Source organism: Pseudomonas sp. P7758 (genome assembly GCF_013386485.1).
In the GTDB taxonomy this organism is placed as follows: Bacteria; Pseudomonadota; Gammaproteobacteria; order Pseudomonadales; family Pseudomonadaceae; genus Aquipseudomonas.
The window spans coordinates 1-50,054 of the sequence record NZ_JACARS010000061.1 but is presented as its reverse complement, the minus strand read 5'-3'; the positions used below and the strand labels follow the sequence as shown (position 1 = coordinate 50,054).

Genomic DNA, 50,054 nt, shown 5'->3' with positions numbered 1-50,054 from the left:
AGCCCGCTCCCACATGTGATCTCGGTAGCTCATTGCACCTGTGTTAGAACGGCACGGCCACGGTGACTTGGCTATAGAGATTGGTACCATTGCCACCCACCTGGTTGCCGCCGTTGCTCTCATCCTTGTTGGGCTTGTACAAACCCAACAGCGGCGTGACGATCAGGTGTTCGTTCACCGCCCACTCCGCGTACAGGTCCAGTTCGCGCCCATCGAGGTTGAGCATGCCGCCCTTGCTCAACGTCTTGTAGTCGAAGAACAGCGCGCCCAGGGTGACGCTGTCCAGCGGCTTGACCTTCAACGCCACATGCTGCACCTCAGTATTGGTATTGAACGGCCCCGAATAATTGCCGGCCACCTCGCCCTGCACCCAGGTGCCGTAGCCACGGTTGAAGCCCGAAAACATCGCATCCCAGTTTTTCGAATAGCGGCTGTAGCGGTAGGTCAGGTCCGGCGACCACGGCAGCGCGGCGAAGGTATAACCGCCTTCGGCGTACCAGGCCTTTTCCGGGCCGGCGTCCTTGTCCTGCCAGGCGTATTCAAAGGAAAAGTGCGCGTTCTCGATCCCGGCATTACCGGCGCCCCGCAGGCTGTAGATGTTCATCCCGGCGCGCTGTTTTTGCAGGTCATTGGCATAACGGTCGTCGACGCTGATGCCGTGGATATAGGTCAACCCCAGGGTGCCGGGCGCGGCGGTGTAGTCCAGGGTGCCGGCAGCCATTTCAGTGTTGGCCTGGGCGCGGTTGTCGGACTTGATCCACATTACGCTGCCATGCACGCCGTCCTTGCCACCCAGGCGTAGCACCGCGGTTTGATCGAAGGCATGCCGGGCGGCGATGTAGTAGGCGCCGCCCCGGTTGAACTTGCCGTCATCCACGCCCTTGCCGAAGTTCGGGCCGTCATCGTTGATGATGAAACCGTCGCCGAGCATGATGACCTGGCGGCCGAACGACAGGTTCACACCATCCTTGCCCAGTGTCGGAAACAGTTCCCCCGAGCGCCAGCCGGCGAAGGCTTCGTCGAACTTGGTGGTGCGCTCGCTGCCGGTGGTCACGCCCGACGCATCGCCATCACCCCAGGTGCCCGAGCTGACCAGGTTGGCCGTGCCATACACGCTGCCCAGGGCGCCGAAGCGCTGGTCGACGCTCAAGCCATACTTGATAAAACCTTCACGCCAGGTGGAACCGCCGGTGGTGCCGTCGTAGTTCTTGCGGCTGTTGAACATCCCGTACACCGCCAGGAAGTTGCCGGTGACCTGAGTGTCGTCATCGGCATACAGCTCGAACGCCTGGGCCGATGAGTCGATGATCATCAGCGCGATGCCCAGGCTGATGGCCCTGTACAGGTGACGGGTTTGTTGTGTGTGCTGCATTGTTATAGTCCCCAACAAGGTGAATTGAGGGAGCATTAGGGCGAGCGCCACCGGGCCAAGTCTTTCCCCTGCGTGCCAGGAAATTGTCCCAGGCCGCCAGTGGCGCAGCAGTGGCAGGCAGCAACAAAACCGGCGGCAGCCAGGAGCAAGACGATCAGCCAGGGCGGGCGCAGAGTGCCAATACTTCTAAAAATCCGCTTCTTGAGGATCTGCACCATGTCGATCAACGACCGGCTCACCGAACATTTGAAACGCGGCACGGTGGGCTTTCCAACCGCGCTGGCGAGCACCATTGGCTTGATCATGGCCAGCCCGGTGATCCTCACCGCGACCATGGGGTTTGGCATCGGCGGCAGCGCCTTTGCGGTGGCGATGTTGATCGCGGTGGTGATGATGCTGGCCCAGGCGACCACCTTCGCCGAAGCCGCCTCGATCCTGCCCACCACCGGCTCGGTCTACGACTACATCAATTGCGGCATGGGCCGGTTCTTTGCGATCACCGGCACCTTGTCGGCGTACCTGATCGTGCATGTGTTTGCCGGCACCGCCGAAACCATCCTCTCCGGCGTGATGGCGCTGGTGAACTTCGAGCACCTCAACACCCTGGCGGAATCCGCCGGCGGTTCGTGGTTGCTGGGAGTGGGCTTCGTGATTGTGTTCGGGGTGCTCAATGCGTTTGGCGTCAGCGCGTTTGGCCGGGCCGAGATCATCCTCACTTTCGGCATGTGGACCACCTTGATGGTGTTTGGCGTGCTGGGCCTGATCGCAGCCCCGGCGGTGCAGCTGGACGGCTGGTTCGGTGAATCCCTGGTCGGTACCGACCTGATTACCATCCTGTCGCTGGTGGGCATGGCGATGTTCATGTTTGTCGGCTGCGAGTTCGTCACGCCGCTGGCGCCGGACCTGCGCAACTCGGCCAAGGTGATGCCCAAGGCCATGGTGCTGGGGCTGCTGGGGGTGGCCACGTGCATGTTCATCTATGGCGCGGCCATGAAACGCCAGGTGGAAAACGTATTGATCGACGCGGCGGGCGGCGTGCACCTGCTGGATACGCCGATGGCCATCCCGAAATTCGCCGAGCAGGTGATGGGCAGCATCGGCCCGATGTGGCTGGGCATCGGCTTCCTGTTTGCCGGTGCTGCGACCATCAACACCTTGATGGCCGGTGTGCCACGGATCCTGTACGGCATGGCCGTCGACGGCGCGTTGCCCAAGGTCTTCACCTACCTGCACCCGCGCTTCAAGACACCGTTGCTGTGCATTCTGGTGGCGATGCTGATTCCGTGCCTGCACGCGCTGTACCTGGGCGGCAACACCGACAACATCATGCACCTGGTGCTGGCGGCCGTGTGTGCCTGGAGCTTTGCTTATCTGCTGGTGACGCTGTCGGTGGTGATCCTGCGGATTCGCCGTCCGGATCTGCCTCGCGCCTACCGTTCGCCGTTCTTTCCGCTGCCGCAGATTCTGTCGAGCATCGGCATCCTGCTGGGCATGTGGTTTATCACCCCGCCGGGCATGAACCCCGCCGACATCTACATTCCCTTTGGCGTAATGCTCGGGTGCACGGCGGCGTACGCGCTGTTCTGGACGCTGGTTGTGCAGAAGGTCAATCCATTCAGGCCCGCCTCGGTGGAAGAGGTGTTGGCCAAGGAGTTCGCCCATGAGCCGGATCAGCCGCACAACGGGTATATCAGCCATGCTGCAAAAACTGTCTGAGCTGTTCAGCGCCCGGCGCGCGCCTGCCGGGTATCGACCCGGCGTTACGCTGGAACACCTGAGGCGTAACCTCGGCCTGGCCGGTTATGAGGTGTGTGGACCGACGACGGCCCGGGTTTCCCTGGACAATCTCGGGCTGCAACTGGAGATCGTCGAACGCACCGAGTCGCAGCTGTTGATGCACCTGGTGATGACCGAATTCGTACTGCGCATCCCTGCCTCGCAGCAGGGCACGGCGAGCTTCGAACTGCACCACACCGGGGCCGTTCGACGCACCGGAATCCGCTGTCGACAGCGGTCGGGCGACAAGGAGGTTTCAGGCATTTTGCACACGCAATTGCAGGAGGGCAGCGCCTTGCATCGCGCCTTGATGCCGCTGGACTTCAAGCGCCTGCGCATCAACCTGGTGGATCACCAGTGGTGTGTGCGGCTTGAGCATATGGGCGGCAGCGAGGTGGTCAACCGCATGCCGGCGTTCCGTCGCTACATCGCCTTGAGCAGTGTGCAACGCGCCTGGCTGCTGGACGCCTTGAACGGTTTCCAGCGCGCCTTGCAGGCCCACTGACCGCAGTATTTGGCATCAATAGTGCAACCACCTTGGCAGACACGTACTTGTTGCGCGCATATAGATAACATGTTAACTATTGCCCGACAAAAACAAAAAGCCAAGGTGGAAACAACCATGAGCATGCAACAGATTGGGCAAGACGGGCTGGACCTCTGGACCCGGGATCTGCGCGCGGTTTGCGGTCACTTCGACACAGAACTGGCCTTCAACCGCTCGCTGTTCATCGGCAGCATCAGCACCTTTTCCCGCGGCGGTTTGCCCCTGGCCAGCCTGCGCACCAACGCCGGCCTGATCAAGCGCCCCAAGGCCCGCGCCGACCACGATGACGACCAACACTGCTTCCTCGTCAGCCAGCGCAGCGGCTACTGCCAGATCACCCAAAACGGCCAGAGCTTCCAGCTTGCCCCCGGCGAACTGTTATTGATGGACTCGGTGGGCTCCATCGACATCACCCCGTTCGGGCTCATCGAACACGCGTCCCTGTCCTTGTCCCGCGCAGAGGTGTGCAAACAGTTCGGCAACCAGCCCAAGACCTTCGGCAAAATCTCCTCGAGCAAAGCCTGCGGGCGCATGTTGCATGTGTTGATGGATCAACTGTGCAAAGACGCACTGAACGGCGAAGGCGCGGTCGGGGAGGGGCAGGCGTTGCAGTCGGCGTTTATCTCGCTGCTGGGGTCGGCGTTTGAGCAGGAAGACGATGAGCGCGATGATTGTGGCGGGTTGCAGGGCAGCAATCTGCGCAGCTATGTGCAGAAGGTGATTGATGAGTCATTGACCCAGCCAGGGCTTAGCCCGGTGGGGTTGGCGAGTCGGTTGAATATCTCGGTGCGGCATTTGTACCGGTTGTTTGAGGAACAGGATGACAGCGTGTGTCGGTATATCCAGCGGGCGCGGTTGAAGCGCAGTGCGGATGATCTGACCAACCCGTTTTTGCGCAGTGAGTCGATTACGTCGATTGCGTATAAGTGGGGGTTTACGGATTCGGCGCACTTTAGTCGCTCGTTCAAGAAGCAGTTTGAAGTGTCGCCGAAGGATTTTCGGGCTGGGCGGTTGCAGCAGGTGGGGTGACTGGGGGGTGCAGAAGATTCATTGATGTACACAGTTTAACTGTGGGAGTTGGCTTGCCTGCGATGGCGATTTGGTAGGCGCTAAGCATGCTGGGGTTTACCGAATAGGCTGAACTTTCCAACTGGCTGTTCTTCCGTTATTCGAAAGGTGAGAATGTACTAATCGCTTAGTTGAAATCTTCGTATCTTTCAGCGCTTAACGATGCAAGCCAGGTTTTAAAAAAAGTAATTTGCTCTTGTGGGTCATTTGTCAGGTTTTCGTCTTCGTAATCAAAAATGTGAACTATATCCTCTGGAAGGGCGGGCTTGCCCATCGTCATTTGATAAGCGACAAGCCCAGCGCCCATTTGAGATGCCATTCTGGAAGGCATGACGTTTAATTTTGCGCCTTTGCATAGAAAGGTTAGGTGGGGAAAGTCCGATCTGACTTTTGCGAGGCAAACATATATATCTTTTCCAGAGTAGATTTTTTTGAAATTTTCGGCCTCGGAAAAAGTCAAGATAAGCTTTTCATCGTCGTATTTTACAAGTGCTTCTTTTTTTTGATTGTTAGTCAGGATGTATATTTTTTTAGTCTTCATTCTATTTTCCTGTTCGGATTTGGAATTGAATAGCCTACGTAGCTTCCGTCTTTTTTCATAGGGGTAACGCCTAAAATGTCCTCTGTGTGTATTCTGTGGTGAACGGCAAATTCCTTTTCTTTTGGATAGGGGGCTTGCATCCCTAATTCTGTATTTAGGTCGTGACCAGCGATACTTCTTAGAGTGTATAGATAACCTGGTTTTGTTTTGTAGCTGGTGGCGAAATTTATCCCTACCGCCTTTATAGGTGATGTACTAATGAAATTACTTGGAGGGTCGTCGCTATCAATGGCATGCAAGTATAGGTCTTCACTAGCTCCCTTGCTTTTGAAGCCGTCTTTGAACACTACATCTGGCTTGGTTTTATCTCCGCGAAAAAGATACTCCTCGCTTTCATCTGGTGTCGGTTGTTTGGGTTCTGCTTTGTTGACTGACGCTTCTGCCGAAGGTTCAGCGGCGCCAATGGTTGGCTTACAGCCGTCTCCTCCCGGACAGGTATTCAACCCCAACGGATCCACCCACCCCGTCGGGTTGGGCACGTACTGGTATCCGTTCAGCCCGCCCGCCAGTTTCACCGGATCAGGCGTCAGGTAGCGGCCAATGTCCGGATTGTAGTAGCGATGACGGTTGTAGTGCAGCCCGCTTTCCGGGTCGAAGTATTGGCCCTGGAAGCGCAGCGGGTTGGTAACGGTGTTGACGTCCAGCTTCGCGATTTGGCCGTAGGCGCGGTAGTGCGCTGACCAGACAATTTCGCCATCGGGCGCGGTGAGTTCTTGCGGGGTACCGAGGTGGTCGAGTTGGTAGTGGAAGGGCTTTACGTCTTCCGGGCCGTAGCCTTTCAGCAGTGCTAACGGGCGGAAGCTGTTGGGTTCGTAGATATAGCTTTGGTGGTTATCAGTGCTGTGTTCGGCGATTAATGTTTCGCCTTGCCAGAAGAACTCGGTGGTTTGGCTTTTTATCGTTTTGGCGATACGCCGACCAAACGGGTCGTAGCGATAGCTGGCCTGGGTGCCGTCCGGTTGGGTGACGCTGATCAGGCGATGCTGACAGTCGTAACTGTATTCGGTAACTAACTGCTGCGCCCGACCCCGGCGTTCCCGCAGGAGGTTGCCGAAAGCGTCGTAGTCGTAATGGCGGTCACCTTGCATCAACAGGCGATTGCCTTTGACGACGCTCGGACCGACGCGGTCTTGCATCAGCAGGTTGCCCGCCGGGTCGTGGACGAAGCGTTCCTGCAGGTCGTGCGAGTGGTTGGCGCGGGTCAGGCGGTCGAGCGGGTCGTAGTGGTAGTCGTGCTGGCCTTTGCGGGTGTCGAGGATGCGGGTCAGGTTGCCGCGTTTGTCGTAGTCGTATTGGCGGCGCTGGTGGCGTTGTTCCTGTTGGCTGATGGCGTGGGCGTGCAGGCGGCCCTGGTCGTCATAGTGGTAGTGGCTGAGGAGTTGGCCTTGCTGGCGTTGGTGTTCGCGGCCGGATTTGAACAGGTGCGAGGTGAGCAGGCTGCCATTCAGTTCGACGGTGGCGAGGTCGCCACCTTTGTCGTGGTGGAAGGCGAGGCGGTTGTTGTCTGGCAGCCGCAGGTAATTGAGTTGGCCGCATTCGTCGTAGCCATAGCGCAACGTGCCCCAGCCCTGGTGTTCGGCGGTGAGGCGGTTTTGCAGGTCGTATTCGTAATGCAGCGGCCAATGACCGTCGTCGACGCTGAGGAGATTGCCGAGGCGGTCGTAGGTGTAATCGACAATGCTGCGGTCGGGCAGGGTTTTTCTTACGAGGCGACCGGCAGCATCGCGCGCATAGCCGGTAACCAACTGACTGCCGTCATCGCCGTATTCGGTCTTTTCCAGCAGATGCCCGGCGAGGTCGTAGACATAGGCAGTACGCCGGCCATCAAACCCGGTTTCCTGCTGGATCAGGCCGTTGGCGTGATAGTCGAGCCGATAGGTTTCGCCGACCTCGTTTTCAATCTCGGTCAGTAACAGCCGAACATTGTCATAACGGTATTTAAGCTGTGTACCGTCGGGGTTAATCCGACGGCTGATCAGGTGCAAACCATCGGCGTATTCGTAGCGGGTGACGCGGCCCAACTCGTCGCGCTCAGCAGTGATTTTTCCGTACGGGTTGTAGCTGAATTCGCGTGTGGCCCCGTCAGGCTGAATCACTTTCAGCAAACGACCCACGGCGTCCCACTGATACTGAGTCAGCGCACCATGCTCATCCTCGCAAGCCACCTGCCGCCCCAGCTCGTCATAGCGATAACGCCGCACACCGCCATTCGCCAGTTTTTCCTCAATGAGCTGGCCGCGTTCGTTCCAGATCAGCCGCTGGCTGCTGTTATCCGGATACCAAACACCCGTGAGCTTTCCGTGTTGGGTGTAGGTGTATTCGGTGTAATTGCCGTCCGGATCAGTCTTGCGGGTGATATCGCCCTGGTCGTTACGCTGGTATTTCCACACCGCGTCACCACGGCGCACAACCCGTACGAACCCGTTGTCATGCTCGTAGGACGTCGGCGTATCGTCCCCGGGAAACAGCGCAATCAACCGACCGGCTTCGTCGTACTGATAGGCCGTCACCGCTCCCAGCGGATTCTGCTCGACCGTCAGCCGGCCTTTTTCGTCGTAGGATTTGAAGTGCTGCGCGCCGTCCGGATCGATCCGCTGCACCAGCCGTGCGCGCTGGTCGTGGACGTAGACTTCCTGGCTGCCATCGGCGTTGTGTACGGTGACCGTGCCGTTGTCATCCCACACATACCGCGTGTCCATCTGCGAAAAGCTGGCCCAGTGCCGGACACATCGCGCCGCCTTGCCAGACCGTTCCCACTCCCAAAAGAAACTCGCCCCACCGGCCAGTTCCCGCTCCAGGATCACCTGCTGATCGTCGTACCGATAACGCTCGCTTTCTCCTACAGCGTTGGTCGCTTCGATCAACCGCCAGGCATCGTCGTACGTGTAGGAAACAACGTTCTGCTCGGTAACCCAGCCGAGTTCCCGGTGCACCTGATAGTCGATCGCAACGATATGGCCGCGCTCATACCGCAGCAGCAATGCCTGACCAACATGGTTATCGATCCGCTGAATCCGCCCGGAATAATCGCGGGCAATGCGCAGCCGGTTGTCGTAAGCGTCGCTGATCGCCGTCAGCACACCGTCACGGAAGTGGTAGAAAAGCGACGCCTGGGCCAGCACCAGTTCATCGGGCAACGAGCCCAGATAAATCGCCGCTTCCGCCAGGCTATTGGTGATCGCCGGCCGTGCAGCAGAGGGCAGGGGAAAGGTGGTGCTGCGGTTCTCGTGATCGGTCCACACCACCGATTCGCCGCTCACCACCAACCGCTGAGCCAGCGCATGACTCCAGCCAAACCCCAACCCGCAATCCATTTCCACGGCACTGCTGCGATACAACCGCGTCCAGGCAAATGGCAGCACACCCTCCAACGAGCCATCCGTGAGGGTCAGCAGTTCCTCACCAGTAACCATCGATACCGGGCAGCCATTCGTACAGGTGCTCGCCGAACAAGCCGACGCATCCCCATTGGGGTTTTTCGCCGAAGCCGGCGCATCATCCACAGGCTCCTGCTTCACCAACGCCGTGCGCGCCGTCTTCGGCTCCCGCACCATCGGTGCCGGGTTGGATATCTCGTCCACGCCAGCCTTCAACGGCACCGCCGCAGCCTTGACCGGCACTGCATGACTCTGAAGCGATAACGGCTTAAGCACCTCCGCATGCCTATCCAGCGGGGCCGTACCGCCCAACTTGGCAATCTGTTCCAACCACTCCCGTGCCCGCTCGGACCTGACCTTGCCCAGCACCTGCGCGCCCAGCCGTACCGCCACACCCATACCGCCGGTAGCCCACAGCAACAGCAGGTTGAGCAACACCTCGGTGGTGATTTCCCCGAGCAACTCAAACATGTAATGCGGCGGCAGCATGCGCATCCAACTGACCATCGCGGACAGGTAGATGAACAGCAGCGGCTCGTCGCTGAGAATCAACAATCCTTTGGCAATCGCCTCATGACTGAGCTTCAGGAGCGCTCCAAGCTCGGCTTGGGAGAGGTACTGCAGGAGCTTTTCGCTGTTGGGCTTGATGTCTGCCAACCACTGGTACAGCTGGGCAATACCGTCCCAGAGGCCGTAAAGCACGTTTTCAAAGCCCCGCGCATAAGCCAGTTGCAGCGAGGTGTAGCGCTCGCCATAACCCGCCTTGGCATAGCTCTCCCATATCGGCTTGAACGTGCTCGTCCACTGACCGCGCAAGTTGCCTTCCAGCGAGCTGATCTCGGACTGATAGGAGGCATACAGTGCCTTGATGTGATCCTGGGAAACGTTGGGATAAAAACTGACCCGGTACTGCCGGTCGACGGTGCACTCGGTGACTTCGAGAATGCCGCTGGGGCCGATGGTTTTTTGGATGGGGTCGCCGAGGGCGCCACCGTCTTGCGCGACTTCCTGCAGCATCACCGGCGTATTACCGATGGGCACGAACCGCGTGCTCTGGAACATATGCACCAGGGTCAACGACGCATTAGCCTTGCAGGTCGCGACGGTGCTGGCGGGATACAGGGAACGGGTGATGGGCGCGACCAGCGAAACCTCGTCGCCGACCTTGAACACCTGCTCGACATCCAGTGCCGAAAAGCTCCAGAAGCTCTCGGCCCACGCGTCGTAGGTGTTCAGGCAATGTGTGAAGTCGTTGAGAACCCCATCGACGTCGCGCGTCTTCGGGTCCATCGCCGCCACGACCAGAAAGCCTATGGCGGGATTCAAGAGGCAGCCCCATCGGGCAGGGCATTAATCGAAAAAAACATCGGCGTTCCCTCGCGCTGTGTGATCAGGCGAGGGACTTTGCAGAGGTTCTCAGGGCAGGGGAGTAGAGGTTATCCGGCAGTTCGGTAGGACGTTTCGTTAAACCTCCGGCAAGGTCGAGCCGCCATCCACCACCAGCGTCTGCCCAGTGATATAGCCCGCCAGGTCCGATGCCAGGAACAGCATTGCCCCGGCAATATCCGACGGTGCGCCCAGCCGTCCCAGCGGTACCCGGCTGGCGATCTGTGCATTTACCTGGTCATCCCCCAGGTTGCCCATGGCCGGGGTTGCGATCATGCCGGGCTCCACACCGTTGACTCGCACATTCAAACCGGCCAGTTCCAGCGCCGCATTGCGAATGAACCCGTTGACCCCGGCCTTCGACGCCGCATAGTGACTCAACCCCGGAAACGCAACCCGCGGCCCCGTGACAGACGACGTAACCAGCACGCAGCCCCGACCCTGACGGCGGAACATCGGCAGCGCCGCCTGGGTCAGCCAGAACAACGCCGAGAGGTTGACCGCCAAGGTACGGCCGAGCATCGCCGGAGTGATCTCGGCAAAGGGCGTCAGCGGAAAATACCCGGCGTTATGCACTAGAATATCCAGCCGCCCCCAGTCGTGTTCCACCCCTGCAATCAGCTCGAAAACCGCAGCCGCATCCGCCAGATCCACCGTCACCGCTTCCACCTGGCAGCCGCGCCCGCACAGCTCCAGCGCGAGCGCCTCTGCCAGTTGCAGGTCGGCGATCATCACCCGAGCGCCCCGCAGGGCAAACGCTTCGACGATGGCCCGACCAATACCCTGGGCGCCACCCGTTACCAATACGTTGCGACCAGTGAAATCCAGGTCTTCATTCATGACGCTGCTCCATACGCGCATAGGCCAGCGTCGGCACATCGACGATGCTTGAGCCCCCGTCCGCCACCAGCGTCGCACCCGTAATGATCGACGCGTCACTGGATGCCAGGAAGCGGCACACCCTGGCGATTTCTTCAGCGCTGGCCGGCCGGCGCAACGGCACATCGGCGCACACCCGGTCATAGGCGTGCTGCAGCGTCTCGCCATGGAAATCCATCAACGGCTGCATTTCCTCATCCGCCATCGGCGTGCGCACCCAGCCGGGGCACACCGCGTTCACCCGCACCCCGCGCGGGCCGTAATCCCGGGCCAGCGAGCGATTGAGCCCGAGCAAGGCATGCTTGGCCGTGGTGTAGCCGCACACCTCGGGCCCGGCAGCCAGTGAGGCAATCGAACCCATCAGCACGATGTTCCCGCCACTTTCCAGCAGCAGCGGCAAGCACGCCCGCGCACTGTAGAAGGCGCTGTCGAGGTTGCTGCGCAGCGCCGCTTCCCAGGTCTGCGGGCTGGTGTCGGTGGCGCTGCCCACGCCATGGCCGCCCGCACAGGCCAGCAGCACGTCGATCCGCCCATAGTGCTGGCGAATCTGCGCAATAAAACCCTCCCAGGTCTGCGGGCAGGCCGCATCACCCACCAACACCAACCCCCCGGTTTCCCGCGCGACCTGCTCCAGCGGCTCGCGGCGACGGCCGATCAGTACCAACTGCGCACCCTCGGCGGCGTACAGCCGGGCGCACGCAGCACCGATGCCCGTGCCGGCCCCGGTGATCACGATCGTGCGCGGCTCAGTCATCAGGATGCTCCGTGCGATTGAGCACCTGGCAGTAGGAGCTGATGGGAAAGTTCGATAGCTCATCGAAGGAGGCGTCGGCATAGCCAAAGATCTTGCCGTCGCTGCGGTGTTGCTGCAGGTCGATCAGCACCAGGCCGAGGGTGGGGATGATTTTTTCGCGCCAGACGAACAGGTAGAGCTGGTCGGCGATCTTGTAGTAATCGCAGCGGTCGGTGTCGCACAGGCCTTGCTCGACACCCTTGAGGCATTGCCAGGCGTAGAACTGGTGGTTGAGGTAGATGTGCTCGTAGACCTCGCTCGGGCTGTAGCGATACTGGTTGCGCAGGCCGATCAGGTCGGTGGTTGGTGCGTGGGGGCATTGGCCTGGCTGCCACGGGCGGTCGAGGCTGCCGTGGAGGAACTCCACTTCCACCGACGTCAGCGGCTTGCCGGCAAGGGCGCGGCTGTAGAGGCCTTCGCGGGTTTGTTCCTGGGTGGGCATGCGCCCGAGCACAGCGGTGAACGAAGCGCTGGCGGTGTCGAGCACCAGGCTGACCGACCAGGCCTGCGTGCCTTCGCGCTTGATGAAGTCCACCAGGTACAGGCCGGGGCGCACCGAGGTCGCACGGTAGGTGGCGCTGCCGCTGGAGTGACCGTCGGCTGCAACCCAGGAGAGCCTGTCGCGCTCGAAACGGTGCTCGATCTGCCAGCCATTGGCGAAGTGCAGGGTGAAAGCCTTGCCGCTCAGGTCGGCCAGGTTCGGCAGGATAAATGCCTCTGGGGCGAAGCCGTCGGCCAGGGCGCCCACGGTGATCCAGTCAGAAGGGGTGGTCATTTGCGATGCTCCGGTTGGGTGGGTGAACACCACGAATCATCGCGCCCGGGAGCAGGCCCTGGTATCAACCGAATGGTTGAGGCGAACTACAGGAACAGGCTGCCCACCAGCTCCGTGCGACTGCTGACGCCGGTCTTGCGAAACAGGTTGATCAGGTGGGTCTTGATGGTGGGCAGGCCGACATCCAGCTCCTGGGCCAGCTGTTTGTTGCTGGCGCCCTGGCGCAACAGCAGGGCGATCTGGCGCTCCTTGGGCGTCAACCCGGCCAGCGCCTCTTCAGTGGGCTGCATGTTGGCCACCGCCAGTTGCAGCAAGGTTTGCAGGGCGTTCAGTTGGGCCAGTTGCTCGCCGGTGAAAGCGCCCTGGTCGGCGGTGCGCAACAGCGAAATCGCCGCCTGGGGCTGGCCGGCCCGCTGGGCGAAAATCTCCACCACATCGACCACGCCATAGCGCCGCAGAAAATCCCCATAGCGCCGGGTATCCCGCGCCGGCTGGCGGGCCATGGCAAGGCCCAGCGGCACCACCGCCAGGCCACTGGACAGGCAGTTGCGCGGTTGCAACGGGTCGAATTGGCGGTAGTTGTCGAGGTAGTCGCGGTGCATTTCGCCGCTCATGCCGTGCAACTGGAAATCCCGGGCTTGCAGCTGGCGGTCGACGCAATAGAACGCGGCCTGGCTGACCGGAATCAAGCGGGTGAAAGCCTGCAGGCACTGGCCGGCGACTTCGTGGGCGGGGAGAGCGTGCATGGGTGGGCACCTGCGCCAAAAGGCTGCCGACGGGTGCCGGCAGCCGGGGCTATCACACCACGGCGAAGTAGTGTTTGACGAAACTTTCGCTGACCACTTCCCACAGCACCGGGGTGCCCTTGGTCACGAACCAGCTGTCACCGGCCTTGTAGCGGGTGCTCTGGCCGGTGGACTCGTCGGTGAGCACCACTTCGCCGGTGACCACGGTGGCTTGTTCGGCAAACGGGTAGACCATGCGGAACTTGCCCTGGGTGGTGCCGAAATAGGCGCTGCTGACCGGGTCGGTGGGGGCACCGAAGGTCATTTTGCCGAAGGCCCGGACTTCGCCTTCGAGGATGGTCGAGCCGAGGTCGGCGACGGTGCCCCAGGCGTCGAGTTCGGATAGCTGGATGTCTTTCTTGAGGGTAACGAGGGTCATGGCAGTTGCTCCTGATGAGAAAAAATTAGTGACCAACTGTAGGAGCGAGCTTGCTCGCGAAGGTCGTCAACGATGACGTTGGCGTCCTGGATTAACGCGGCGCCCTTGGGTTTTTCGCGAGCAAGCTCGCTCCTACAGGTGTTTGTCAGCGGCGGCCGTTCCAGTAACCGGAGAGCTGATGCCAGGATTTGCCGGCGGTGAGCAGCAGCGGGCGGATCGCGTCCTTGCCGATGATGGTCGGGCGATGGATCGAGCTGACCAGGTCATACCGCGCCGAGCCTTCGCTCATGCCTTCGGCCAGCACCTTGCAGATGATGTGGCTCGGCGTCACGCCGAAGCCCGAATAGCCCTGCACGTAGAACGCGTTGCTGCGCCCGGGCAAGGTGCCGATCTGCGGGAACAGGTTCGGGCTGCAGGCCATCGGGCCGCCCCAGGCCAGGTCGATCTTCACGTCCTTGAGGTACGGGAAAATCTTCAGCATCAGGTTGCGGTTCCAGGCTTTCAAATCGCCGGGAATGTGCTCCACCAAAGGCGTGGCGGCGCCGAACAGCAGGCGGTTTTCGTTGGTGACGCGGTAGTAGTCGATCACCGGGCGAATGTCGCTGTAGGCCCCGCGAATCGGGCTGATACGGTTGATCAGCTCTTCTGGCAACGGCTCGGTCATCATCTGGAACGCGTAGGTGTTGATGGTAGAGCGGTGCAGTTCCGGCTCCAGCTTGTTGAGGAAACTGTCGCAGGCCCACAGCAGCTTGCTGGCCTTGACCGAACCGCGGCCGGTGCGCACGGTGATGCGCTCGCCATAACTGACTTCCAGCGCCGGGCTGTTCTCGAAAATCCGCACGCCGTGGCCGGCCAGGGCCTTGGCTTCGCCCAGCAGCAGGTTCAACGAGTGCACATGCCCGCCGCCCATGTGCAGCAGGGCGCTGCTGTAGGCGTCGGAGCCGATGATCTGCTTGACGTCGGAGCCGCCAAGAAAGCGGATCTCGTGTTGGGTGTTGATGGATTTGAAGTCTTTCTCCCAGGCGCGCAGGGTCTTTTCCTGGCGGGCGTTGAAGCCCATGTAGCCATAGCCGTGGCAGAAGTCGGCATCGATGTCGTACTTGGCGATGCGGTTCTTGATGATGTCGGCGCCCAGGTCGCTGATCTCGAAGATCTGGCGCAGGCCGTCTTCACCCACGTCCTTCTTGATCTTTTCCAGGTCGTGGCCGATGCCGGCCATGATCTGCCCACCGTTGCGCCCGGTACCGCCAAAACCCAGGTAACGCGCTTCCAGCACGACGATGTTGGTGATGCCTTTTTCGGCGAGCTCCAGGGCGGTGTTGATCCCGGAAAAGCCGCCACCGATGATCACCACGTCGGCTTCCACGTCCTGCTCCAGGGTGGGGAAGCTGAGGTTGTATTTCTTGGTCGCCGTGTAATAGGTCGGCGTTTCGATATTGATCATTGCGCTGCCTGACAGTGAAGAGCTAATGAGTGTATTAAGGCCGTTGGCGCGCTGGATGTCTTGATTCTGTGTGCCGCCGGTTTTGATCCTGCGCGCCAGAGCCTTCGCCGGCTTCACAAGTTATAGCGTGAGGTGGGGAGGAGAGTGTTAGAGTTTCGTTAAAACATTAACTAAATCTATCGTGACCCTGAGCCTATGTTGAAACCCAGACAATCCCTGACCCTGACCTTGCTTCAGGCCCGTGAAGCGGCCATGAGTTTTTTCCGGCCCTCGCTGAATGAGCATGGGCTGACCGAGCAGCAATGGCGGGTTATTCGAATTCTCAGCCAGCATGATGAGCTGGAGATTTACCAACTGGCGGAACTGGCGTGCATTCTCAAGCCGAGCATGACCGGCGTGCTGGTGCGCATGGAGGCGGCGGGGATGGTGCACCGGCGCAAGGCCGAGCAGGATCAGCGGCGGGTGCTGGTGACGCTGGCGGAGAAGGGCAAGGCCAGTTTCGAGTCGATGAGCCAGTGCATGGAGGAGAATTACCAGCGGTTGCAGGAGCAGTTCGGGGAGGAGAAGTTGCAGGTGTTGCTGGGGTTGCTGGATGAGTTGAAGACTATCAAGCGCTGACACACCGCCGATCCAAATGTGGGAGCGGGCTTGCTCGCGAATGCGGTGGGTCAGCCAACAAACCTGGCACTGATACACCGCTTTCGCGAGCAAGCCCGCTCCCACATTTTGGATCTTTGTGGTTTCAGAGCGTCAGTACACGCCGCCGGTAATGGCCGGTGTTGCGGTGTCTTTGAATTTCGCCGCCAACCCCTGCAACCCGCGCATCAACACCGTCGTATCCACCCCTACCGCCACAAACGCCGCCCCAAGCTCGATATACCGCCGCGCCAGTTTCTCATCCGCACTCAAGATGCCCGCCGCCTTGCCGGCTTTTTGAATCCGCCCAATCGCGTCCTCAATCGCCGCCTGCACCTCGGGGTGCCCGGGATTCCCCCGGTGCCCCATGGCCGCGCTCAGGTCCGCCGGGCCGATAAACACCCCGTCCACTCCGTCAACCGCCGCAATCGCATCGAGGTTGTCCAGGCCTTCACGGTTCTCGATCTGCACCAGCAGGCACATCTGCGCATCGGCCTCATCCAGGTAACCGGGAATACTGTTCCAGCGCGACGCCCGCGCCAGCGCGCTGCCCACGCCCCGTACACCACCCGGTGGATAACGCATCGCCCGCACCAGCTGCCGTGCCTGGTCAGCCGTCTCCACCATCGGCACCAACAGCGTCTGCACGCCGATATCCAGCACCTGCTTGATCAACGCCGTATCGCCGATCACCGGGCGAATCACCGGTTGGCTGTCATAAGGCGCGACAGCCTGCAGTTGGCCGAGCATGCCGCGCAGGTCATTGGGCGCGTGCTCGCCGTCGATCAGCAGCCAGTCGAACCCGGCATTCGCCGCCAGTTCGGCGCAATAAGCGTCCGCCAAACCGAGCCACAGGCCGATCTGGGTCTCGCCACGTTGCAGGCGCTGCTTGAAACGGTTGATGGGCATGTCCATGAAACAGTCCTCCAGTATTCAGACAAAGCGGCAGGAGATGGAACCCAGCATGTCGTAGTCGACATGGAAGGTGTCACCCGGATTCGCCGCCACCGGGCGGGTGAAGGAGCCGCCGAGGATGATCTGGCCGGGTTGCAGGGTGACGTCGTACGGCGCCAGTTTGTTCGCCAGCCAGGCCACGCCCTTGGCCGGATGGTTAAGTACCGCAGCCGACACCCCGGACTCTTCGATCACCCCGTTGCGGTACAACACCGCCGGCACCTTGCGCAGGTCGATCTCGGTGGGGCGCACGGCGCGGCCGCCCATCACCACGCCGGCATTGGCGGCGTTGTCGGAAATGGTGTCGAACACCTTGCGGGTGGCGTTGGTGTGCGGGTCGATCTGCTGGATGCGGGCGTCGATGATTTCCAGCGCCGGGATCACCCATTCCGTGGCATCGAGCACATCGAAAATCGTGCAGTTTGGGCCCTTGAGCGGCTTGCCGAGGATGAACGCCAGTTCCACTTCCACCCTCGGCACGATGAAGCGCTCGAAGGGGATGTCGGTGCCTTCGTCGAAGAACATGTCATCGAGCAGGGCGCCGTAATCCGGCTCGGTGATGTTCGACGACACCTGCATCGCCCGCGACGTCAGGCCGATCTTGTGCCCGACCAGCTTGCGCCCGTCCTTGATTTTCCGGGCCACCCAGGCGCGCTGGATGGCGTAGGCGTCTTCAATCGTGATGTTCGGATGCTCCATGGAAAACTGGCGCACCTGTTCACGGGAACGCTCGGCCTGGTCGAGGCGGGCGGCGGCTTGCTGGATAAGGGCTTGATCAAGCATGACAAAATCTCTACTGGGGATTGACGATGGCCGCATGGGTGCGCAGCACCAGCAGGCCGCCGAGGGCGATAAGCAGCGCCAGCACGTACAGGGCCAGGCTCGCGCTTTGGGTGGTGTCGCGCATCCAGCCGATCAGGTAGGGCGCGAGGAACGAAGCGATGCTGCCGAACGAGCTGATCAGCGCGATGCCGGCCGCCTGGGTGCTGTTGGACAGGAACGCCGGCGGCAATTGCCAGAACATCGGCAGCGCAGCGCTGGCGCCCATGCCGGCGAGGATCAGGCCGCCCAGCACCAGGGTCGGGTTGGTGGGCGAGAGCCCGGCCACCGCAATACCGATGGCCGACATCAGCAACGGCACGCACAGGTGCCAGCGGCGTTCGCGGTTGCGGTCGGACGAGCGCCCGCAGCCGATCATGAAGAAGCACCCGGCCAGATACGGTACGGCGCTCAGCAGGCCGACCTGGCTGTCGCGGCCGATGCCGGCGCCGTGGATCAGGGTGGGCATCCAGAACGCCAGGGTGTTCACCGCCAGCATCACCGCGAAGTACACCGCCACCAGCAGCCACACCTGCGGGTCACGCAGGATGCCGCCGAAGGAGGTGATGGATTTGCGCTGTTCTTCAGTGCTCAGTTGCTCGCGCAGTTGTTGCTTTTGCGCGGGCTCCAGCCACTTCACGGTTTCGAAGCTGTCGGGCAGGTATTTCAGGACGACCAGGCCGAGCAGCACCACCGGGGCGCCTTCGATCAGGAACATCCACTGCCAGCCCCGCAGCCCGCCGAAATCATGGAAGTTCTCCAGGATTGCACCGGACAACGGGCCACCAATCACACCGGCCATGGGCACGGCAATCGCAAACAGTGCGGTGACTTGCGCCCGGCGGCGGGCCGGGTACCAGCGGTTGAGGAACACCAGGATCCCCGGGAAGAAGCCGGCTTCGGCCACCCCCAGCAGAAAGCGCAGCACGTAGAAGCCCGTGGAGCTTTCGATCCACAGCATGCTGGTGGAGAGCACGCCCCACACCACCATCAGGCAGGCGATCCAGCGCCGTGGGCCGACCCGGTCCAGGGCCATGTTGCTGGGTACGCCGAACAGCGCGTAGGCGATGAAAAACAGGCCGGCACCGAGGCCATACACCGTGTCGCTGAAGTGCAGGTCGGTGCTCATCTGCATCTTGGCGAAGCCGATGTTGATGCGGTCCAGGTGGGCAAACAGGTAGCAGATCAGCAGCAACGGCATCAGTCGCCAGGTGACGATGCTGTGGGTGCGCTGATGTTCGATCAGGGTGGTGCTGTCGGCGGTAGTGGCTGTGCTCATGATGTTGTTCTTTTTTGTTTGAGTGGCCATGGGCGGAAAGGTGGGCTGTGCTCAGCCCGCCTGGTTCTTCAGGAATGCGTGCACGTTGTTCTGCTTGAAATTCAGCTCGGGGTGCAGCTCGATCATCTCGAACGACAACGCCAGCAACCGCTGGGATTGCAGCGCGGCGAAGTGTTCGGTGATGACCTTGAACAGGGCTTCGGCCACCGTTTTTCGGGTTTCCAGGTCGCGCCCGTGGCCGACCTTGAGGGTCATGTGGACGAAGGCGTAGTCATGCTTGCCGTCGGCCATGCGCCAGGTGTCCAGGCGCACTCCGCGACTGCGGATGCCCCCCAGGGGAAACACGCCGCTGTCCCCCAGCACGGCGTGAACCTGCTCGAACAGGGCCGGCAGGTTGGCCTGCTGCTCGATGTTGTCGGTGTATTCGGCGATGAAGTGCGGCATGTGTATCTCCTCTTTGGGTGAGGTGCAGCGAATTCCTTGTAGGAGCTGGCTTGCCTGCGATGGCATCAACTCGGTGAGACAGATACACCGAGGTGCCTGCATCGCAGGCAAGCCAGCTCCTACAGGTGATCTTCACCAAGGCTCATAAAGGGAAAATGGCATTGATCTGGCCGGTGCCCGAGCTGCCGAATGGCTGGGTGATGATCTCGGCCGGCTGGTTGTAGTCCGGCCCGCCCAGCAGCCCCAGGAGCATCGCGGTGTCGTGCATCTTGCCTTCGCCGAAGCAGTGCTCGGCGTAGTCCGGCAGCATTGCGCAGAACTCCTTGAAGCGGCCTTGCTTCCACATCTCCACCACGTGCAGGTCCATCTGCTTGTCGAATTCACGGGTCCAGTTGTGGATATTGGCTTCGGCTTCGCGGTCGTCCGAGAAACGGTGGGAGAGGGAACCCGAGGCCAGCACCAGGACTTTGCGGTCGCTCTTTTCGATGGCGCGGCGCACGGCGGCGCCAAACGCGAAGCTATCTTCCAGGCGGTGCCAGGCGCACCACGCGGCAATCGAGATCACGTCGAACTTCTGCGCGTCCGGCACGCCCATGTGCATGTAGCGCATCGGCACCAGGGTGCCGTATTCCAGCTCCAGGCTCGGGATGTTGTGGGCCATGGTGCGCACGCCGGCCAGGTTGGCCTCGGCGGCGATCAACTCGCCCAGCTCGGGGCAGCCCGGGTACTCGTACTCCATGTTCTTGATGAAGTGCGGCAGCTCGTTGCTGGTGTAGGTGCCCTTGAAATGCTCGCCGCAGTTGACGTGATAGCCGCTGTTGACCAGCCAGTGCACGTCGAACACCACCGCGGTGTCGGCCCCCAGTTCACGGGCGCGCCGCCCGATTTCCTTGTGCCCGGCGATGGCTGCTTCGCGGCAACCGTGGTGCTTGCCGGGCAGTTCCGACAGGTACATCGAGGGGACGTGGCAGATCTTCGCTGCCAGAACCACTTCGCCCATGATCATTCTCCTGAGTATTTATTCTTTTGTAGGAGCGAGCTTGCTCGCGAAAAACGTCAACGATAACGCAGCACTTCTGTTAGCCCGCGGCGCCTGCGGGTTCTTCGCGAGCAAGCTCGCTCCTACAGGTAGCGTTGTTATATCCGGGTTACACACCCCAGCGCGGGATGTGATGACTGCCCATGGAAATGCACACGTTCTTGATCTCGGCAAACACTTCGAAGCTGTACTGGCCGCCTTCACGGCCGGTGCCGGAACCTTTTACCCCACCAAACGGCTGGCGCAAGTCCCGCACGTTCTGGCTGTTGATGAACACCATGCCGGCTTCGATGCCGTAGGCCAGACGATGCGCCTTGCCGATGTCCTGGGTCCAGATATAGGACGCCAGGCCGTACTCGGTGTCGTTGGCCAGTTGCAGCGCTTCGGCTTCGTCCTTGAACGGGATCAGGCATACCACCGGGCCGAAGATCTCTTCCTGGGCGATGCGCATCTGGTTGTTCACATCGGCAAACACCGTCGGCTGGATAAACTGCCCGCGGCTCAAGTGCGCCGGCAGGTTGGCCGGGCGTTCCAGGCCGCCGGCCAGCAGGGTGGCGCCTTCCTCGAGGCCAATCCTGATGTAGCCGGTGACCTTGTCGTAGTGGGCCTGGGTGATCATCGAGCCGACCTGGGTCTTCGGGTCCTGCGGGTCGCCGACGATCAGGCGCTTGGCGCGGGCGGCAAATTCGGCGACGAACTGCGGGTACACGCTCTCCTGAATGAAGATCCGGCTGCCGGCGGTGCAGCGTTCACCGTTGAGCGAGAAGATGGTGAACAGTGCCGCGTCGAGGGCGCGGTCCAGGTCGGCGTCTTCAAAGATCAGCACCGGCGACTTGCCGCCCAGTTCCATGGAGTACTTTTTCAGCCCGGCGGTCTGCATGATTTTCTTGCCGGTGGCGGTACCGCCGGTGAAGGAAATCGCCCGCACGTCCGGGTGGCGCACCAGCGCATCACCGGCGGTGGCGCCGTAGCCCTGGATTACGTTCAGCACGCCTTTGGGGAGCCCGGCTTCTACCGCCAGGCGCCCCAGTTCATTGGCCGTCAGCGGCGACAGCTCGGACATCTTCAGCACCGCGGTATTGCCCAGCGCCAGGCACGGCGCAGTCTTCCAGGTGGCGGTCATGAACGGCACGTTCCATGGCGACACCAACGCACACACACCCACCGGCTGGTAAAGCGTGTAGTTGAGCATCTGGTCGTCCACCGGGTAACTGTGGCCGTCCATGCGGGTGCAGACTTCGGCGAAGAAATCGAAGTTGTGGGACGCCCGGGGAATCAGCACGTTCCTGGTCTGGTGGATCGGCAGGCCGGTGTCGAGGGTTTCCAGCTCGGCCAGGTGCGGCACGTTCTGTTCGATCAGCTCACCGAGCTTGCGCATCAAGCGGGCCCGTTCCTTGGCCGGTGTGCCTGCCCACTTCGGAAAGGCTTCCTTGGCTGCTGCAACGGCCTGCGCCACTTCCTCGGCACCGCCGCTGGCCACTTCACCGATGGCTTCGCCGGTGGCCGGGTTGTAATTGATGAAGGTGTCTTTGCTCTCGACCTCACGGCCGTTGATCCAGTGTTTGATCATGTTGCTCAAGCCTCTTTACGGGCGGCAAAAAAGTCCGCCTCGCTGACAATTCGATTGACCAGGCGACCGACGCCTTCGACTTCCACGACCACTTCGTCCCCCGGCACCACATCCGCCAGGCCTTCCGGGGTGCCGGTGGCGATCATGTCGCCGGGCTGCAAGGTCATGAAGCTGGACAGGTACTCGATCAAATACGGGATGTCGAAAATCATGTCTTTCGTACTGCCTTCCTGGCGCAGTTCACCGTTGATCCAGGTGCGCAGCTTCAGGTTGCTCGGGTCCGGCACGTCGGCGACATCCACGATCCATGGGCCCACGGGCGTGGTGGCGTCGCGGTTTTTCACCCGCAGGTTGGGGCGGTAGTAGTTTTCCAGGTAGTCGCGGATCGCGTAGTCGTTGCACACCGTGTAGCCGGCCAGATACTCCAGGGCGTTCTCGCGCTTGACGTTGCGCGCCGGCTTGCCGATGACCGCCACCAGTTCGCACTCGTAGTGCATGTAGGCGACGTTATCCGGCCGCCAGGTCACCTGGTTATGGCCGGTGTAGGTGCCGGGAGACTTGATGAACGCCAGCGGTTCAGTCGGTGGCTTGAAGGCCAGTTCGGCGGCGTGGTCGGCGTAGTTCAGGCCGAGGGCAAACATGCTGCCGGTGGCCGGTGGCAGCCATTCGACCTGGTCTTCAGCCAGCAGGCGACCGTCGGCCAGGCGCACGGCGTTTTCAGCTTCTACCAGCACCTGGTGGGCTTCACCTTCAAAGCGAATACGGGCGTGTTTCATGACAGCTCCTCTGCCTTGATGTGGTTGACCAGGCGGCCCAGGCCGCTGATCTCGACTTCAACCGTGTCGCCGGGTTGCACATCCACCCGGCCTTCGGGGGTGCCGGTGATCAGCACGTCGCCTTCGTGCAGGGTCATGAACTCGCTGATCTCGGCGATCAACTGCGGCAGGCTGCGCACGAAGTTGGCGGTGGAGTTTTGCTGGCGCAGTTCACCGTTGACGAACAGCTTCACGCTCAATTGATGCGGATTGGCGACCAGGTCGCGGGCCACCAGTTCCGGGCCCAATGCGCAGAAACCGTCCCGGCACTTGGCTTTCACCGCCGGGCGGTAGTAGCTGTCTTCCGGCAGGCTGAACTCATTGACGATGGTGTAGCCCGCCACATGCTCCAGGGCATTTTCGACACTGACCCGGCTGGCACTCTTGCCAATCACCACCCCGAGTGCCGGGCCCGGTTGCAGGCGTTCACCTTGCGGGTGCAGTACCACGCCGTCGTGGCCGTTGCGGGTATTGGGCGTCTTGATGAACAGCACCGGCTTCACCGGTGGTTTCTGGTAAGGCGCTTGTTCGAATTCGGCGAGACGTTGGTTCAGCAACCCCTGGTAGTTCAGCGCAACGCCGAACAGGGTGCCGTTCGCAACATCATGCAGGGCACGGCTCATGCTTTTCTCCTGGCAGTGGCGGGGCAGATTCGGACCTGCACCGTGGGAAATTCGTTAACGTGTTAACGTTATAATTAAGATGTTAACTATCGTCAAGCGTGGCAATATTTCAGGGCAGTCAAAACAACAAAGAGAATGCAGTGATGAGCGATCGTCAGCCGATCCCCAACATCAACATCGGGCAGGTCTACGACCAGCGTTACAGCGATGCCGAGGTGCACTACGACCGGCTCGGCAACCTGGCGGGATTTTTTGGCCGCAACATGCCGGTGCATCGCCATGACCGGTTTTTCCAGGTGCATTACGTCAAGACCGGCGCGGTGCGGGTCTACCTGGACGACCAGCAGTACCTCGAATCCGGGCCGATGTTTTTCGTCACGCCGCCGACGGTGGCGCATTCCTTCGTCACCGAAGCCGACGCCGACGGCCATGTGCTGACCGTGCGCCAGCAACTGGTGTGGGCCTTGATCGACGCCGACCCCAGCCTGGCCCCCGGCGCACAATTGCCGGCGGCCTGCGTGGCTTTGGCGCGGCTGGCCCCGGAGTTTCAGCCCGAGGTGCGCCGCCTGGAATTCCTGTTTGATGAGCTGTGCAGCGAGATCAACGCCCAGGCCAGCGGGCGCGGTTCGGCGCTGGACAGCCTGACGCGCCTGATCATGATCAGCCTGCTGCGGCTCTGCGCCAATTCCCTGGAAGCCCGGCCTGCACGGCACGAAGACCTGCGGATCTTCCACCGCTTCAACGAACTGATCGAAGACCACTACCTGCAACACTGGCCGCTGTCGCGCTACGCCGACGGTATCGGCGTCACTGAAGCGCGGCTCAACGAGGTGTGCCGACGCATCGCCGACCTGCCGTCCAAGCGCCTGATTCTGGAGCGGCTGATGCAGGAGGCCCGGCGCCTGCTGCTGTTCACCGGCAGTTCGGCGAATGAAATCTGCTACCAGCTGGGGTTCAAGGACCCGGCGTATTTCAGCCGGTTCTTCCAGCGCTACGCGCAAATGACGCCGGGGGAATACCGCCAGCGTCAATCGGGGTTGCGTTGAGGCGCCCGGCGTTACCACAGGGCCACGGTGTAGCCGATGATCACCCGGCTTTCGTCGATGTCGCTGGTCAGGCCGTTGCTTGAGCGCAGGGTCGCATTGCGCAGGCGCACGTTGACGTTCTTCAGCGGGCCGCTCTGCACGGTGTAGACCAGGTCGGTGTCGCGCTCCCATTCGCGGCCGTTGCGCACCGTGGCGGTTTGCGCATGGCTGCCGTCGACGTAGCGGGTCATGAAGGTCAGGCCCGGCAGGCCGAGGGCGGCGAAGTTGTAGTCGTAGCGCGCCTGCCAGGCATCGGTGTTGGCCTTGGTGAAGATATTGATGGTCACCAGGTTGACCGAATACGGATCTTGCCCCGGGAAGGCAAAGTCGCCGTCGCCGGAAAGGTTCTGGAAGCCCAGGCCGAATTTGTGTGCGCCCACCGACAAACTGAACATGCCGTTGAAAAAGCGGTTGTCGATCCGCCCGCCGTCGACCCGCGAAGCGCTGCGCAGCAGGGCGCTGCCTTGCTCGCGGGTGTCGAAGTAGCGCAGGTCGGTGCGCAGGTTCACGCCCTCGGCCAGCGGCAGGTCATGCACCAGGCCGATGAAATTCTGGCGGTAGATGTCCTGCATCTGCGCGTAGTAATAGGTCGCGGCCAGGTGCGGGTTGATCGCGTAGGTGCCGCCGGCGAGGTCCAGGTGGCTGCTGTTGACGCCGCCGTAGCTCATGGACTCGTTGTTGGAGGAGTCCCGCAGGTTCTGTTTTTCCAGGCGGCCGACGTTCAGGGTCAGGCCGTCGATGTCCTGGGAGGTCACCAGTTCACCGTTGTAGGTCGACGGCAACAGCCGCGTGTCGTTATAGGCGGCCACCGGCAACAGCGGTTGCAGGGTGCCGAGCTTGAGCACGGTTTTCGACACGCGCAATTTGGCGGTCAGGCCGAGTTCGCTGTAGCTGTCGGCCGGCTCGCCGCTGGCGCCAGACGGCAACAGCCCGGTGCCCCGGCGGTCGCGGCTGGAGTCGAGCTTCAGGCCCATTTCGCCCAGGGCGTCCACGCCAAACCCGACCACGCCTTCGGTGTAGCCCGACTCCAGGCGCAGCACAAAACCTTGCGCCCATTCGTCTGCCTTGTTCTGCGGCGCGTTGGCCTGGCGAAAGTCGCGGTTCATGTAGAAATTGCGCAGGTCCAGGCTGGCCTTGCTGTCCTGGATGAAGTCGGCGTGGGCGACCAGAGGGCTAAACGCGGCGCACAGGCCAGCGCTTGCCGCCGTGCGAAAGAGGCACGAATGCATGAGGGGCGTTCCTTTTGTTGTTTTTGTTGGTAGAGCCCGCCACCGGGGCAGGGGCGGGCATATTGTTAACATGTTATCTTTAAGCTGAATAGCTGGATTAACAGGTTTTTATGAATTCGTTTCGAAATTAATGACTTGCTGCGTGCGTCGGGTTGCGCACGCGGGACACCGACTCTAAGCTTCGTCGCTTCGACCTCTATTGCGCGTGAACCATGCCCACCCCCAGACCGTCCCTTACGCTCACCTTGCTCCAGGCCCGCGAAGCGACCATGGCGTTCTTCCGGCCGTTGCTCAATGAACATGACCTGACCGAACAGCAGTGGCGGGTGATCCGCATCCTGCGCCAGCAAGGCGAACTCGAAAGCCACCAACTGGCGCACCTCGCATGCATCCTCAAGCCGAGCATGACCGGCGTACTGGGGCGGCTGGAGCGTGACGGCATCGTGCGCCGGCGCAAATCCGCCGAAGACCAGCGCCGGGTGTTCGTCGCCCTGACCGAACAGGGTCAGCAGTGTTTCGTCGACATGAGCGCCGGGATGGAAAGCAATTACCTGAAGATTCAGGAGCAGTTCGGCGAGGAATCCCTGGAGCAATTGATGGAGCTGCTCCAGAAGCTCAAAGGCATCAAACCGTAATAATCAAAAAATAGTGGCTGAAGCCTGTCCCTTTTTTTCACGTGACTGGTCATTCCAGGTAAGTGAACAAAATCGAGAGCTTCTTCCAATGCCCGCAATACGCCCGTTGCTGAACCTCAGCCTCATGCTGAGCCTGAGTGCCAGCCCGTTGTTCGTTCCCATCAGCTATGCCGAAGACGGTGCGTCCCGGCGCAGCTACCAGGTGCCGGCCGGCAGCCTGAGTGCCGCGCTGACCCGTTTCGCCGGGCTGGCCGGGGTCAACCTCTCGGTGGACCCGGCGCTGGTCAGCGGCCGCAACAGCAGCGGGTTGTCCGGCGAATACGGCGTCGAAGAAGGTTTCGCGCGCCTGCTCCAGGGCTCCGGCCTGCAACTGCAGCCCATGGGCGAGCAGGCCTATAGGCTGACCCCGATTCCCGAAGGCGGCAGCCTGCAACTGGCGCCCACCTCGATTCTCGGCACCACCGGCGATGGCGACAGCGAGTCTTTCGCCGGTGGCCAGGTGGCGCGCCGTGGCTCCCAGGGCCTGCTGGGCTCGAAGGACTTCATGGATACTCCGTTCAGCATGACCACCTACACCAGCGCGGCGGTCAAGAACCAACAGGCGCGTACCCTTGGCGACCTGATTGCCAGCGACCCCTCGGTGCGCGCCACCAACCCGGCCGGCGGGCGCTATGAGCAATTCACCATTCGCGGCTTCAGCCTGTTCAACAGTGATGTCGCCTACAACGGCCTCTATGGCGTATTGCCGACCTACACCATCGACATGGAAATGGCCGAGCGCGTCGACATCATCAAAGGCCCCAGCCAGTTGATCAACGGCATCTCGCCACGGGGCAGCGTGGGCGGCGGGATCAACGTGGTGCCCAAGCGTGCCACCGACACACCCATCACCTCGCTCACCGGCAGTTGGGCCTCCGACAGCCAGGCGGGCGGAGCCGTGGATATCGGCCGGCGTTTTGGTGAAGACAACCAGTTCGGCCTGCGTTTCAACGGCGTGAAACAGTCCGGCGACACCGCCTGGGATCACCAGAGTGTCGACCGCGAAATGGCCGTGTTGGGCCTGGATTTTCGCGGTGAACGCCTGCGACTCTCCACCGACATCGGCCGCACCGAGCGCGACACCGACGCCCCCCAGGAACGTGTGCAAGTCGGGCCCAACGCCAGGGTGCCGAGTGCCAACGACGTACGCCACAACTACGCGCAGCCCTGGAGCAAGGCAAGCACCAACGACACCTTCGGCACGGTCAACGGCGAGTTTGATCTCAGCGACAACGTAATGCTCTACGGCGGCGTCGGTGCGCGCAAAAGCAACCATGACTTCCTGCGCCATGTAGTGTCGGTGGCCAACAACGCCGGCGATTTCAGCGTGCAGCCCCGCGACTTCACCCGTGATGAAAACGTGCGCACCGCCACGGCGGGCGTGCGCAACTGGTTCCATACCGGCCCGGTGAGCCATGAGGTCAACCTGGCGGCCAGCTACTTCTACATGGACTTCGAAAACGGCGGCGCGCGATATGCGCAGGGTTCAAGCAATATCTACAACCCTGTTGAAACCCCCGCGCCTGGCCGGCCAACGCGATTTGACTCGAAGGTCTACACCGAAAACCGTTTCAGCGGTGTGGCGTTGTCCGACACCCTGGGTTTTTTCGATGACCGGTTGCTGCTGACCCTCGGTGCGCGCTGGCAGCGGGTCAAGGTCGACGACTGGACCGACAACGTCAAAGGCGACACCGCCTACGACGAGGAAAAAATTTCACCGTCCGGCGGCATCCTGTTCAAGGCCACCGACAAGCTCTCGTTGTACGCCAACTACATGGAAGGCCTGAGCCAGGGCAAGGTCGCGCCGTCGGCGTCGGTCAACGATGACGAAATCTTCCCACCGTTCATCAGCCGTCAGGTCGAAGTCGGCGCCAAGTACGACGCCGGTGCGTTCGCGGTGACGGCCGCTGTATTCCGGATCAAGCAGCCGGCCTACGAGACCAACGCCACCACGCTGGTCTTCGGCCCCAATGGCAAGCGCCAGAACGATGGTGTGGAACTCAGCGTGTTCGGCGAGCCGCTCAAGGGTTTCCGCCTGCTGGGCGGGGTGATGTACATCGACAGCGAACTGACCCACACCACCAACGGCACCTACGACGGCAACCGCGCGCCGGCCACGCCCAAGTACAACGTCAACCTGGGCGCGGAGTGGGACGTGCCGACTGTTGAAGGCCTGACCCTGACCAGCCGCGGGATCTATTCCAGCTCGCAGTACCTGGACCAGTCCAACGTCAAGGAAATCGACGCCTGGACCCGGCTTGATGTCGGCGCACGCTACGCCTTCAAGGTCGACGACAAGCACATCACCCTGCGGGCCAATGTCGAGAACGTGGCCAACCGGCGCTACTGGAGTTCGGCCGGTGCCTCGGATGACAGCGAGCCGGGGTTGACCTTGTCGACGCCGCGCACTTACTTGCTGTCGGCCACCGTCGACTTCTGAGGAGCCTGCCATATAGCCTTCTGTACATCGATGGGCTTGGGCAGCAGGCGGTTCTGGTAAAACAGGTCCGCCGTCTCTTGCTGCGCCCCAATGATGTGCTTATCAATCGGCAGGATCGGCGATGGCGGCCGGTTGTCGACGTAACGTGCAATCACCCCGGCCGGCAAACCCATGAAACGGGTCAGCACCTGCAGGCTGTCTTCGCGCTGGCTGCGGGTCAGGGCTTCGGCGGCGCTCAGTTCATCGAGCAGGGCGTGGATGAACGGACCATTGGCCTCGGCGTATGCACGGCGCGCGGTATAGATCGGCCCAGACAGGTTCAAGCCTTCGCCGTTGGCCAGGACGCGGCTCGGGCTTTGGCTCAGGGCGAGTGAAGAGTAGGGCTCCCAGATTGCCCAGGCGTCGACACTGCCTTGCTCGAAGGCGGCGCGGGCATCGGCCGGTGGCAGGTAAACCGGCTGGATATCCTTGTAGCTCAGGCCGGCTTTGTTCAAGGCCCGCAGGATCAGGTTGTGGGAGCTGGAGCCTTTCTGGAAGGCGACTTTCTTGCCCTTGAGGTCGGCGATGCCGTGCAGTTGGCTGTCGGCCTGCACCAGGATGGTTTCCGCCGTCGGCTTGGGCGGTTCAGCGCCGATGTAGACGAGGTCGGCGCCCGCCGCCTGGGCGAACAATGGCGGGATATCACCGGTGGACGCCACATCCAGCGCGCCCACGTTCAAGGCTTCGAGCATCTGCGGGCCAGCGGGGAATTCGATCCATTGCACCTTGGTCTGGTCGAAGCGTTTTTCCAGCAGGCCATGTTCCTTGGCGAGTACCAGGGCGATCGAGCCTTTCTGGTAGCCGATCCTCAGGGTGGCCGGCTCGGCGGCCATTGCAGTTTGAGTCAGGGCAAACAGCGCAAACAACAGTGCAGGAATTCTCATGCCGGTTTCTCCGCAAAGCGATTGGCCGGTCGCGCCAATCCAAGGTTTTCACGCAGGGTGGTGCCGGCGTATTCGGTGCGGAACAGGCCGCGCCGTTGCAGTTCCGGCACCACCCATTGGGCGAAATCTTCCAGCCCGCCCGGCAGGTGCGGCACCAGCACATTGAAGCCATCGGCGGCGCCATTCTCGAACCAGTGCTGCAGTTCATCGGCGATCTGCGCGGGTGTGCCGATCAGGCTGTAGTGCCCGCGTCCACCGGCGATGCGTCGGCCCAGTTGCGCCAGGCTCAGCTGTTCGCGGCCCGCCAGTTCGGTCAGCAGTTGCTGGCGGCTGCGCTGGCCGCTGTCGGTCAATGGCAGGTCCGGCAGCGGGCCGTCCAGCGGGTAGCCGGACAAGTCGAAGTTACCCAGCATGCGCCCCAGTAACGCGACGCCAACCTGCGGTTCGACCAACTGCTGGAAGGCCTCGAATTTGTCCCGGGCTTCAGTTTCTGTCTGCCCGACCACCACAAACACCCCCGGCATGATCTTCAGCGCATCCGGTTCCCGCCCATATCGAGCCAGGCGCCCCTTGAGGTCGGCATAGAACGCCTGGGCATTGGCCAATGATGGCTGGGCGGTGAACACCACTTCGGCAGTTTGTGCCGCCAATTCGCGGCCTGCCTCGGACGAACCCGCCTGGACAATCACCGGCTGACCCTGGGGCGAGCGCGCCACGTTCAGCGGGCCCTTCACACGAAAGTGTTCGCCGACATGCCCGAGTACATGCAGTTTCGCTGGGTCGTAGTAGCTGCCACTCGCCTTGTCGCGCACAAAGGCATCGTCTTCCCAGCTGTCCCACAGCCCCGTCACCACCTGGTGAAACTCCCGCGCACGGCTGTAGCGTTCGCCGTGGCCGAGGTGCTCGTCGCGGCCAAAATTCTGTGCTTCGGCGGCGTTGTCCGAGGTCACCAGGTTCCAGCCGGCGCGCCCGCCGGACAGATGATCCAGTGAGGCAAACTTGCGCGCCACATGGTACGGCTCGTTGTAGCTGGTGGTGGCCGTGGCGATCAGGCCGATGTGTTCGGTCACCACGCTCAATGCCGACAGCAGCGTCAGTGGCTCGAAGTGATCCGAGCGCGCCATGCGGCTGGCAATTTCGCCGGTGGCGGCGGCAATGCTGTCGGCCACGAACAGCGCGTCGAATTTCGCCGCTTCGGCAATTTGCGCCAGGCGTTTGTAGTGGGCGAAATCCAGCCCGGCATTGGCCGGAACATCGGGGTGACGCCAGGCGGCGACGTGGTGCCCGGTGGCCATCAGGAAAGCGCCGAGTTTCAGTTCACGGGGCATGCTCAAAAATCCTTGCGCAGTTGCACGCCGAAGTAACGCTCATCGTCACGGGGTACGGCGCGGTAGATGTAGCTGCCGCCACTGGCCAGCAGCGGTGAATAGGACTTGTCGGTGAGGTTCTTCGCCAGCAGGGCCACGCGCCAGCCGTTGCTGTAGTCGGCCAGAGCGACGCTGGCGTTCCAGATGCCGTAGGCGCCTTGCTTGGTGTCGACGTTCTGGCTGATGTCGTACTGCACTTCGCTCTGCCAGCTGTAGTCGGTACCCAGTTCGATATCCAGGCCGTTATCCAGCGGGATGCTGTAGTCGGCGCGCACGTAGCTTTTCCAGTCCGGGCTGAAGGGCAGCGGCTTGCCGTTGACGTTGCAGGACGCCGCCGCGCCAGGCGGGCAGGCGAACTCATCGATGCGGGCCCGGGTGTAGGCCAGCGCGCCGGAGAGCTTCAGTTGTTGGGTGGCCTGCAGTGCGTAGTCGAGTTCGACGCCTTCGGTGCTGACGCTGCCGGCGTTGATCAAGCGCGTCACCACTTGCCCGGCGACGGTGTCGAAGAAGTTCGCCTGGTAGTTGTCGTAGTCGCTGTGGAAGATCGCCAGGTTGGTGGTCAGGCGATTGTTCCAGCTGGTGGCCTTGATCCCGACTTCCCAGGTGTTGGAGGTTTCCGGTTTCAGCGCGTCGGTGTCCCGTGGCTGCATGTTGAAGAACACGTTGTAGGCCGGGCCCTTGTAGCCGCGCGAGTAGGTCAGGTAGCTGGTGACGGTGTCGCTCAGGTCGTATTGCACCCCCAGCCGGCCGGACCAGCCGTCTTCGTCCACCGAGCCGGAACTGCTGGTGGCCGGTTGAATGCCGCTGACAGTGGTGGCCGAGGTGGAGACACGGCGGTGATCGTATTCCAGGTCGTCGTGGGTGTAGCGCAGGCCGGCGATGCCACGAAAGGCCGAGGTGAAATTCAGCGTGGTCTCGCCGAACACCGCGTAGCTGTCGCTGGTGGTGCCGTAGTCGGCGATGCCGCGGTCGGTGCGTGTGGTGGTGGTCAGGGTGCGCTGGTAGGTTTCCTGATCCTTGCCGTGCATGTAGAACAGGCCGCCGACGTATTCGAGGAATTCGCCTTTGGGCGAGGCCAGGCGCAGCTCCTGGGAGTATTGGTCGAACGCCAGTTGGCCTTTGTCGGCGGTGCCGGGGAAAGCGGCGGTCACGGTGCCCAGGCGGTCGCCGTCCTGGTACTGGGTGTTGTCCCAGCCGCGCCAGGCAGTGATCGAGGTCAGGGTGTAGTCGCCGAGGTTCCAGTCCAGTTGGGCAGACAGGCCTTTGTTGGTGTCCTCCACGTGGCTGCGGGTGTCGGTGTTGATGTCGCGGTTGTCGCTGGTCCCGCGCACCGGGTTCAGCGCGTTGGCGAACGCCGGGGTCAGGGATTTGCTCACCACGCCATTTGGCGCATCGTCGTGGGACTGCATGTAGTCGGCAATCAGGGTCAGTTTCACGTCGTCGTTGGGGGTGAACTCCAGTTTGCCGCGCACGCCCTGATGGTTGTAGCCGTTCACTTCCTGGCCGTTGTGCTTGTTGTCGACGTTACCGTCGTAGCTGCCGAACAGCCCGCTGATGGAGCCCTTCAGCGTGCCGGGAATCAGGCTGCCGCCCAGGCCGAAGCGGGTGCGGCTTTCATTGCCGCTGAAGTAGGACTGGTCGATATAGCCGTGGGTCTCGGCCGTCGGCGCCTTGCTGGTGATATTCAGCACGCCGGCCGAGGCGTTCTTGCCGAACAGTGTGCCCTGGGGCCCGCGCAGCACTTCGACACGATCCAGGTCGAGCAGGTCCAGGGTAGCCTGGCCGGGGCGGGCGTACACCACGCCGTCAATCACCGTCGCCACCGTGGGTTCAACCCCGGGCGAGGTGGATATCGTGCCCACTCCGCGTACGAACAACGAGGTGTCCTTGTTCGACGCGCCGGTACGGAAATTCAGCGAGGGTACCTGCTGGACGATGCTCGCCACGCCGTTGCGATTGTCACGCTCCAGTTGTTCGCCATCGAGTACCGAAACTGCTACCGGGACTTTTTGCAGCGACTCTTCGCGGCGGGTGGCGGTGACCGTGACCGGCTTGAGGGTGGGTTCCTGGTCGTCGGCGGCGAATGCAGCGGGAACGGGCAGGGCGGCGAGCCCCGCCAGTAGCCAACCCAGGTGGGCGCGGCGCCCGGTGGCGGCGCGTATGGATTGCGAAAGTTTTTGAGGTTGCCCCGAATGTGTGTGCATGCTCTGACCGCCCGAAAAATGCCCTGAACCGCTGCCGTTCTGCGACGACAGCGCCGTTGAATCCGTCTTGGGCATTCGCTCGAGCGAGTAGCAGACAAAACGCTTTGGTAGCGCTAACATCGGCATTATTGGTAGGTGCGATATAGAGCGTCAAATACTAAAAAATTAGTTTTATATTCTTTTAGGTTTTTAACAGGATCGTCCCTTGAGCGAAGACAAACCCCGGAAACGCCGTGGTGCCGGCCGCGTCACCTTGAATACCGTGGCGCGCCAGGCCGGTGTGTCAGCGATTACCGTGTCGCGCTATTTCAACCAGCCGGAACAGGTCTCGCCCGAACGCCGCGAACGCATCGCGGCGGTGGTTGCCGAATTGGGCTACGTGCCGAACCTGGTGGCGGGTGGGCTGGCGTCGGCGCGGGGCAGGATCGTCGCGATGGTGATTCCAAACATCTCCGGGCCGATCTTCGCCAATACCATCCAGGGCTTCAGCGATACCCTCAGCCGCCACGGCTACCAATTGCTGCTGGCGTCCAGTTACTTCAGCGCCGAGCAGGAAGAAAATGCAGTGCGCGCGTTTCTCGGCTGGTCCCCGGCGGCATTGGTGCTCACCAGCCGCTTCCATAGCGCGGGCACCGAGAAGATGATCGCCGAGGCGGATATCCCGGTGGTTGAAACCTGGGATTACCAACCCGAGCGGGAGCCGTTGCAGATTGGCTTCTCGCATTACGAGGTGGGCGTAACGGCTGCGCGCTACCTGCATGGCAAGGGTTATCGGCGCATCGCGTTCGTACAGAACAGCGCGCCGGGGGACTTCAGTGCACTGGAGCGCCGGGATGGCTACAGCGCGACCCTGATTGAGTTGGGCATGCAGCCGTGGGTGTTTGCCCCGGACGCCGATCGCGCACCGTTTGAGGCGGGCAAGCAAGCGATGCACGTGTTGATGAGCGCCGCCACGCCGCCCGACGCAATCATCTTCGCCAATGACAACCTGGCCGCCGGTGGCTTGCTGGCGGGGCAACGGGCAGGGCTGAGAATCCCCGAGGAGTGTGCGGTGCTCGGCTTTGGTGATTACCCGTTTGCCGAAATGCTCTTGCCCAGTCTCAGCACCATCAAGCCGCCCGCCCTGGAGATCGGTGTGCTGGCGGCAACGCGGGTACTGGAAAGCCTGGGCGTGTTGCCGGTTGAGGATGAGGTGCAGCGCTTGAACCTGCTGGAGTGCCGCTTGATCGAGCGCGAGAGCGCCTGAGTCCAGTTGCGGCTCATGGCCATGTTGCGTTGACTCTCGGTATTTTCTGATAACGGATTATTCAAGGTCAGGCGCTGAAACATGCGTTTGATTGCGTGCGCTCGTCTCTTTTTTATCAGTGGGTAGTTCTTCTTCGGTGACAAGTTTTAGCGATGGCTAATTGCAATTAGTGCGGTGAGTTTCGCGATTTAAAAAGTGCAATGACTTGGTGGGTTGTTCTTTTGAGTAGTGTCCATGTGATATTGCAAGATGGCCTATTGAACTGATCATTGATTGCCATTAGGTGCCGGGATAGACCCAGATCTTGCGTGAGGCTGGCGATATTTTATTGCGCTGATGAACTAAGTTTAAACATGTCAGTCGATGCTTTAAACATCATGCGTACGGTCATGGCTAACTAATGGCGCCTGTTGGTAGTTCTAAAAGGCCATAACTTAAGTGGGCTGTAATGCAAAATGTTTTGGTGTAGGGTCCGTACCTTGTCATGACAGCGCTTGCGCTAAAAACCTCCAACTAAGTGTGGATGCCCTTGTTCCGGCGCGTGCCACGGAACAGGTTTTTAAATAGCCCCTCAGACTTGTGCAGATGCCCCAGCCGATACCGTCAATGCCCATCGATGCATGCCGAATGCAGATTCCGGATGCCGAACAAGTGTGCGCGTGGCTGATGCGAAAAGCCGGTCTGAAAACCGTCGACCTGGAACGTGCTCGACGGTTATCCCAGGAATCCGACGACCCCGAACTGCTCGGCCTGCTGACGCGCCTGGGGCTGGTTTCCGAAGTGGAACTGGCGCGGGCCTGGGCCGATTTGCTCGGCACGCCGTTGCTGCTGGCGGATGCCGCACCGCCCGTGCTCGACCCGCTGCCGGCGCTGACCGAACGCTTCATGCGCCATTACCAAGTGGTGCCGGTGGGCTGGAGCCACGGTGGTGTGCGGGTGTTGGCGGCCAACCCGGCGCTGCTGTATCCGTTCCAGGCCCTGGCGTACGCGTGCGGCGTGCCGGTGTGGCTGGCGGTCGGGCCGCGCAACGAAGTCGAAACCCTGATCGAGCGTTACTACGGCCAGGGCCGTTCCGCCATGGGCACCCTGATCGAAAACCTCGATGAACAGGGCGGCGCCCTGGAAGACATCGAACACCTCAAGGACATGGCCTCCGAAGCCCCGGTGATTCGCCTGGTCAACCTGATCCTGCAACGGGCCGTGGAGCACCGCGCCTCGGACATCCATATCGAACCGTTCGAAAACCAGCTCAAGGTGCGCTACCGCATCGACGGTGTGCTGCATGAAGCGGAAGCGCCGCCGGCGAGTTCCTCGGCGGCGGTGATTTCCCGGGTCAAGATCATGGCGCGCCTCGACATCGCCGAGCGCCGCCTGCCGCAGGACGGCCGGATCATGTTGCGCATCCAGGGCAAGGAACTGGACCTGCGGGTATCCACGGTGCCCACCAGTTTTGGCGAGTCGGTGGTGATGCGCCTGCTGGACCGCCAGACCGTGCAGTTCGATTTCCAGAGCCTGGGCTTTGACGGCCAGCGCCTGGAAACCTTCCTTGAAGTGCTCGAGCGACCCCACGGCATCCTGCTGGTCACCGGGCCCACCGGCTCGGGTAAAACCACCACGCTCTATACCGCGTTGTCGCGGCTCAATACCGCCGAGCGCAAGATCATCACCGTCGAAGATCCGGTGGAATACCAACTGGAAGGCATCAACCAGATCCAGGTCAAGCCGGCCATTGGGCTGGATTTCGCCGGGGCGCTGCGCTCCATCGTGCGCCAGGACCCGGACGTGATCATGATCGGTGAAATCCGCGACCTCGAAACCTGCCGCATCGCCATCCAGTCCTCCCTGACCGGCCACCTGGTGCTCTCGACCCTGCACACCAACAGTGCCGCAGCAAGTATCACGCGCCTGCTGGACATGGGGGTGGAGAGCTACCTGATCGCCTCGACCGTCAATGGCATCCTCGCGCAGCGCCTGGTGCGCCGCCTCGACCCGGCGACCCGTGAGGCGTTTGAAGCACCGCCGGAGTTGATCGAGGAACACGGCCTCGACCGCTTCACCGAGCAGCGCCCGATCCTGCTTTACCGGCCTCGCGCCAACGCCGCCGGCGGCGGTTACCACGGCCGCAGTGCAATCACCGAATTGCTGGTGATGAATGACGAACTGCGCAGCTTGTTGATGCGCCAGGCCGACGCCGCGACCCTCGAACAGGCCGCCCGCCGTGGTGGCTTGCGCACCCTGCATGAAGAAGGCCTGCGCCAGGCGGTGGCCGGTGTCACGTCCCTTGAAGAAGTGTTGCGCGTCACCCGTGGAGAGGGCGCGTGAGCCTGTTCAAATACCGTGCCCTGGACAGCCAGGGCGTCGCGCAGAACGGCACCCTCGAAGCGAAGGACAAGGCCGCCGCCGTCGCTGCGCTGCACAAACGTGGCCTGCTGCTGTTGCACATCGATGCCGCCGGTGCCCAAGGGCTGCGCAATGCCTTCGGGCGCGGCCAGTTGAATGGCGCGGCGCTGGTCAGTTTTACCCAGCAACTGGCCACCCTGCTGGGCGCAGGCCAACCGTTGGAACGCTCGCTGGGCATCCTGCTCAAGCAGCCCGGCCAGCCGCAGACCCGAGCGCTGATCGAACGTATCCGCGAGCACGTCAAGGCCGGCAAGCCATTGTCGGCAGCGCTGGAAGAGGAGGGCAGCCAGTTTTCGCCGCTGTACCTGAGCATGGTGCGTGCCGGTGAGGCGGGCGGTGCGCTGGAGAACACCCTGCGCCAACTCAGTGACTACCTGGAACGCAGCCAGTTATTGAGAGGCGAGGTGATCAACGCGCTGATCTATCCCGCCTTCCTGGTGGTGGGCGTGCTCGGTTCCCTGGCGCTGTTGCTGGCTTACGTGGTGCCGCAGTTCGTGCCGATCTTCAAGGACCTGGGTGTGCCGATTCCGTTGATCACCGAAGTGATCCTGGGCCTTGGGCAGTTCCTCGGCGCCTATGGCCTGGCGGTTTTTGCCGGGTTGATCGTGACGGTCTGGGCCCTGGCGGCACGCCTGCGCAACCCACGACACCGCGAGCAGTACGACCGGCGCGTGCTGGGTATCCGCGTTATCGGCCCGCTGTTGCAGCGGGTCGAAGCCGCACGCCTGGCACGCACCCTCGGCACCTTGCTGAGCAACGGCGTGGCGCTGCTGCAAGCGCTGGTGATCGCCCGCCAGGTCTGCACCAACCGTGCCTTGCAGGCACAAGTGGCCCAGGCCGCCGAGTCGGTGAAAGGCGGCGGCACCCTGGCCAGTGCATTTGGCAGCCAACCGCTGCTGCCGGACCTGTCCCTGCAAATGATTGAAGTCGGCGAACAGGCCGGTGAACTGGACAGCATGCTGCTCAAGGTCGCCGACGTGTTCGACGTCGAAGCCAAGCGCGGCATCGACCGCCTGCTCGCCGCCCTGGTGCCGTCCCTGACGGTGGTCATGGCGGTGCTGGTGGCGGTGATCATGCTCGCGATCATGCTGCCGCTGATGAGCCTGACCAGCAATATATGAAGACCCAAGGAAGCAAGCCGATGCGCCATACCCGTTTCAAACCCGCCCGCCGCCAAGGCGGTTTCACCTTGCTGGAAATGCTCGCGGTGATCGTGTTGCTGGGCATCGTCGCCACCATCGTGGTGCGCCAGGTGGGCGGCAACGTCGACAAGGGCAAATACGGCGCGGGCAAGGCGCAACTGGCCAGCCTGAGCATGAAGATCGAGAGCTACGGCCTGGACGTCGGCTCGCCACCCAAGACCCTCCAGCAATTGGTCGACAAGCCCGGCAACACCGCCGGCTGGGCCGGACCGTACGCCAAGCCCTCAGACCTCAAGGACCCGTTCGGCCATGCCTTCGGCTATCGCTTCCCCGGTGAACATGGCGCCTTCGACCTGATCTTCTACGGTCAGGACGGCCAGCCCGGCGGCGAAGGCTACAGCGCCGACCTGGGCAACTGGGAATAATGCCGGCCCTCCAACGCGGCTTTACCCTGCTGGAGATGCTGGTGGTGATCGTGTTGATCAGCATCGCGGCCGGGTTGGTGGGATTTGGCCTGCAACAAGGCCTGCGGGTAGCGAAAGAGCGCCAGGTGGTCGGGCAGATGGTGGATGCCCTGCGCAGCACACGGGCACGGGCGATTGTCAGCGGCAGGTCGGCCAAGACCGTCTTCGACTTGGCCCGGCTGAGCTTTCAGGCGCCGGGGCAACCCATCAAGCACTGGCCGGCCGATCTGCAAGTGACCCTGCACACCGCCGAACACGCAGGCGCTGCGGTGGAGTTTTACCCCGACGGCAGCTCTACCGGCGGCAACCTGTTATTGGCCAATGGCACGCGGCGCTGGCGCATCGACGTCGGCTGGCTGACCGGTAGCGTGCAGTCCAGGGCATTGCCATGAAGCGTCAGTCGGGTTTCACCTTGCTGGAAATGCTCGCAGCGCTGACCCTCATGGCGATCTGCAGCACGGTGTTGCTGGTCGCGTTCGGCCAAAGCGCGCGCTCGTTGTTGCAGGTGGCCCACAGCGACCGCCTGACCCATACCGCCTTGAGCGTGATGGATCAGGAGGCGTCGGGGCCCCTGGCCAGTGGCGTGCGCCAGGGCGAGCTGGACGGCATTGCCTGGCAACTGCGCGTCGCCCAGCAGCCCACCCGCATCGGTCAGCCACATTTGTTTCGCCTCGATCTCAGCGTCAGCGAAGGTCCGCGCCGCGCAAATTTCAGTACCTTGAAACTGCGCGCCAGCCGCGACGGGAGCCTCCAGTGAAGCAGCAGCGGGGCTTCACGTTGCTCGAAATCATGATCGTGCTTAGCCTGCTGGGCGTGTTGTTGGCCCTGGTGGGCGGCGCGCTCCTGGGAGCCAACCGTGCAGTACTCAAGGCGCAGCGCTACACCGTCAGCCTGGATGAAAGTCGCGCCGCGCAACAGTTCCTGCGCACTTCCATCAGCGAGGCGCTGCCCCTGGACGTGACCGAGGACGACAGCCAGACCAACGGCTTTTTTGTCGGCGCTCCCCAGCGCCTGCAATACGTCGCGACCTTGCCGGGCGTGCTCGGTGGCGGTATCCAGCGTTTCACCTTGCAGTTGACCGAGCGCGAGTTGCAGGTGGCGTTCGCACGGTTTGAGTCCAATGCCCAAGTGAGCGTGCCGGCCACCCGCAGCGAACCGCAGGTGTTGCTGAAGAACGTCGAGGATCTGCAATTCAGCTATCGCGGCCTGTCGCCCAAGGGCCAGGCCACCGGTTGGATCAGTGACTGGCCGTGGACCAAACGCCTGCCTTATGCGGTACGCATTGCAGCACAAGTCAACGGACCGGTGCCGTGGGTCACCCAAGTGGTTGCCCTGCGGCTGAACCTCTCCAGCGGAGCATCAGGCGAATGAAGCGTCAGCGCGGCGTTGCATTGCTGCTGGTGCTGTGGGTACTGGCGTTGCTCAGCTTGCTGCTGGGCGGCCTGGCCGGTTGGGTACAACTGGAAAGCCGCCAGGCCCTGTGGCATCGCCAGCATACCCAGGCGCTGCTGGCAGCGGAGGCGGGTGTGGCGTTGGCCATGCAGGCCCTGGCCGACCCGCTGCAACGCAAGCAATGGATCGCCGACGGCCGCGAAATGCCCCTGGTATTTGATGACGCACAGCTTCACGTGAGCCTGCACAGCGAGCGCGGCAAGCTGTATTTGAACAGCGCCGAGGCCGCTGACTTTGCCCGGCTGGCCCTGGCCTGCGGCGCCACCCAGGCCCAGGCCAGCCGGCTCGCCAGGGACCTGGAAATGCGGCGCAACGCAGGCCTGGCGCCGTTCCGCGTGGTGGAGGAAGTGCGGCAATTGCCCGGCATGACCCAGGCGCTGTACAGCCGGCTGGCCCCGGAAATCAGTTTGTGGAGCGGCCTGGACCGGCCCGATCCCGCTTTCGCCAGCCCATTGATGCGCCAGGCGCTGAACCTGCCCCGGCAGAGCGCAGTAGGGGCCGACCCCGGTGACGTGCTGGTGATCGACAGCCGCGCACAACGCCCCGGCGGTTACCACGCCCGGTTACGAACCACGGTTTTATTGAGCCCATCGGAGGGAAGCGCACAACCTTATCGGGTGCTGCGTTGGCAAGAATGAATCCATACCTTTCGGCGCCAGTGGCGCGCCTTCAACAGCTGGCCGAACCGCTCACCCGGCGCTGGCGCGGCAGCTTGCTGCAAGTGGGCTGGCGCCTGTGGCTCAAGGAGCTGCGTGGCTGCCTGCCGGCGTGGCTGTCGGTCCGTGACATCCTCGAGCACCGCTACCACTGGCCGTTGACCGGGCCGGTGGCAAAACCTGCCGACGAGGTGTGCCAGGTGCTGGTGCTCGCGCCCTCGGCGGTGTTGCTGCAAACCCTGCAACTGCCCCTGGCGGCCGCGCGCAACCTGTCGACCGTGGTGGGTTATGAGCTGGACCGCTTTACCCCGTTCGAGGCTGAACAGTTGTACTTCGTGGCCCGTCAGGAACGGCGCACCGCCACGCATGTGCAGGTGACCCTGGTGGCCATCCTGCGGGAGCGCCTGGATCAAATCCTGTTGGACTGCGCTGCCCTCGGCTTGCAGCCCCATGCGGTGGATGTGGACGGGCCAATGGGCATCGACCTGCTGCCGGCGCCGTTGCGCCCACGCCAGCGCCCGGCCGGGAAGGGCTTGCAACGCAGCCTGCCCTGGCTGTGCGGCGCCTTGCTGATTGCCGCGATGCTGCTGTGGCTCAACGACCGCCAGCGGGTGCTCGACGTCATGCAGGCGCAGGTGCAACAACAGAAAGCCCAGGTCGCCGAGGTCCAGAGCCTGCGCCAGCAACTGCTCAATACCCGTGGCGCCGCGCAGTACCTGATTCGCCGCAAGTCGGCACAACCGCCGTTGGCGGCGTTGCTCAACGAGCTGACCGCCTGCCTGCCCGCCGATACCTGGATCGACCAGTTGGAGGTCAACGACGGCGCCGACGTGTCCTTCTCCGGGCAGAGCGCCAAGGCGAGTGCCCTGATCACCCGGATCAAGGCTTGCCACAGCCTGGAAAACCCCCAGTTCGAAGGGGTGATCCAACCCGATGCGCAAACCGGCAAGGATCAGTTTTCCCTGCGCGCCCACTTGCACCAGGAGGCCGCCGATGCGCCGACCACTGACACCCCGTGAGCGTCGCGGCGCCGCCTTGCTGGTCCTGGCGCTGGTGCTGGGCGGCGGTTACTGGCTGCTGATCGACAGCTGGTTCGCCGGGCCATTGCGTGCCATGGGCGAGCAGGCCGAACAGCTGCGCGAACAACAGCAACGCTATGCGGGCCTGCTGCACCAGGGCGCCGCCTTGCGTGAGCAATTGGAGCAAGCCCGCCAGGACCCGGCCAGCAGCACCAGCCTGTTGCCGGGGGATGACCCCAGCGCCGTGGCGGCGGACCTGATGCAGCGCATCGCCGACCTGATCAACAGCCGCGCCGGCCTCGGCGGCGGCTGCAGCCTGACCCAGCGCATGCCCATCACCCCGGAGCAGGACGATACCGAGCCCTATCGCCAGGTCAAAGTCAGCCTGACCCTCAACTGCGCCATCGAACCCTTGACCGCGATCCTGCATGAGCTTGAGTACCAGCGACCGTTCCTGTTCGTGGATGAAATGAGCGTCCGTCGCGGGCCGAATGCCCCCGCCAGCGGCGGTGCCGGAAAGCTGGTGGTGCACCTGTTGGTGCGCGGTTATCTGCAACCGGCAGCCGCCACGCAGGCCCGCCGATGATCAATTCATTGCGCGCCCTCGAGTGGGTGTTGCTCGGTGTGGCCGGGCTGCTGGGCCTGCTGATGGTGGGCATCCTGAGCAGCATCGGCGATGCGCCGCAGTGGTTGGATGAGCCTGCCTCCGCCGCGCGCGCCAATGCTTCGGCCAAGGTTCACGTGGCCCCGAGTGCGACCCTGGAAAGCCTCGCCGGCACCTGGCAAGCGCCGCTGTTCAGCCCCGACCGCAGCCCCGATGCCGCCGTTGGCCAGGCCGAGATTTCCAGCCTGTCGAGCCTGAAGTTGACCGGCGTGCTGCTCGATGGCGACCTGCGCGTCGCGCTGCTCAAGCGTGACGAGGGCCCGCCGCTCAAGGTCCACCAAGGCCAGACTCTGCCCAACGGCTGGCGCCTGGAACACCTGACACCGCTGCACGCCCGTTTTGTGCTGGATGGCCGCACGCAAACCCTGAGCCTCAGCGTTCCGCGTTTGCCGCCGCCGTCCACCACACCACCGATTTCCCTTCCTCACGAGCCCGCCCCTTGATCGATACTTCCCCTAGCGCCTTGCGCACCAGCGTGTTTTGCCTGGCCACCGCCGTCGCCTTGGGCGGCTGTGGGTCATTCCCCGATCACCTCGACCCGGACGATGCCTTGCTTCACGAGGCGATGCAGGGCACCGGTTCGCAACGGCCGCCCTTGGACCCGGCCAGCGAGTCGCCTGCGGCCGACAGCCGCCAACCCCAGGCGCCTACGCCGCCCCAGCGCCAGTTGATTCGCGGTAACCAGCAGTTCGTGCGCCAGCCCGCACCGGCGCCGGCGGTCAAGGATGAAGCCAGCGGCGACATCGTGTTCAACTTCGCCGACCAGCCGATTGAGGCGGTGATCAACAGCGTCATGGGCGACCTGCTGCACGAGAACTACAGCATCGCCCAGGGTGTGAAAGGCAACGTAAGCTTCTCCACCTCAAAGCCGGTGAACAAGAAACAGGCGCTGTCGATCCTCGAAACCCTGTTGTCCTGGACCGATAACGCGATGATCCGCCAGGGCCAGCGCTACGTGATTCTGCCCGCCAACCAGGCGGTGGCGGGCAAGCTGGTGCCGGAAATGAGCGTGTCGCAACCCTCCAGCGGACTCTCCGCACGGCTGTTTCCGCTGCGCTATATCTCGGCCACGGAAATGCAGAAACTGCTCAAGCCGTTCGCCCGGGAAAACGCATTCCTGCTGGTGGACCCGGCACGCAACGTGCTGAGCCTGGCCGGTACGCCGGATGAGTTGGCCAACTATCAGGACACCATCGACACCTTCGACGTCGATTGGCTCAAGGGGATGTCGGTGGGGGTGTTCGGTTTGCAACGGGCTTCGGTCGCAGAGTTGATGCCCGAGCTGCAAAAAATGTTTGGCCCCGACAGCGGCATGCCCCTGGCGGGCATGGTGCGCTTCCTGCCCATCGAGCGGACCAATTCGGTGGTGGCGATCTCGTCCCAGCCGCAGTACCTCAGTGAAGTTGGCGACTGGATTCACACCATCGATGAAGGCGGCGGCAACGAGCCGCAGATGTACGTCTACGACGTGCGCAACATGAAGGCCACGGACCTCGCCAAATACCTGCGGCAGATCTACGGCACCGGCGCGATCAAGGACGATGCGCCGGCCCAGGTGGCGCCGGGGCTGCGCACGGCGACCTTGTCGTCACTCAACACCAGCGGCGGCACCTCGGGTGGCTTGAACAACAGCAGCAATAGCCCGCCCGTCAGTGACGATGAGGACCAGGCCCCGGCCGCCAGCGAAGACGGTGAAAATGCAGAGCCGGGCGCTGCCAAAAGCCTCGACGCCGGCACCCGGATCACCGCGCAAAAAAGCAGTAACCAGTTGCTGGTACGCACCCGACCGGTGCAGTGGAAGGAGATCGAATCGGCGATCAAGCGCCTCGACAACCCGCCGCTGCAAGTGCAGATCGAGACGCGCATCCTCGAAGTCAAACTCACCGGCGAACTGGACCTCGGGGTGCAATGGTACCTGGGCCGCCTGGCGGGCAACTCCACCAGCACCACGGTAGCCAATACCCCTGGCGGCCAGGGCGCCCTGGGTGGCGGCGGTGCGGGATTGGGCGCGGATTCGCTGTTCTATTCCTTCGTCAGCTCCAACCTGCAAGTGGCCTTGCACGCCCTGGAAACCAACGGCCGCACCCAGGTGCTGTCGGCGCCGTCGCTGGTGGTGATGAACAACCAGCCGGCGCAGATCCAGGTGGGGGACAACATCCCCATCAGCCAGACCACGGTCAACACCGGCAACGCCGACAGCACCTTGAGCAGCGTCGAATACGTGCAGACCGGGGTGATCCTCGACGTGGTGCCGCGGATCAACCCGGGCGGCCTGGTGTACATGGACATCCAGCAACAGGTCAGCGACGCCGAGAACCAAACCACCAACAGCAGTGACACGCCCAACAACCCGCGCATCTCCACACGTTCGGTGTCCACCCAGGTGGCGGTGCAAAGCGGCCAGACCGTGTTGCTCGGCGGGCTGATCAAGCAGGACAACGCCGAGAGCGTCAGCGCCGTGCCGTACCTGGGGAAAATCCCCGGGCTGCGCTGGTTGTTTGGCAACACCAGCAAGTCCAGGGATCGCACCGAGTTGATCGTGCTGATCACGCCGAGGGTGATCACCAGCAGCGGTCAGGCGCGGCAGGTGACGGATGACTATCGCCAGCAGATGCAGCTGTTGCGACCGGCGAACTGAAGGCCCTTTCAGCCCTTGCGTTGCAGGGTGTGATAACCCAGCGCTGCGCGGGCTTCACGCAGGGATTTGCCTTCATCGAGCAGCGCCCGGATACGCGCTTCCACCGCTTCAATCGAGCGTGCACAGGCTGCCACTTCATGGGCCCGCTCGCGCGGCACGATCACCACGCCGTTGGCGTCGGCGACCACGATGTCCCGGGCGCACACCCGGGCCTGGCCGATGGACACCGGCTGGTTTACCGCTTCCACTTCAACCCGGTCCTTGCCCGTGCGCATGAACCGGCCCTTGGTGAACAGCGGGTAGCCGTCGCCCAGGGCCTTGCTCACGTCGCGGCACACGCCATCGATCACCGTCGCGGCGATCCGCTGGCTGCCGGCGTACTGGGTCATGATGTCGCCCCACACCGTGCAGTCGATGCGTCCGTCGTTGTCGATCACCACCACATCGCCTTCGGCCACGTCATCGATAAAGTCGCCTACGGTGCCCGGCGGGGTGCTGGCGCTGACGTAGCGCACCGTGAAGGCCGGGCCGACTACCACCTGGCGATAGTTGTCCAGGGGCATGATTCCCAGGCATTGGCCGGGCAGGCCTAGCTTGTCCAGGGCGTCGGACACGCCCGGGGTGTCCAGGCCGGCAAACAGGGCAACCAATTCTTGGTCTTGGGGTGACATGGATAACTCCTCGTGGTGGTGACAAATCAGGTCGGGTGGCTGGAGGCCGGGCGGGGCTCGGCAATGGTCAGCAAAATGATGAAGCTGATGAACGAGCCGATCGCCAGCCAGGCAAATACGTAGTTCCAGCCGTAGTTGTCCAGCAGCAGGCCGGTGATGAAGGGCGTGGCGGCGGCGCCCAACTGGCCGATCATGTTCACGATGGCGTTGGAGATCGGGAAGGTCTTCTTGGTGGTCAGGCCCATCGGGTAGACCATGTAGGACGAGAAGCCGAGGCTCAGCACCACGCCGGTCAGCATCAGCAGCAAGCCGTAGGGCAGGGGCTCGGCCGGTGAATTGATCAGCAGGTACATCATCAACGAGGTGCCGACCGCCGACAGCAACATGCCCGGCTTGCGGCGCCCGCCCATCAGGCGGTCCGAGCAGAAACCGCCCAGCAGGTTGCCCAGCACCGCGCCCACCCAGGGCGCTGCCGAGACCAGGCCCATGTTCATGATCGAGAACTGCTTGACGGTCATCAGGTAGGTGGGAATCCACGCCAGCAGCACGCTGGAGACACCGAGCTGGAAGCAGTAGCTGGTGGCGCACCCCCAGATATTCCATGAGGTGAAAACCTGACGGTTGGTTTCCAGGGGCTTTTCATCGCGGGTGCGGATCACCCGGTCGAGCTTTTTCACCCACGCCGGCGTCTTGTGCACACGGGCGGTCTGGGCGATTGCGGTGTCTTCGACGATGTATTGAAGTTCGGCCTGGTTGACGAAGCGGCTGCGGGACGGATGGTCGGTGACCAGGAAGTACCAGACCACCGCCAGTACGATGCCCGGGATCGCAAAGAAGTAGAAAATTTCGCGCCAGCCCCACACCGAAATGATCACGGCACACAGCGGCGGCACGATCACCGGTCCGAACTTCACGGCCGATAAAAAGATCCCCGACGCGGTGCCTTTTTCCCGTGCCGGAAACCAGTTGTTGATGGTGGTGGTCATGCTGATGGGCAGCGGGCCTTCGGCGATACCCAGGCCCAGGCGATAGAGTTTCAGTGCCAGCAGTGAGCTGGCGGTGCCCACCAGCCCGGTCAACAGGGAGGTCAGCACCATGGCCCCCGGCAGGATCCGGCTGACGCCAAAGCGGCCGAAGGCAAAGCCCGACGGCAGTTGTGCCAGGGCGTAAGCCAGCAGGAACAGGCTGACCAGGCCACCGGCCTGGGCGTTGCTCATTGCAAATTCCTGGCGAATGAACGGCAGCGCCACGCCGAGGTTGGCCCGGTCGGCGGCGGCCACGGTGTAGATCAGGAAAATCAGCGCAGCAACCACCCAGCGGTATTGGCTGCGCACAGCGGGTTTTATGACTTCAGGCATAGACATGGGGGCGGACCTTGTTGTTGTGAGTGTTGTCCTGTTCGGCCTTAATCTTAAGAAGGGGCGCACGCCACCATTAGCGATATTTATCTATGTGAACTCATCACTTTTATTCTTCTGCCAGCAAGCTGCTGCAGAAGCCGCGGATTGCCTCGCACGCCTGGCGCAACGACTTGTCGTCCAGGGCATAGGCGATGCGGATGTACGGCCCCAGGCCGAAGGCGCTGCCATGCACCACGGCTACATTGGCCTCATCCAGCAGCGCCAGGGCCACGTCTTCATCGCTGCGCAGCAGCCGCCCGCCCGCCGAGGTGCGCCCGATCAGCGCGGCGCATGAGGCGAACGCGTAGAACGCGCCGGCGGGGCTGATGCACGTCAGGCCTGGCGTGTCGTTCAGCAACTGGACCATCAAGTCCCGGCGCGCCTGGAACACCCGGCGGCTGTCGCGGATGAAATCCCTGGGGCCTTCCAGTGCAGCGAGGGCCGCCTGTTGCGAGATCGAACAGGCGCCGGAGGTCTGCTGGCCCTGGAGTTTTTCCATGGCCTCCAGCAGCCAGCGTGGGCCGGTGGCGAAACCGATGCGCCAGCCGGTCATGGCATAGGCCTTGGACACGCCGTTCATGGTCAATGTACGCGGTGCCAGCCGGGGTTCAACCTGGGCCAGGGTATGGAACACCTGGCCGTCGAAGATCAGGTGCTCGTAGATGTCGTCCGCCAGGATCAGCACCTGCGGGTGGGCCAACAGCACTTCGGCCAGCGCCCGTAGCTCGCCCTCGCTGTACACCGCACCGGTGGGGTTGGACGGTGAGTTGAGGATCAGCCAGCGCGTCTTCGGGGTCATTGCAGCGGCCAGGGCCTCGGGTGTCAGCTTGAAACCGCTGTCGGCATCACAGGTGACGATGCGCGCTTCGCCGCCGCACAGTTGCACCATCTCCGGGTAACTGACCCAGTACGGCGCGGGCACGATCACCTCGTCGCCTTCATTGAGTGTGGCTGCCAGGGCGTTGTAGATCACCTGCTTGCCGCCGTTGCACACGAGGGTGTCCTGCCAGGACACGTCCAGGCCGTTTTCGCGCCGGAACTTCGCCGCCACCGCCTCCCGCAGGGCCCGCGCACCGGCCACCTGGGTGTAGCGGGTATGCCCGGTTTCAATGGCCTGGATCGCGGCTTCGCGGATATGCGCCGGGGTGTCGAAATCCGGTTCGCCGGCGCACAGCGAGATAATCTGCGCGCCTTGCGCCCGGCGTTCGGCGACGCGGTCCATGATGCGATAGGTGGCAGACGGTTGTGCGCTGGCCAGGCGCGGGTTCAGCCGCTGGATATCGGTACTCATCGGCTGATCGCCTCAAACTGTGCGTCGTGCATCACCTCGACCACAGAGCGCCCACTGCGCACGGCCTGCACCATGCCGTCCTGGCGGCGGGCAATGCGCTCGCCCAGGTCCAGGACCTTTTCGATCACCGCCTGGGCCACGAATACCGTGCCGCAGGTATCGGCAATCACGTAGTCGTCCTCGCTGACGCTTACGCCAGCAACGCTGAGGGTCACGCCGGCGTCGAGCTGCACCACGCGGTTGCGCGCACTGATCATGGTCACGCCGCGTCCGTACACCGGATAGCTGATGGCTTCGCTGCCGTCGATATCGCGGCTGAAACCATCAATCACCGTACCGCGTATGTGTTTGCGCAACGCCGCGTTGGCGATGATGTCGCCCCAGCAGGAAATGCCCTCGATACCGCCGGCAATCACCAGCACCCGGTCGTCTGTCGCGACCTGTTCGATCACCGGGGTGATCAAGTGCACGGTCGGGGCGATGTCGGACTTGGGGCCGAGCAGTACGGTACTGGCGCGGCCAACGATCTTCGGGCAGTTCCACAATGGGCGCAGGCCCACCGTGGCGCCGGGCAGGCCGAGGAAGTCGAGGGCGTCGGACACGGTGTTGGTGTCCAGTGCGGCCAGGCGGTCGAGCAAACGGTCAGGGGTCATGGGCAAGCCTCGGGTGACGGAGGCGGCCAGTGTCAGGCAGTGCCTATGATAGGTATATTACGAAGTACAGAAGCCTTGCATACGCTTAACCTATGGATAAGACCATGATCAACTTTCGCCTGATTCGTCACCTCTGGTTGTTCCTGGCCGTGGCTGAAGAGCAGAACTTTGGCCGTGCGGCCAAGCGCCTCGGCATGTCCCAGCCACCGCTGAGCGAGCAGATCCAGGTGCTGGAGCAGGCGCTCAAGGTCAAGCTGTTCGACCGCTCCCGACGGGGGGCCAAGCTGACTCCGGTGGGCGCGGCGATCCTGCCGGCGGTGCGCAAGTTCGCCGAGCAGCTGGAGCGCCTGGAACTCGCCGTGGAAGAAGCGGTGGCGGGGCAGTCGGGGATGTTGACCATCGGCGCGATCTCCACGGCGATGTTTGATGTGCTGCCGGGGTTGATCGAGCAACTGAAGCTTGATTACCCGCAGCTCACGGTGTCGGTGCGGGAAATCGACAGCGTCGAGGCGTTGCCGGCGCTGGAGGCCGGGGATATCGACCTGGCGTTTGCCCGGCTGGATGGTGACCTTGGGGCTTCGGTGCAGTCATTGCCGCTGACGGAGGACCGGCTGGTGGTGGCGCTGCCGGTGGATCATCCGTTGGCGAGTCGTACGCGGATCAGTTTGTCGAGCCTGGCGAATGAGCCGTTGGTGATGTTTTCGCGCAACGTCAGTCCGGTGTATTTCGACAATTTGATCGCGACCTGTCGTGCCAGCGGGTTTTCGCCTCGGGTGCTGCATGAAGTGCGGTCGGTGGCTTCGCAGATCGCGTTTGTCAGCTATGGGCAGGGCATTGCGTTGGTGCCGGCGTCGTTGAAGAAGCTGGCGCCGGCCAATGTGGTGTTTCGTGGGTTGAGTCAGAAACTCAATGTGGTGACTACGGCTGTCGCGTGGAATACCCAGCGGCCGAATCCGGTGGTGGAGGCGGTGATTGCGCGGTTTCGCTAGGGGTTGGGGTTGAGTACATATCCGTTATTTAGGTAACGGCGGCTTATGGTTACGCTCTTACAGCGGGTCACTTTTGGCAAACGCCC

General features: G+C 62.6%; 45 protein-coding genes. 20 read left to right on the top strand and 25 right to left on the bottom strand.

The window, feature by feature from the left end:
* Positions 1-43 precede the first annotated feature (43 nt).
* Complete coding sequence (locus tag HX873_RS13575) at positions 44-1,372, bottom strand: hypothetical protein (protein ID WP_177122789.1); 1,329 nt, start codon at positions 1,370-1,372, stop codon at positions 44-46.
* Between the two features lie 216 nt (positions 1,373-1,588).
* Here HX873_RS13575 and HX873_RS13570 point away from each other — a divergent pair, with 216 nt between their 5' ends.
* From HX873_RS13570 to feaR, 3 genes are all read left to right on the top strand, one after another.
* A complete protein-coding gene (locus tag HX873_RS13570) occupies positions 1,589-3,088 on the top strand; it encodes an APC family permease (protein WP_177036827.1) in 1,500 nt (499 codons plus the stop codon).
* Complete coding sequence (locus HX873_RS13565; RefSeq protein ID WP_177122788.1) at positions 3,069-3,653, top strand: DUF3156 family protein; 585 nt, start codon at positions 3,069-3,071, stop codon at positions 3,651-3,653. Before HX873_RS13570 ends, HX873_RS13565 begins: the two co-directional genes overlap by 20 nt.
* Before the next feature lie 117 nt (positions 3,654-3,770).
* Complete coding sequence (gene feaR, locus HX873_RS13560) at positions 3,771-4,724, top strand: transcriptional regulator FeaR (protein WP_102368612.1); 954 nt, start codon at positions 3,771-3,773, stop codon at positions 4,722-4,724.
* A gap of 166 nt (positions 4,725-4,890) precedes the next feature.
* On the opposite strand, the gene HX873_RS13555 is transcribed toward feaR, so the two are convergent.
* The 8 genes from HX873_RS13555 to HX873_RS13520 all read right to left on the bottom strand — a co-directional run bounded on the left by HX873_RS13555 (position 4,891) and on the right by HX873_RS13520 (position 15,182).
* The gene (locus HX873_RS13555; protein ID WP_102368613.1) at positions 4,891-5,304 is read right to left on the bottom strand and encodes a hypothetical protein; all 414 of its coding nucleotides are present in this window, start codon (positions 5,302-5,304) and stop codon (positions 4,891-4,893) included.
* Entirely contained in the window at positions 5,301-10,031 is a 4,731-nt protein-coding gene (locus HX873_RS13550) for an RHS repeat-associated core domain-containing protein (RefSeq protein WP_177122790.1), read from the bottom strand. The genes HX873_RS13555 and HX873_RS13550 overlap by 4 nt, the downstream gene beginning before the upstream one ends.
* A gap of 174 nt (positions 10,032-10,205) precedes the next feature.
* On the bottom strand, positions 10,206-10,967 hold the full coding sequence (locus HX873_RS13545; RefSeq protein ID WP_003209865.1) for an SDR family oxidoreductase: 762 nt from the start codon (positions 10,965-10,967) through the stop codon (positions 10,206-10,208).
* Positions 10,960-11,760 (bottom strand): SDR family NAD(P)-dependent oxidoreductase, encoded by an 801-nt coding sequence (locus HX873_RS13540; protein WP_177122787.1) that lies wholly within the window; start codon positions 11,758-11,760, stop codon positions 10,960-10,962. Before HX873_RS13540 ends, HX873_RS13545 begins: the two co-directional genes overlap by 8 nt.
* A complete protein-coding gene (locus HX873_RS13535) occupies positions 11,753-12,574 on the bottom strand; it encodes a molybdenum cofactor biosynthesis F family protein (RefSeq protein WP_177122786.1) in 822 nt (273 codons plus the stop codon). The genes HX873_RS13540 and HX873_RS13535 overlap by 8 nt, the downstream gene beginning before the upstream one ends.
* A gap of 86 nt (positions 12,575-12,660) precedes the next feature.
* Entirely contained in the window at positions 12,661-13,320 is a 660-nt protein-coding gene (locus HX873_RS13530) for a LuxR C-terminal-related transcriptional regulator (protein WP_177122785.1), read from the bottom strand.
* 52 nt (positions 13,321-13,372) lie between these two features.
* Positions 13,373-13,738, bottom strand: a complete 366-nt coding sequence (locus HX873_RS13525) for a cupin domain-containing protein (protein ID WP_003209872.1) — start codon at positions 13,736-13,738, stop codon at positions 13,373-13,375.
* Between the two features lie 145 nt (positions 13,739-13,883).
* Positions 13,884-15,182 (bottom strand): FAD-binding oxidoreductase, encoded by a 1,299-nt coding sequence (locus tag HX873_RS13520; RefSeq protein ID WP_177122784.1) that lies wholly within the window; start codon positions 15,180-15,182, stop codon positions 13,884-13,886.
* A gap of 195 nt (positions 15,183-15,377) precedes the next feature.
* Between HX873_RS13520 and hpaR (HX873_RS13515) the strand changes: the two genes are divergently transcribed.
* On the top strand, positions 15,378-15,800 hold the full coding sequence (hpaR, locus tag HX873_RS13515) for a homoprotocatechuate degradation operon regulator HpaR (RefSeq protein WP_003209875.1): 423 nt from the start codon (positions 15,378-15,380) through the stop codon (positions 15,798-15,800).
* Positions 15,801-15,932: 132 nt separating this feature from the next.
* On the opposite strand, the gene hpaI is transcribed toward hpaR (HX873_RS13515), so the two are convergent.
* The 8 genes from hpaI to HX873_RS13475 all read right to left on the bottom strand — a co-directional run bounded on the left by hpaI (position 15,933) and on the right by HX873_RS13475 (position 23,361).
* Entirely contained in the window at positions 15,933-16,733 is an 801-nt protein-coding gene (gene hpaI / locus HX873_RS13510; protein WP_177029009.1) for a 4-hydroxy-2-oxoheptanedioate aldolase, read from the bottom strand.
* 18 nt (positions 16,734-16,751) lie between these two features.
* Complete coding sequence (gene hpaH, locus HX873_RS13505) at positions 16,752-17,555, bottom strand: 2-oxo-hept-4-ene-1,7-dioate hydratase (protein WP_177021252.1); 804 nt, start codon at positions 17,553-17,555, stop codon at positions 16,752-16,754.
* A 10-nt stretch (positions 17,556-17,565) separates the two neighbouring features.
* Positions 17,566-18,870: an MFS transporter gene (locus tag HX873_RS13500; RefSeq protein ID WP_177029010.1), complete on the bottom strand. Its 1,305-nt coding sequence runs from the start codon at positions 18,868-18,870 to the stop codon at positions 17,566-17,568.
* A gap of 51 nt (positions 18,871-18,921) precedes the next feature.
* Positions 18,922-19,314, bottom strand: coding sequence for a 5-carboxymethyl-2-hydroxymuconate Delta-isomerase (locus tag HX873_RS13495; protein ID WP_008437184.1), 393 nt, complete (start codon positions 19,312-19,314; stop codon positions 18,922-18,924).
* Between the two features lie 142 nt (positions 19,315-19,456).
* Positions 19,457-20,314, bottom strand: a complete 858-nt coding sequence (hpaD, locus tag HX873_RS13490; protein WP_003209884.1) for a 3,4-dihydroxyphenylacetate 2,3-dioxygenase — start codon at positions 20,312-20,314, stop codon at positions 19,457-19,459.
* Between the two features lie 148 nt (positions 20,315-20,462).
* Complete coding sequence (gene hpaE / locus HX873_RS13485; RefSeq protein ID WP_177122783.1) at positions 20,463-21,923, bottom strand: 5-carboxymethyl-2-hydroxymuconate semialdehyde dehydrogenase; 1,461 nt, start codon at positions 21,921-21,923, stop codon at positions 20,463-20,465.
* 5 nt (positions 21,924-21,928) lie between these two features.
* Positions 21,929-22,699 (bottom strand): fumarylacetoacetate hydrolase family protein, encoded by a 771-nt coding sequence (locus HX873_RS13480; RefSeq protein WP_003209888.1) that lies wholly within the window; start codon positions 22,697-22,699, stop codon positions 21,929-21,931.
* A complete protein-coding gene (locus HX873_RS13475) occupies positions 22,696-23,361 on the bottom strand; it encodes a fumarylacetoacetate hydrolase family protein (protein WP_177122782.1) in 666 nt (221 codons plus the stop codon). The genes HX873_RS13480 and HX873_RS13475 overlap by 4 nt, the downstream gene beginning before the upstream one ends.
* Before the next feature lie 143 nt (positions 23,362-23,504).
* On the opposite strand from HX873_RS13475, the gene hpaA reads away from it, so the two are divergent.
* Positions 23,505-24,407: a 4-hydroxyphenylacetate catabolism regulatory protein HpaA gene (gene hpaA / locus HX873_RS13470; RefSeq protein ID WP_177122781.1), complete on the top strand. Its 903-nt coding sequence runs from the start codon at positions 23,505-23,507 to the stop codon at positions 24,405-24,407.
* A gap of 11 nt (positions 24,408-24,418) precedes the next feature.
* On the opposite strand, the gene HX873_RS13465 is transcribed toward hpaA, so the two are convergent.
* Entirely contained in the window at positions 24,419-25,675 is a 1,257-nt protein-coding gene (locus HX873_RS13465; protein ID WP_087694944.1) for an OprD family porin, read from the bottom strand.
* 212 nt (positions 25,676-25,887) lie between these two features.
* On the opposite strand from HX873_RS13465, the gene hpaR (HX873_RS13460) reads away from it, so the two are divergent.
* Together hpaR (HX873_RS13460) and HX873_RS13455 are read left to right on the top strand one after the other, a co-directional pair.
* Entirely contained in the window at positions 25,888-26,310 is a 423-nt protein-coding gene (gene hpaR, locus HX873_RS13460) for a homoprotocatechuate degradation operon regulator HpaR (protein ID WP_008437189.1), read from the top strand.
* 88 nt (positions 26,311-26,398) lie between these two features.
* Positions 26,399-28,789 carry a TonB-dependent receptor gene (locus HX873_RS13455; protein WP_177122780.1) on the top strand — a complete coding sequence of 797 codons (2,391 nt, stop codon included), beginning with the start codon at positions 26,399-26,401 and terminating at the stop codon, positions 28,787-28,789.
* Here the strand turns inward: HX873_RS13455 and HX873_RS13450 are convergent.
* Genes HX873_RS13450 through HX873_RS13440 form a run of 3 tightly spaced genes read right to left on the bottom strand, consistent with a single transcriptional unit; the run spans position 28,759 to position 33,283 of the window.
* Positions 28,759-29,712 (bottom strand): sulfonate ABC transporter substrate-binding protein, encoded by a 954-nt coding sequence (locus HX873_RS13450; protein ID WP_177122779.1) that lies wholly within the window; start codon positions 29,710-29,712, stop codon positions 28,759-28,761. The genes HX873_RS13455 and HX873_RS13450 overlap by 31 nt on opposite strands.
* Positions 29,709-31,040 (bottom strand): LLM class flavin-dependent oxidoreductase, encoded by a 1,332-nt coding sequence (locus HX873_RS13445; RefSeq protein ID WP_177122778.1) that lies wholly within the window; start codon positions 31,038-31,040, stop codon positions 29,709-29,711. Before HX873_RS13445 ends, HX873_RS13450 begins: the two co-directional genes overlap by 4 nt.
* A 2-nt stretch (positions 31,041-31,042) precedes the next feature.
* A complete protein-coding gene (locus HX873_RS13440; protein WP_102605830.1) occupies positions 31,043-33,283 on the bottom strand; it encodes a TonB-dependent receptor in 2,241 nt (746 codons plus the stop codon).
* 205 nt (positions 33,284-33,488) lie between these two features.
* Between HX873_RS13440 and HX873_RS13435 the strand changes: the two genes are divergently transcribed.
* The 12 genes from HX873_RS13435 (at position 33,489) to gspD (ending at position 44,964) form a co-directional block, all read left to right on the top strand.
* On the top strand, positions 33,489-34,529 hold the full coding sequence (locus tag HX873_RS13435; protein WP_003209906.1) for a LacI family DNA-binding transcriptional regulator: 1,041 nt from the start codon (positions 33,489-33,491) through the stop codon (positions 34,527-34,529).
* 627 nt (positions 34,530-35,156) lie between these two features.
* The gene (gene gspE, locus HX873_RS13430) at positions 35,157-36,851 is read left to right on the top strand and encodes a type II secretion system ATPase GspE (RefSeq protein WP_256349631.1); all 1,695 of its coding nucleotides are present in this window, start codon (positions 35,157-35,159) and stop codon (positions 36,849-36,851) included.
* Entirely contained in the window at positions 36,848-38,050 is a 1,203-nt protein-coding gene (gene gspF, locus HX873_RS13425; RefSeq protein WP_177122776.1) for a type II secretion system inner membrane protein GspF, read from the top strand. Before gspE ends, gspF begins: the two co-directional genes overlap by 4 nt.
* Before the next feature lie 20 nt (positions 38,051-38,070).
* Positions 38,071-38,496 carry a type II secretion system major pseudopilin GspG gene (gene gspG, locus HX873_RS13420; protein WP_003209911.1) on the top strand — a complete coding sequence of 142 codons (426 nt, stop codon included), beginning with the start codon at positions 38,071-38,073 and terminating at the stop codon, positions 38,494-38,496.
* On the top strand, positions 38,496-38,927 hold the full coding sequence (locus HX873_RS13415) for a type II secretion system protein (protein WP_003209913.1): 432 nt from the start codon (positions 38,496-38,498) through the stop codon (positions 38,925-38,927). The genes gspG and HX873_RS13415 overlap by 1 nt, the downstream gene beginning before the upstream one ends.
* Positions 38,924-39,292 (top strand): prepilin-type N-terminal cleavage/methylation domain-containing protein, encoded by a 369-nt coding sequence (locus HX873_RS13410; RefSeq protein ID WP_177122775.1) that lies wholly within the window; start codon positions 38,924-38,926, stop codon positions 39,290-39,292. Before HX873_RS13415 ends, HX873_RS13410 begins: the two co-directional genes overlap by 4 nt.
* The gene (locus tag HX873_RS13405) at positions 39,289-39,906 is read left to right on the top strand and encodes a prepilin-type N-terminal cleavage/methylation domain-containing protein (protein WP_003209916.1); all 618 of its coding nucleotides are present in this window, start codon (positions 39,289-39,291) and stop codon (positions 39,904-39,906) included. The genes HX873_RS13410 and HX873_RS13405 overlap by 4 nt, the downstream gene beginning before the upstream one ends.
* A complete protein-coding gene (locus tag HX873_RS13400; protein WP_177009916.1) occupies positions 39,903-40,625 on the top strand; it encodes a general secretion pathway protein GspK in 723 nt (240 codons plus the stop codon). The genes HX873_RS13405 and HX873_RS13400 overlap by 4 nt, the downstream gene beginning before the upstream one ends.
* Positions 40,622-41,662 (top strand): PilN domain-containing protein, encoded by a 1,041-nt coding sequence (locus tag HX873_RS13395; RefSeq protein WP_177122774.1) that lies wholly within the window; start codon positions 40,622-40,624, stop codon positions 41,660-41,662. The genes HX873_RS13400 and HX873_RS13395 overlap by 4 nt, the downstream gene beginning before the upstream one ends.
* Positions 41,637-42,248 carry a type II secretion system protein GspM gene (gene gspM / locus HX873_RS13390; RefSeq protein ID WP_023659000.1) on the top strand — a complete coding sequence of 204 codons (612 nt, stop codon included), beginning with the start codon at positions 41,637-41,639 and terminating at the stop codon, positions 42,246-42,248. Before HX873_RS13395 ends, gspM begins: the two co-directional genes overlap by 26 nt.
* A complete protein-coding gene (locus tag HX873_RS13385) occupies positions 42,245-42,769 on the top strand; it encodes a general secretion pathway protein GspN (RefSeq protein ID WP_177122773.1) in 525 nt (174 codons plus the stop codon). Before gspM ends, HX873_RS13385 begins: the two co-directional genes overlap by 4 nt.
* On the top strand, positions 42,766-44,964 hold the full coding sequence (gspD, locus tag HX873_RS13380; protein WP_177122772.1) for a type II secretion system secretin GspD: 2,199 nt from the start codon (positions 42,766-42,768) through the stop codon (positions 44,962-44,964). The genes HX873_RS13385 and gspD overlap by 4 nt, the downstream gene beginning before the upstream one ends.
* Positions 44,965-44,972: 8 nt before the next feature.
* Here the strand turns inward: gspD and HX873_RS13375 are convergent, their stop codons facing one another.
* The 4 genes from HX873_RS13375 to HX873_RS13360 all read right to left on the bottom strand — a co-directional run bounded on the left by HX873_RS13375 (position 44,973) and on the right by HX873_RS13360 (position 48,979).
* Complete coding sequence (locus tag HX873_RS13375) at positions 44,973-45,635, bottom strand: RraA family protein (RefSeq protein WP_177122771.1); 663 nt, start codon at positions 45,633-45,635, stop codon at positions 44,973-44,975.
* A 26-nt stretch (positions 45,636-45,661) separates the two neighbouring features.
* A complete protein-coding gene (locus HX873_RS13370; RefSeq protein WP_023658999.1) occupies positions 45,662-46,999 on the bottom strand; it encodes an MFS transporter in 1,338 nt (445 codons plus the stop codon).
* A 103-nt stretch (positions 47,000-47,102) separates the two neighbouring features.
* Complete coding sequence (locus HX873_RS13365; RefSeq protein ID WP_177122770.1) at positions 47,103-48,326, bottom strand: pyridoxal phosphate-dependent aminotransferase; 1,224 nt, start codon at positions 48,324-48,326, stop codon at positions 47,103-47,105.
* Positions 48,323-48,979 carry an RraA family protein gene (locus HX873_RS13360; protein WP_008437212.1) on the bottom strand — a complete coding sequence of 219 codons (657 nt, stop codon included), beginning with the start codon at positions 48,977-48,979 and terminating at the stop codon, positions 48,323-48,325. Before HX873_RS13360 ends, HX873_RS13365 begins: the two co-directional genes overlap by 4 nt.
* A gap of 104 nt (positions 48,980-49,083) precedes the next feature.
* Between HX873_RS13360 and HX873_RS13355 the strand changes: the two genes are divergently transcribed.
* Positions 49,084-49,968 (top strand): LysR family transcriptional regulator, encoded by an 885-nt coding sequence (locus HX873_RS13355; protein ID WP_102368637.1) that lies wholly within the window; start codon positions 49,084-49,086, stop codon positions 49,966-49,968.
* Positions 49,969-50,054 lie beyond the last annotated feature (86 nt).

Coding starts and splice junctions, on each gene's coding strand:
- HX873_RS13575 (WP_177122789.1), bottom strand. CDS start 1,372: ATGCAGCACACACAACAAACCCGTCACCTGTACAGGGCCATCAGCCTG.
- HX873_RS13570 (WP_177036827.1), top strand. CDS start 1,589: ATGTCGATCAACGACCGGCTCACCGAACATTTGAAACGCGGCACGGTG.
- HX873_RS13565 (WP_177122788.1), top strand. CDS start 3,069: ATGCTGCAAAAACTGTCTGAGCTGTTCAGCGCCCGGCGCGCGCCTGCC.
- feaR (WP_102368612.1), top strand. CDS start 3,771: ATGAGCATGCAACAGATTGGGCAAGACGGGCTGGACCTCTGGACCCGG.
- HX873_RS13555 (WP_102368613.1), bottom strand. CDS start 5,304: ATGAAGACTAAAAAAATATACATCCTGACTAACAATCAAAAAAAAGAA.
- HX873_RS13550 (WP_177122790.1), bottom strand. CDS start 10,031: ATGGACCCGAAGACGCGCGACGTCGATGGGGTTCTCAACGACTTCACA.
- HX873_RS13545 (WP_003209865.1), bottom strand. CDS start 10,967: ATGAATGAAGACCTGGATTTCACTGGTCGCAACGTATTGGTAACGGGT.
- HX873_RS13540 (WP_177122787.1), bottom strand. CDS start 11,760: ATGACTGAGCCGCGCACGATCGTGATCACCGGGGCCGGCACGGGCATC.
- HX873_RS13535 (WP_177122786.1), bottom strand. CDS start 12,574: ATGACCACCCCTTCTGACTGGATCACCGTGGGCGCCCTGGCCGACGGC.
- HX873_RS13530 (WP_177122785.1), bottom strand. CDS start 13,320: ATGCACGCTCTCCCCGCCCACGAAGTCGCCGGCCAGTGCCTGCAGGCT.
- HX873_RS13525 (WP_003209872.1), bottom strand. CDS start 13,738: ATGACCCTCGTTACCCTCAAGAAAGACATCCAGCTATCCGAACTCGAC.
- HX873_RS13520 (WP_177122784.1), bottom strand. CDS start 15,182: ATGATCAATATCGAAACGCCGACCTATTACACGGCGACCAAGAAATAC.
- hpaR (WP_003209875.1), top strand. CDS start 15,378: ATGTTGAAACCCAGACAATCCCTGACCCTGACCTTGCTTCAGGCCCGT.
- hpaI (WP_177029009.1), bottom strand. CDS start 16,733: ATGGACATGCCCATCAACCGTTTCAAGCAGCGCCTGCAACGTGGCGAG.
- hpaH (WP_177021252.1), bottom strand. CDS start 17,555: ATGCTTGATCAAGCCCTTATCCAGCAAGCCGCCGCCCGCCTCGACCAG.
- HX873_RS13500 (WP_177029010.1), bottom strand. CDS start 18,870: ATGAGCACAGCCACTACCGCCGACAGCACCACCCTGATCGAACATCAG.
- HX873_RS13495 (WP_008437184.1), bottom strand. CDS start 19,314: ATGCCGCACTTCATCGCCGAATACACCGACAACATCGAGCAGCAGGCC.
- hpaD (WP_003209884.1), bottom strand. CDS start 20,314: ATGGGCGAAGTGGTTCTGGCAGCGAAGATCTGCCACGTCCCCTCGATG.
- hpaE (WP_177122783.1), bottom strand. CDS start 21,923: ATGATCAAACACTGGATCAACGGCCGTGAGGTCGAGAGCAAAGACACC.
- HX873_RS13480 (WP_003209888.1), bottom strand. CDS start 22,699: ATGAAACACGCCCGTATTCGCTTTGAAGGTGAAGCCCACCAGGTGCTG.
- HX873_RS13475 (WP_177122782.1), bottom strand. CDS start 23,361: ATGAGCCGTGCCCTGCATGATGTTGCGAACGGCACCCTGTTCGGCGTT.
- hpaA (WP_177122781.1), top strand. CDS start 23,505: ATGAGCGATCGTCAGCCGATCCCCAACATCAACATCGGGCAGGTCTAC.
- HX873_RS13465 (WP_087694944.1), bottom strand. CDS start 25,675: ATGCATTCGTGCCTCTTTCGCACGGCGGCAAGCGCTGGCCTGTGCGCC.
- hpaR (WP_008437189.1), top strand. CDS start 25,888: ATGCCCACCCCCAGACCGTCCCTTACGCTCACCTTGCTCCAGGCCCGC.
- HX873_RS13455 (WP_177122780.1), top strand. CDS start 26,399: ATGCCCGCAATACGCCCGTTGCTGAACCTCAGCCTCATGCTGAGCCTG.
- HX873_RS13450 (WP_177122779.1), bottom strand. CDS start 29,712: ATGAGAATTCCTGCACTGTTGTTTGCGCTGTTTGCCCTGACTCAAACT.
- HX873_RS13445 (WP_177122778.1), bottom strand. CDS start 31,040: ATGCCCCGTGAACTGAAACTCGGCGCTTTCCTGATGGCCACCGGGCAC.
- HX873_RS13440 (WP_102605830.1), bottom strand. CDS start 33,283: ATGCACACACATTCGGGGCAACCTCAAAAACTTTCGCAATCCATACGC.
- gspE (WP_256349631.1), top strand. CDS start 35,157: ATGCAGATTCCGGATGCCGAACAAGTGTGCGCGTGGCTGATGCGAAAA.
- gspG (WP_003209911.1), top strand. CDS start 38,071: ATGCGCCATACCCGTTTCAAACCCGCCCGCCGCCAAGGCGGTTTCACC.
- HX873_RS13415 (WP_003209913.1), top strand. CDS start 38,496: ATGCCGGCCCTCCAACGCGGCTTTACCCTGCTGGAGATGCTGGTGGTG.
- HX873_RS13410 (WP_177122775.1), top strand. CDS start 38,924: ATGAAGCGTCAGTCGGGTTTCACCTTGCTGGAAATGCTCGCAGCGCTG.
- HX873_RS13400 (WP_177009916.1), top strand. CDS start 39,903: ATGAAGCGTCAGCGCGGCGTTGCATTGCTGCTGGTGCTGTGGGTACTG.
- HX873_RS13395 (WP_177122774.1), top strand. CDS start 40,622: ATGAATCCATACCTTTCGGCGCCAGTGGCGCGCCTTCAACAGCTGGCC.
- gspM (WP_023659000.1), top strand. CDS start 41,637: ATGCGCCGACCACTGACACCCCGTGAGCGTCGCGGCGCCGCCTTGCTG.
- HX873_RS13385 (WP_177122773.1), top strand. CDS start 42,245: ATGATCAATTCATTGCGCGCCCTCGAGTGGGTGTTGCTCGGTGTGGCC.
- HX873_RS13375 (WP_177122771.1), bottom strand. CDS start 45,635: ATGTCACCCCAAGACCAAGAATTGGTTGCCCTGTTTGCCGGCCTGGAC.
- HX873_RS13370 (WP_023658999.1), bottom strand. CDS start 46,999: ATGTCTATGCCTGAAGTCATAAAACCCGCTGTGCGCAGCCAATACCGC.
- HX873_RS13365 (WP_177122770.1), bottom strand. CDS start 48,326: ATGAGTACCGATATCCAGCGGCTGAACCCGCGCCTGGCCAGCGCACAA.
- HX873_RS13360 (WP_008437212.1), bottom strand. CDS start 48,979: ATGACCCCTGACCGTTTGCTCGACCGCCTGGCCGCACTGGACACCAAC.
- HX873_RS13355 (WP_102368637.1), top strand. CDS start 49,084: ATGATCAACTTTCGCCTGATTCGTCACCTCTGGTTGTTCCTGGCCGTG.